This is a genomic window from Corynebacterium sp. A21 (assembly GCF_052266655.1).
In the GTDB taxonomy this organism is placed as follows: domain Bacteria; phylum Actinomycetota; class Actinomycetes; order Mycobacteriales; family Mycobacteriaceae; genus Corynebacterium.
The window spans coordinates 113,811-170,137 of the sequence record NZ_JBQPQY010000003.1 but is presented as its reverse complement, the minus strand read 5'-3'; the positions used below and the strand labels follow the sequence as shown (position 1 = coordinate 170,137).

The window sequence follows — 56,327 nt, the reverse complement described above, 5'->3', positions numbered from 1 at the left end:
CCAGGCGAGTACCGCGGTGCAGACCAGAACGGCCACCCCGCTGAGCACCGCGGTGGGCAGCAGTTCGCGCAGTGGGGAGCCCACCAGAACCAGGGTGAGGGCGAGCGCCCCGGCCAGTGAGGCGAGCGTCGATAAGCCTGGGGTGGGGTGGGCGGAGGTCCCTTCCACGAGGGCCTCCGCGGCGTCGCGGATCAGGGGTGGATCGGATTCTGCGGCGGGGCGCAGCACCAGCACTGAGCCCTGTTGCAGACCGGATTCCCCCACCGGGACAGTCTGATCGAGTGGTTGTCCGGCGGCGGTGTGGGCTTCCCATGGCAGCGAGATCCGCGGTGCGCCGCACAGTGCCAGAATCTCCTCGAGTATCTCTGCCAGCGCGGAACTTCCCGGCACCGCCAGGTCCACCTCCCGGTGAAAAGTCCCGACATGTATGCGCACGCATAGGCGTAGCGCGTGGTCAATGGCCACGGTTGGTCCCCCGATATGGTCTCGCTAGATCGTTGCCGGACAGCCCCCGCTGTCCGATGTCCACATCATGGCTTATGCTCGGCGCTGTGTCCACAGTTGCGGGGCGCGAGGGCGAGTGGGATCAGGTCGGGGGACCTGGTTCCAGTCGTTAGCGCGGTACCGAGGGGAATGGCTGTGGCGATCGGGGAAATCTACAGGGGGAAATCCACGTGTTTGTCGTGGCAGAAAATCATGTCGTTGTACCTTTGACCACCGCGGAAAGAGAACCGGTGCCACCGTTGCCCACCGGGCAGCTTAATGCTGAGCAGGTGCCGCCGGCTGCGAGACCTGGGCCGATGCCCTTGCTGCGGGTGCTGATGCCGGTGGTGATGATCGCGGCCATGTTGGCGATGGTCGCGATGATGTTCCTGGGTGGTGGCCAACCAGGTGGGCAGTTCAGTCCGATGATGTTGATCTTCCCGTTGATGATGGCGATGGGCTTTCTCATGATGTTTGCGCCACCACAGGGGGAGGATACGGATGAAACCCGGCGGGCCTTTCTCCGTCATCTGGCGCTGTTGCGGGAGCAGGCCCTGGGTAATGCGGCGGCGCAGCGGGCCCATGAATTTCACCATCACCCGGATCCGGGGAGTCTGCTCCAGCTGTGTGGGAGCCGGCGGATGTGGGAGCGGGGCACGGGGGACCCGGATGTCCTGGAGGTCCGCATCGGTACCGGTGTCACCGCCCTGCACACGCCGGTGGTGGTGCCGGACTCCGGGGCGACCGAGGATCTGGATCCGGTGTGTGCGGTCTCCCTGCGTCGCACGGTCGCCGCGGTGGGAACGGTGCCGGGAATGCCGGTGGTGGTGGCATTGCGGGCCTTCCGTTTCCTGGGGATCACCGGGGTGGGGGGTACCGAGCTGGCGCGGGCGATCATTACCCAGCTGGTCTTCCACCACGGTCCGGAGACGTTGGGGATTGCGGTGCTGGGGGAGGGCTGGGAATGGCTGAAGTGGCTGCCGCACACCCGTGACAGTGATGTCGCCGCGCACCGGGTGCTGATCGTCGACGGGGTGACCACCACCGGTACCGAGGAGTTCATCGATGATCCGCACTGGGATGTGATCATCGAGGTGGGCTCGCACTCAGGTACCGCCCTGGGGGAGCGTGCTGAGCAGGAGGGGTTGGCGCTGAGCGCTGCCACCGAGCTCATGGTCCACACCTCCGGTGGCCCGGAGAGCCTGGGCCACCCGGAGGGGCTCGACACCGCTGCGGCGGTGCTGTTGGCCCGGGCCCTGAGCGCTTATCGACGTCCCGCCGGGACCCAGGGCACCACCAGCGGGGATCTGCTCAGTCTGCTGGGGGTCCGTGACATCGCGGAGCTGACACCCGAGACCATGTGGGCCCCGCGCGGTGCCCGGCGGCTGGCGGTACCGGTGGGACTCAGCGAATCCGGCACCCCGCTGCTGCTCGACCTCAAGGAATCCGCCTATGGCGGCATGGGGCCGCATGGGCTGTGTATTGGCGCCACGGGTAGTGGAAAATCTGAATTACTTCGCACACTTGTGCTCTCTCTGATCGCCACGCACAGCCCGGAGGATCTCAACCTGGTGCTGGTGGACTTCAAGGGCGGAGCGACCTTCCTGGGACTGGAGACCCTGCCACATACCTCGGCGGTGATCACCAACCTCGCCGAAGAGGCCGTCCTGGTTGAACGCATGCAGCAGGCCATCAGCGGCGAGCTCAACCGCCGCCAGGAACAGCTGCGCCGGGCCGGAAACTTCGCCAATGTCACCGACTACACCGCGGCCCGGGCGGAGCGCCCCGAACTCCCACCGATCCCGGCGTTGTTCATCGTCGTCGACGAGTTTTCTGAGCTGCTGGGGCAACACCCGGACTTCGCCGAACTCTTTGCCGCGGTGGGAAGACTCGGTCGCTCGCTGCAGGTCCATCTGCTGCTGGCCAGTCAGCGGTTGGAGGAGGGCCGACTGCGGGGGCTGGATTCGCACCTGTCCTACCGCATCGGGTTGAAGACCTTCTCAGCGGCGGAATCCCGCCAGGTACTCGGGGTGGTTGACGCCCACCACCTGCCCGCCAGCCCGGGGGCCGGATTCCTCAAATCCGACTCCGAGACGATCACCCGCTTCCAGGCGTCCTATGTCTCCGGCCCCTTGCCCCGCCGGATCACGGAACCCCGCCCGGGGAGCGGCCGGGTGCTCAGCTTCGGGAGCTGGGAGGACATTGACACTCCGACATCGGAGGTCGCCACGGTGCTCGATGAATCACTGACCCTCCTGGACGCGGTTGTCGCAGTGGCTGTCGAGGCCGGTCAACGTGGGGGCGGGCAAGCCCACCAGATCTGGCTACCGCCCCTGCCCCCGGTGATCGAATTGGCCGGGGTCGCCGAGAAAATGGGGGAGCTGGCGGTGTCCATCGGCATCATCGACCGCCCCTACCTGCAACGTCAGGACCCCTTCCTGCTCGACCTGGCCGGCGGTGGCGGACACGCCGCGATCTGTGGTGGACCCCAGACCGGCAAATCCACCGCCCTGCGCACCATCGTCGCCGCCCTGGCCGCCACCCACACCACCGGAGAGGTCCGCTTCTACCTTCTGGACCTGGGCGGTCAAGCACTAGCGACCCTCGGCCGCCTGCCCCATACAGCCGGGATAGCCGGCCGGGGCGAAACCGAAAAAGTGCGCCGCATCATCGACGAGGTCACCGGACTGATCGAGGAACCGGAACCGCGTCACACCTTCCTCGTCATTGACGGCTGGCACAGCATCGCCGCGGACTTCGAGGACCTCGTCGACCGAATCGGCACCATCGCCGCCGACGGACTGTCCGCCCGGGTCCACCTGCTCATCAGCGCACCCCGCTGGACCGTGCTACGACCCGCCATCCGCGACCTGATCCACCATCGCATTGAACTCCGACTAGGAGAAGCCATGGACTCACTGATCGACCGCAAGGCACAACAGAAACTACCCACCACACCAGGCCGCGGATTGACCCTGGACGCCGAACACATGCTGTTGGCGCAGACCTCCAACCAGGACATCGCCCACATCACCACCAGTGCCCTGCGCGCCGGGCAGGAACCGGTCCCGCCGCTGAAGCTGCTGCCCGCGGAGATCGCGGTCCCGGCACTATCCCTCAACGACGACCCTGGCATCCCCTTCGCTGTCGGTGGGCCCAGGTTGGCGACCCTGAACTGGGATCCCCGGCAACATCCGCACCTGCTCTGTCTGGGAAGCCAGGGCTCCGGAAAATCAACCCTGCTGCGCACCTTGGGCCAGGGCATCGCACGACTAGGCCGAGATAAGGCCCGAATGGTGATCCTCGATCATCGACGTACCCACCTCGGGGCTTTTCCCGAGGATCTGGTGGCCGCCTATTCTGCGGCTGCCGCGAGCACTACCCCCGTGCTGGCAGATCTGGTGGCGACCCTGAACGCCCGGCTGCCGGGGCCGGAAGTCACCCCGGCGGAACTGGGCAGTCGATCCTGGTGGTCCGGCCCGGAGCTCTACCTGCTCATCGATGATCTGGATCTGATCGCCGAAGGTGTGCTCCATGAGCTGGTGGACCTGTTACCGCATGCCCGAGATATCGGGCTGCACATCCTGGTTACCCGCAAGTCCGGCGGGATGGGACGCGCGCTGTTCGCCCCCTTCCTCGGGGCGCTCAAGGATCAGCAGCCGGCAGTGTTGTTACTCGACGCTGACCGCGACGAAGGAGTGATCCTCGGGGTGAAGCCCTCCCAGCAGCCACCGGGTCGGGGAACCTGGCAGCTCCGGGGATCGGTGGTGGGCACCTGCCAGGTCGCCCGGGATCTCACCGACGCGGAAGGTGAGCAGCGATGAGCGCGAAAGAAGACGTCAAAGCGGTGCTCGAGGCCACCGTCGTCACGGTCAGAGTGGGAGAAAACGCCACAATTTTCGAGGGTCCGGACACGATCTACCGTTATGATCTGCCAGGCTCCGGGGTAGTGGAGGGCTGGGCGCTGGCGGCGGTGGTGGATCAGATCAAACAGCTGACCTCCCTCTACTGGCCGGAGATTGAGGTGGTGGTGGACGCCGATGAGAACGCCACCGAGATCCTGGCACGCACCCTGCTGAACAAAGGCGTGGCCGCCTATCCTCTCGCGGTACTCCGGGAGCGGCCGCTACCGGAGGCCGGGGAGGACCTGGAGATCGAAAGACCCACTTCCGGTTCCACCCATCGCAGCTTGGGACTGCACCCACTTCATCTGGCCATCGCCCTGGTGATCGTGGTGGTGGCAGGTATCTCCTGGTGGGTGATCGACACCACCACCGCTAACCCGGAATCAGCCTCAACGGAACCCACCCTGGTGGACATGGTGGCCGGGGAGACCCCGACCAGCTTATCGACGACGAGCAGTGCCCCGCCGCCGAGCACCAGGGCCAAGGAACCCGAGGTGATTCTGGAGCATGACGGCCTGCGGGTCTCGGTGCCGCCGGGATTCCATCCCGAAGCGCAGGAGGACCTGCTCATGGTGGTCGGCGAGGACCCTGACCTACGGATCCATCTCGCAGCGGATCCGGTCCACTCGGTACCGGAGGATGCGGTCAACCGTGAGGTTGAGCGGATGATCGCCGATGATCCGTTCCTGACCTTGAACGGTGGCGACGGCCAGGGACGACTGTTCTACCGGGAGGAACCCGGTGATGGCTCCGAGGTCAACTGGACCACCTGGGTGGCTACCGAGCACCAGTTCAGCGTCGGTTGTCACACCCGGCAGGAGCCGACCCTGCCGCAGCAGGCCGCCTGCCGGATGGCCGCGGAATCTCTGGCACTGGCCCACTGATACTGCTGTCGCCGGGAACCTTTCGGTGAGGAGCGAAGTCATAGCTAAGTGAGAAGACCGGGCTACGGTCATCTCTTCACCACAACGTCACAATCGGGGAGGGGCGAGTTAGATGTCCAACATGTTTAGGACAGAAGCCGACGTCATGGTTGCTACGGCAGGCCGCGTCGATGACACCAACAACCAGGTTCAGGGGGAACTGGGACGTCTGCGTGGCACCGTGGACGGGGTCCGCGGCAGCTGGGTCGGATCCGCGCAGACCAGCTTTGATGGCCTGATGCAGCGCTGGGACAGCTCGGCGCGGGAGCTACAGGAGGCGCTGAGCAGCATCTCCGGAAATATCCGCTCGAATGCCAAGAACTTCGACTCCATGGAGGCCCAGAACGCACAGGCTTTCACCGCAGTCGGCGGCCAGGGCCTGAACCTCTAAGCGCAACACTCAAGAAAGGGAATTTAAGACCGTGAGCCAGATCAAATATCAATTCGGCGCCATCGAGACCGCCGCCGCCGATATCAATTCCACCGCCGGCCGCATCAACCAGCTGCTGGCCGACCTCAAGTCCCAGATTCAGCCGATGACCAGCACCTGGGAGGGCGAATCCGCAGCGGCTTATGCTGCCGCTCAGGCCAAGTGGGACAATGCCTCCGCAGAGCTGAACATCATCCTGGAGACCATCTCCCGGACCGTTGCCCAAGGCAATGAGCGGATGAGCGACGTCAACAGAATGGCCGCGGCCAGCTGGGGATAAACCGGTTGTCGGGAAACTGGGCGCCGGTTCAGCTGTCGGCGGTGGGGGAAACTTGGCAGAGCACCCACCGTTGACCGTGGCACCGGGCTAGCCACATCTGGCGCCCACCTTATATATAGAGCCTCCGTGTCTGAAGGGGATCCAGGATCCCCGGGGCACGGAGGCTTTTTGGATTCTCGGGCCGCGTACCCTACCATTGAGTGGTCTTGTGTGAAGTTCGGGTTAATTTCCGGACAGCAGTTCTTTTCGGGTCTCCACCGGCCGCCGGAAGGAAACTTTCACCTTCATATCTTTTTGGCCGGCAGTCCTGGACAGACTTTTAAGGAGTCATTTTGTCTACTTTCCACCCGAAGAGCGGTGACCTTACCCGTAAGTGGTACGTCATCGACGCCTCTGACGTGGTCCTGGGTCGCTTGGCCACCCACGCAGCCGATCTGCTGCGCGGCAAGGGCAAGCCGATCTACGCACCCAACGTTGACTGTGGTGACCACGTTGTGATCATCAACGCCGACAAGGTTCACGTCTCCTCCAACAAGCGCGATCGCGAAATGCGTTACCGCCACTCCGGTTACCCGGGTGGTCTGAAGAGCATGACCCTTGGTCGCTCGCTGGAGATCCACCCGGCCCGCGTCATCGAAGAGTCTGTTGTCGGTATGATGCCGCACAACAAGCTCTCCGCTGCCTCTGCCAAGAAGCTTCACGTCTTCGCTGGCGCTGAGCACCCTTACGCTGGCCAGAAGCCCGAGACCTACGAGATCAAGCAGGTGTCCCAGTGACCGAGAACAACATCGACAACAACGCAGAGTTCGAGGCTGCTGATGCAGCCGACATCGCTGCCGCTGCTGCTGCCACCGAGGAGTTCACCAACACCATTGGTGACGCCATCGCTGTGGAGTCCGCTGAAGATGAGGACGTTGCTGCCCCCATCCATCACGAGGGCCCGATCCAGACTGTCGGCCGTCGTAAGCGCGCCATCGTCCGCATTCGCCTGAACCCCGGTACCGGCGAGTTCAAGTGCAACGGCCGCTCCCTCGAGGATTACTTCCCGAACAAGCTGCACCAGCAGATGATTCAGGAGCCGCTGGCGCTGCTCGAGCGCAAGGGCCAGTTCGACATTCAGGCTAACCTCTCCGGTGGTGGCCCGACCGGTCAGGCCGGTGCATTCCGCTTGGCTATCGCCCGTGCACTGAACGTGTACAACCCGACGGATCGTGCCGCCCTGAAGAAGGCCGGCTACCTGACCCGTGACGCTCGTGCCGTCGAGCGCAAGAAGGCTGGTCTGCACAAGGCACGTCGTGCCCCGCAGTACTCCAAGCGCTGATTTATCTCCGCTTGCCGCATATGCCGTCTCACCCGCTGGGTGGGGCGGCATTCGCCATTCCTGGGCTTTTTAGGGAACAGATCAATCCCCGGGCATCGGTGGGCGCGCCCGGGGATTGACCTCTGGGTTGCTTAGCCTGAGGGAGATGTCCTCAGGCTTTGTGCTTCTGCCGGGGAACCAGCAGCACTGCGATGATGCCGATGGCGGCGGCGATCGCCCAGACGGAGAAGTTGATGAAGGTGCTGAGCTCAGCGGCGATGAGTAGTCCGCCACCGGAGATCGCGAGCACCGCACCGATGCGGCCGATCCCCAGGGTCAGTCCCAACGCGGAGGCGCGGGTTTCATTGTCGTAGTAGGTGGCCACGAAACCATTGAGCAGGATCTGGGCGCCGATGGAACCGAAACCGACGATGGCCACCATCAGGTACATGCCCGGCAGGGGCAGGATACCGGTTCCCATGATCACCAGCGCCAGCCCGGATGAGACAAAGGAGGAGAAGATGATGATCCGGGGGCCGAAGCGGTCCGCCAGATAGGAGGTGATCACCACGCCGATCACCGCTCGGATATTGACGGTGAGCAGGAAGCTCAGTGAAGATGCCAGGGAGTAGTTCGCCTGGATCATCAGCTGTGGCATCCAGGTGTTCAGGCCGTAGACCAGGGTCTGGCCGGCGATACCGGCGAGGCAGAAGAGAATGGTGGCGGTGGCGGTGACACCGGTGAACATGGTGGCCAGACGTCCCTTCTTGGGTTCAGGTACCTCATTCCCGGTTGCGGGTGCCCGGCGCGGGCGCAGGAGACCGTAGTCTTCCTCGATGCGCTCTGCTTCGGCGAAGCGGGCATGTGCCCGGAGAAAGGCCGGGGACTCCGGCATCAGGAAGAAGATCGCGGGGACGATGAGGACGATCGGCAGAGCTCCGATGGCGAGCATGCCGCGGAAACCGAGGTGCTCGAGCAGCGCCATGGCCAGCAGGGACGCCAGGATTCCGCCGAAGGCGTAGCCGGAGAACATCAGGGCGTTGTTGAAGTTGCGGCGGTGTGGCTGGGAGAACTCCACGGTCACTGCGATGGCGGTGGGGATCACGCCACCCAACCCGAGGCCCGCCAGGAAGCGGGTCAGACCGAAGATCGCCGGGGAGGGGGCCAGCGCGGAGGCCAGCATGAGCAGCGAGAAGGCGGTGATGCAGATCAGCAGCACCCGGCGACGGCCGATGATGTCGGTGAGGTATCCGACAATGATGGCACCGAAGAACATGCCGGCCAGGGCGTAGCTGCCATAGGCGCCGGTTTCCACTGGGCTCAGTCCCCAGGCTTCGTAGGCCAGGAGATCGGGGACGATGGCACCGTAGACCACCAGGTCATAACCATCGAAGATGATGGCGAAGAAGCAGAGGAGAATTACCCAGGCCGCAGATTTCCGGGGCGTGGAGTGCTTTCGGTTTTCCGGGGGCTGGGAGATATTCGGTGAAAGGCCGGGGGCGGCTGCCGCCGGGGAAGGGGTGGCGCTCATGTTCACTCCTGGATCGTGGCCGGTGATATAACACTCAATTGGCATTCAGTATGATGCATGTAACTTGTAACAGTTGAGATGAAAACATGGATCATAAAGTTTTTCAAGACCCTGATTAGGATTGTCTTCAAGGAAGGGAGTGGAACGTGATCGCGAAACCCAAGGAATTGGTCATGGACCTGTTCGGTGATTATGTGCGCTACATGGGGGGAAGTATCCGGCTGGGGCAGCTCACGCAGCTGCTTGAGATCTTCGGCGTGGAGCCGGCGACGGCCAGGGTCACGCTTTCCCGGATGAAGAAGGAGGGCTGGTTTCTCACGGAGCGGCATGGTCGGGAGATCGAGTACTGTGCCACCGAAAAGTTCATGTCCGTGCTCGATGAGGGGCGGGAACGGATCTTCGCCCGCTCTCAGCCGGTGTGGATCGGCCGGTGGACGCTGGTGATCTTTGGCGCAGGTGGAGTGAGTCGAAGTGAGGTCAGAAAAATTACCACTCGACTGGAGTGGCAAGGATTTTCCCAGCTCAATAGCTCTAGTTGGATCTGTCCCCGGGATCTCAGGGAGTCGATCCGGGGCAAGTACGGCACTGATGATGGTGCTGTGATGGTGTCGAATATGTGGACCGGTTCCTTGGGGGAGGACCGGCGCCTGGCCGGCGAGTGCTGGGATCTGGCGGGGATAGCCGTGGAGTATCGGGAGTTCATGCGGCGCTGGCGGGAGGAGCTCGGGAAGGGGGTGGCTGAACTGACGCCCCGGGAGGCGCTCATCGCCCGGGTGCAGATGGTCAATGAGTATCGGAACTTCATCTACCGGGACCCCTTGATGCCTCGGGCGCTGCTTCCGGCGGGGTGGCCGGGGGAGGAGGTGTTTTCCTTCCTGACGGACATGCACCGTGATTTGGGGCCGCAGGCCATGGAGCAGGTGGCGGAGGTGATGTTCGATGAGGGTAGCGATCATGGAATGGAAAACAAGATCTAGATTAAATGGCAACTCAGTGTTACATTATTTCCCATGAGGCGCGTCACCATCCTTCAGTGATGGTGACCTGATGAGAAGAGAAAGTGGGAGAGATGAGCATGAGAGTTGCTGTTATCGGCGGAGGCCCCGGCGGCCTCTTCGCCGCCACCCTGATCAAACGCCAGCTGCCGGCGGCCGAGGTGGTACTCCATGACCGCAACCGGGCCACGGATGTCTTCGGCTTTGGGGTGGTCTTCAGCGATGCCACCCTGCGCAGGATCACCGCAGCTGATCCGGTGCTGGATAATACACTGCGCGATTATGGCCGCCGCTGGGATGCCATTGAGGTCTGGGCCAAGGAGGAGAAGCACTCCTTCGCGGGCAATGGCATGTCCGCCATCCATCGCGCGGATCTGCTGCGCGAGCTCCAGCAGAACGCCCGTGACGCTGGTGTCGAGCTGAACTTCCAGTCCCAGATCAACTCCCCTGCGGAACTCCCGGGCTTTGATCTGATCGTCGCCGCCGACGGCGCCAACTCTGCCACCCGCCGCAGCCTCGGTGAGGACGTGCTCGAGCACCGGGCCGTCGAGGCCTCGGCGAAGTTCATCTGGTTCGCCACCACCCGCATCTTTGATGGCCTGACCTTCCTGCACCGTCGCAATGAGCACGGTAACTTCGCCGCCCACGCGTACCCGATCAGTGGTGAGCTCTCCACCTTCATCGTCGAGGCCGATGAGCAGACCTGGCGCAATGCCGGTCTCGATGAATTCGATGTCACCCAGGCACCGGGTCCCTCGGATCTGAAGTCCAAGGCCTATATTGAGGCCCTCTTCGCGGCGGAGCTCGAGGGCAACGAAGTCGTGGTCAATAATTCCCGCTGGGGAAACTTCCGCACCCGCAGCACCGGGAACTGGTACCACGGCAATGTCGCCCTGCTCGGTGACGCCATCCACACCGCCCACTTCTCCGTCGGGTCGGGAACCAAGATGGCGATGGAGGACGCGATCGTCCTCGCCGAGCAGGTCGCCGCGAACCCGGAGGACATCCCTGCCGCACTGCAGGCCTACCAGGAGCTGCGTAAGCCCTCGGTAGCCAAAGTCCAGAATGCGGCGCGCCCTTCCTTGAGCTGGTGGGAACACTTCGGTACCTACTACCAGAACCTGGATCCACTGCAGTTCACCTTCCATTTCTTCTCCCGGTCCATCAACCGGGCGAAGATCCGCCAGCGTGACCCGCAGCTTGTCGACGCCGTCGAAGCCGCCTGGCAGGACCGTCACGGCGCTGAGGTCCTCAGCACCCCGGTAGAGGTGGCGGGCGTGGAATTCCCGACCCGGTTCCTATCTCTGGAGAACGGTGTTCTCAAGGGGGCGGGCGCCGAGTTGGCGCTCGGCGCAGCGGGCCTCACCTCCCTGAGCGCCCCGGAGTCCGAGGAGCAGCTTTCCGCGGCCGTCGCAAAGCTGCCTTCCCAGGGGGCCGTGGCCATCCACGGGGGCACTGAACTGACCCGCCGCCTGCTGGCTGAGCATGCCCGATTCATCAGGAACCTGACCCTTATCCTCGTTGAGGACGCAGACGAGGACGACGCCGCCACCGCGGTGTTGTCCGGCCGCGCCGACGCTATCGCAACCGGAGAGATCTGATCATGAGCAACCCCACCGAAAACCTGCAGCCACTGTTCGCCCCCCGCGGCATCGCCGTGATCGGCGCCTCGAAGTCCCCGGGCAAGCTGGGTGCGGTGATGGCTGAGGCCATCGCCGGTTATGACGCCCCGGTCTTCCTGATCAATCCCCGCGGCGGCGAAGGCATGCATGTGAGTGTCGAAGCCGCCGCCCGGGACAGCGGCCAGCCGATCGATCTGGCGATCCTCTGCGTACCGGCGAAGTTCACCGCTGATTCCCTGCGTGATGCCGCCAAGGGCGGGGCCAAGGCCGCACTGCTCTGTGCCGGTGGTTTCGCCGAGGCGCAGGGCGAGGGGTATCAGTTCGACGCGGAGATGCGCCAGGCCGCGGAAGAAACCGGCATCCGTATCCTCGGCCCGAACACCTCGGGATTCTTCCTACCGCCCACCGGTCTGCATGCCAGCTTCGTGCCCGGGGTCGCCGAGATCCCCGCCGGCGGCATCGGTGTCGTCTCCGCCTCCGGTGGCATCAACCATTCGCTGGCCTTCCGGCTGCAGCGTGTCGGCGCAGGTGTGAGCCTGGGTGTCGGCATCGGCGGTGGTGTTGGTGTCACGGGGGCAGATGTTGTCGATTACCTCGCGGAAGACGAGAACACCTCGGTCATCCTCCTCCACATTGAGACCATCCCCGATGGCGACCACCTGCTCGAAGCCGTGCGTCGGGCCTCGCGGAAGAAGCCGGTGGTGTCCCTGGTCATCGGCCGCCATGACATCAAGGAGTTCGCGGAGCGTCACACCGGTTCGCTGGCCACGTCCTGGCACCTCATCCGTTCCCTGCTGGAGCAGGCCGGAGCTGTGGTCACCGAGGATGAACAGGAGCTGGTGGAGATCGCCATGGCGTTTGAACACCAGCGACTGGCCGCCGAGGAGAACCCCGGCGTCGCACTGCTCACCGGCCAGGCGGGCACCGGCCTGGTGATGCACGATCATCTCCTCGAAGCGGAGGTTCGGCTGGCAGATCTCCACGGGGAGACCATCACCACCATCGAAGCGCTCCTGCCGCCGTTGACCTTCCAACACAACCCGGTGGATACCGGTCGCCCCGCGATCAATTTCTGGGAGGTCATGAAGGCGGTGGCCGAAGACAGCCGGGTCAAGGCAATCGGCGTCTACAGCATCATCGAATCCCTGGTGCACCTGCCAACCGCAGTTGAGCAGGCCGGTGCCGCCGGAAGGCTGCCGGTGGTGATAGGCACGGACAGCATCACCTCCGCCACCACCAAGCTCATCGCCGAAGGTCGGGAAAAGAAGCTGCCGGTGGTGCTCGGCCCCACCGCGGTCGCCCGTGGGGTGAAGGCACTGGCCCGGGATGCGCATGCCCAGTGGTCGCTGGCACAGCCGCACCTTCAGGCTGAAGTGCTGGATGTGAGTTCCGGGGATGTCCTTGACGCCCTGGCGAGCGTCGGAATCACCTCGGCCCCGGCCCCGGCGAAGGGAGTGGAGATGGTCCTCGGTGCCCACCGTGATCCGGTGTTCGGCCCGGTGGTCACCCTGGGGCTGGGCGGTGTGGCCGCAGCGATCGCTGAGCCCTCGGTCAAGGGGGCGCAAATCTCCCAGGCAGATGTCGAGATGATGGTGAAGCAGCTGCCGGGCCGAGCCGTCCTGGCCGGGTGGCATGGGGCAGATCCGGTGGACACCGCGGCATTGGCCCACCTGCTGGCCACCTTGGGGGCAACTTTGGTGGACAATAAAGACATTGAGTCCATCACTCTCAACCCGGTGGTTCCGGTAGGCGATGGATTCCACCTCGGAGCTGCGGAGATTCTCCGCACCACAGAGGATTCCTTGCTCGGAGCACGCTAGCGCATTAAGGGGAACATCGACCTATGGATGAGGAGCTGAGTCGCGGTATCGTCCGCTGGCCGGAGGAATACCGGCGTCGTTATCGGGCGGCCGGGTACTGGGAGGACCGCAGCATCGGTGATCAGGTATTCGCCGTCGCGGACCGGGTCCCTGATAAGACCGCACTGGTCGATGCCACCACCGGAGAGCGTTTCAGCTACCGCGACCTGGCTGGGCGGGCGGATGCCGCCGCAGCCCGGCTCCTGGGTCTCGGCCTGGTGGCCGGGGACCGGGTGATCCTGGCACTGCCCAACGGCGCTGATTTCCTCCTCACCCTCCTGGCCTGTCTGCGGGCCGGGATCATTCCTGTCCTGGCGCTGTCGAGCCACCGCAAGTACGAGCTCAAGGTACTCGGTGGAGTCGCCCGGGCCCGCGCCTATATCGCAGGTGATGTGGTCCGCGACTTTGATCACCGCGAACTCGGGGAAGAGCTTCGCGCCGAGATCGACTCCTTGGAGCTGGTGATCATCGCCGGGGAACCCGGCCCCGGCCAGACAGCGCTCGGGCCCTTGCTGGAACCCGCCGATGATCCGGTGGCCCTGCGTGCGCGTTTCGACGCCGCTGATCCCGCCGCCGATGACCCAGCGGTGTTCCTGCTCTCAGGTGGCACCACCGGGGTTCCCAAACTCATCGTGCGCACCCATAATGACTACGTCTACAACGCCCGGGTGTGCCTGGCGGTCAATGATTTCAGGGCGGCGGACGTCTGCTTGGTGACGATGCCGATCGGCCACAACTTTCCGCTGGCCTGCCCCGGAATTCTCGGCGCACTGCTGGTTGGGGCTGCGTCGGTCATCATCGCCAGCCCCAATCCCCGTAAGGTGTTCCCGGTGATCGCGGCGGAGGGGGTTACCCACACCGCCCTGGTGCCAGCGGTGGCCCAGTCCTGGATTGACTACCAGCAGGAGCAACACACCAACGATCTGGGCAGTTTGCGGGTGGTCCAGGTAGGCGGCTCCCGGATGCCGGACTCCCTGGCGGTCCATGTCGAGCCGGTGCTGGGGGCGCGACTCCAACAGGTCTTCGGCATGGCTGAGGGACTGATCAACATGACCCGGCTGGATGACCCGGAGGCGGTGATCAACACCACCCAGGGGCGGCCGGTCTCCCCGGGCGATGAGATCCGTATTGTCGACGAGAACTTTCAGGATGTCCCGGCAGGGGAGCGCGGTGAAATTCTCACCCGCGGCCCTTATACTCCCCGCGGATACTATGCGAACCCGGAAGCCAACGATTCCTCCTTCCACGAGGGTTGGTACGGCTCCGGCGATGTGATCCACCGCCGCAGTGACGGAAACCTGGTGGTGCACGGCCGGAACAAGGACATCATCAACCGGGGTGGGGAGAAGGTGTCCGCCGAAGAGCTGGAGTCCTTCATCTATTACCTCCCCGGGGTCCACCAGGTGGCCGCGGTCGCGATGCCGCACCCGGCGCTCGGCGAGGAGATTTGTCTGGTTGTGGAACTGGAGGGGCGAGCTGAGCTCACCGTCACCGAGGTCACCGATCATCTCGATGCCTTCGGGGTGGCGCGTTATAAGCACCCCGCCCGGATATTTACCATCGATGAGATTCCGATGACCAGAATCGGCAAGATGGACAAGAAGGTGTTGCGCGAGTTCGTTCGGGGGCAACTGGGAAAGTGACGGGTAACTCCCCGGGTTCAACCGGTTCAACCGCGTTGTGCCATGCATAATAGGAGAATGACTCGACTTTTTGGCACTGATGGTGTTCGCGGACTGGCGAATAAGAATCTGACCGCTTCGCTGGCGTTGCGCCTGGGAGCCGCAGCAGCGCAGGTGCTGACCGCCGACATCCGCAGCGACAGCCGCCGACCCACCGCAATCATCGGCCGTGATCCCCGTGTCTCCGGGGAGATGCTGGCCGCCGCGCTGGCCGCCGGCCTGGCAAGCCGTGGTGTCGATGTGCTCCGCGTCGGCGTGATCCCGACCCCGGGTGTGGCCTTCCTCACTGATGACTACGGCGCCGATATCGGCGTGATGATCTCCGCCAGCCACAACCCGATGCCCGATAACGGCATCAAGTTCTTCTCCGCCGGTGGCCGTAAGCTCCCCGATCATATCGAGGACCAGATCGAGGCCGCGATGGAGAATCTCCCGGAGACCGGCCCCACCGGCCACGGTATCGGCCGCGTCATCGAGGAAGCCCCGGACGCGCAGGACCGCTACCTGGCACACCTGCGGGAATCTGTCCCCGCGCCGCTCAAGGGCATCAAGGTTGTGGTGGACGCCGCCAACGGTGCCGCCTCCGAGGTAGCCCCGCTGGCTTATGCCGCCGCTGGTGCCGAGGTCATCGCGATCCACAATAAGCCGAACTCTTACAACATCAACGACAACTGCGGTTCCACCCACATCGAACAGGTGCAGGCAGCGGTGATTGAGCACGGCGCGGACCTCGGTCTGGCTCACGATGGCGACGCCGACCGTTGCCTCGCCGTGGACTCCGCCGGAAATACCGTCGATGGTGACCAGATCATGGCCATCCTGGCGGTAGCCAAGAAGGCCAACAACACGCTGCGCAACAACACCCTGGTGGCCACCGTGATGAGCAACCTGGGTCTGAAGCTGGCCATGAAGCGTGAGGGGATCGAGCTCAAGGCCACCAAGGTCGGTGACCGCTACGTGCTTGAGGAGCTCAACGCCGGTGGCTACTCCCTCGGTGGTGAGCAGTCCGGCCACATCGTGCTCCCGGGTCAGGGCACCACCGGCGACGGCACCCTGACCGGGCTGACCCTGATGGCGCGCATGGCGGAGACCGGTAGCTCCCTGGCTGAGCTGGCCGCCGTCATGGAGGTCCTGCCGCAGGTGCTGATCAACGTGCCGGTCTCGGACAAGTCCGCCATCATGGGTTCCGAGAGTGTCCAGCAGGCCATCGCCGAGGCGGAGGCTGAGCTGGGTGACACCGGACGCGTGCTGCTGCGGGCTTCCGGCACTGAGGAGCTCTTCCGCGTCATGGTGGAGGCCGCCGATGGCGAGGGCGCCCGCCGTATCGCCGGCAAGCTTTCCGCAGTCGTCGCTGCGGTCTAGTTCCCCCGCCGGGAACCATTCGCCCCGAAGTTCAGTCAGAGCAGTTGAATGCCGAGACTGAAATTTACAGGGGGAAAAATGTCCGAGCTGATATTGGACATCACTGCGGCGCGGGGTGCGCTGCAGGCGATGTCTGAGGAAACTGACACTCAGCGTCATCGTCATGCTGCCGGATCACCGGATTTTCCGGTGTCCGCTGCAGGTGCCGGCTTCGAGGCTCAAGGGGCCATGCTCCGGGACCTGCTCAGCAGGGTCCACCGCGTGGGCACCCAGCGACTTGAGGCAGTGGCCGCGACAGCTGTCGCGGCCACGCAACAGGTCGAGGTCTACCGCGCCGCGGATGAGGACTTCGCCGGTGGATTGGGGTCCCGCGCATGAGCTCCTCGCGTATCGACGTCGCGCCTTACGGTGCCGCCGCCAGCGCCCTCACGGCTGCCTCCCGCGGCGCATATACCGGACCGGCCATCCCCGAAGGGGCGCTGCGGGAAGCCCTGGGAAGCATCACTGGTCTAGATACCGCCGCATTGACCAGTGGGTTTAGCCAGGCCTCCGGTGATAGTCGACCCGGACAGTTGAATGACCGTGTGGCGCCGTTAGTGATCAAGATCCTCGGGGATATCGCGCTCGGTCTGGTCGGCGGTCTGGTCGGAGATGCTGTCGGTGACTGGGTGAATCGCCGCAAGGAAACCAAGAACCTGGAGGACCAGGCCAAGGATGCCGCCGATGCGGTGGACACCGTGGTGGAGGACGCTGACCATGCCATGAATGAAGTCCTCAGCCGGGCGGTACAGCTGCTGGATCTGCTCCTGAAGTACCTCTCGGGAATAGATCCCACGAAGTTCCCGAATGAGTTCCTCGCTGCGGTTCGCTGTGCCGCCGAGGTCATTGATAATGCCGCTGGCATGATCATCGGTACCTGTGAACAACGCGATGACATCATTGAAGGATGCTACGAGCAGCTGATCTCTGAGGCCGAGAAGATCTGTGGGGCACCTGCCGCCGAGTTGCCACCAGAAGTGCAGGAATGCACCAAGGAGATAGCACCTGTCGAGGGCCCCTCAAGCGGTGCCAGCAGCACCACTCCGACAGGACCGGCGGCGAAAGCCGAGGATTGCCCGCCGGAACCTGCTCCGGATCCGGTGAAACAACCTGAGGCTCATCCCGTCCCGAAACCAGTGCCGCTTCCGGAGCCTGTGGAAGAGGATTGCCCGCCGGAACCCGAACCCGAACCTGCCCCGGTTCCGGATCCGGTGACTACACCGAGCGGACTGACCCCGGAAGTGAAACCGGATCCCCTCCCAGAACCTGAACTTACGGAGGAACCTGAACTTCCCGCAGCCCCGATCGAGGAAGAACCCATCGAGCCTGTCGATACTGAGGGCGAACCTGAGGACGAACCCGAACAATCGGCGGGTTGCGGTGATAGTTGCAGCGGTATTCTCGGACTGTTGGGGGTGGGGGTGGCACTCCTGGCGCTCGGCGCCCTGGTGGAATGTCTCTCCGAGATGGAGGTCCCAGCAGTGGACCCCACCCCAGAACCGGTACCTGAGCCGGCACCGGCACCGGCACCGGCAGTAGCAGAAGCACCGTCACCCACCCCGGCGGAACTGGCGGAGGTCCCGGAGCCCACCCCACCGCCGAAGAAGATCGCTTTCACCGAAGCCCAACAGATGGCCGCATCGCCACCACCAGCCCCGGAGCCCACCCCACCGCCACCACCAGCCCCGACCCCCGCACCAATGGGCACGGCACGTAAAGCAGGTGTCTGGTGACGATGGAATTCGATGAGTTTGTGCGCCAGTTCCGGGAACGTACCGCGCAGCGGATGGTGGATTTTGAGGCTGCACTGGCCAAAGCAGAGGCGGAGATGGTGAAGAAGACCGGGAAATCAGCCGGGGTGAGCCGTGGGCAACAGTTGCGGGGCACGACCCCGCCGGTACTGCCGGCACGAAAAACCCCTGGCGGTCACCGAAGAAACTCCGGCCCGGTTCAGGGGGTGCTGAAGAAGTCCTAACGGCTCATCGGCGTCATATCGGCCCGCACCTTGAGCTCATCACCGGTATAAGAAGTGACATTCTTCGCGGTGGCCTCGGCCGCGGAGAACGCGGCGTACTTGTGTTCATTATCCAGGCGGTGGAGCAGGAATCCGGTGAGTAGGCCACGGGCGAGCTCCTGGCCGGCGAACTGGGGGCGCCCGATGCCCAGGGTCAGCTTGAAGAGGGTGTCTTCGGTGAAGCCCATCTGGTTGCCGTTACTCAGCTCGCGATAGGCCATCGGGCCAGCCCAGTTCGCGGCGATGCGGGCGGGGTTCCCGGCGTCGACAAGCCCGCTCTGCCCGGAACCGATGATCAGCCCGGGGTGGGTGATGTGCTGGGCGGCGGCTTCAGCGGAAGGGGTGGTGACTGCGGGGTAGAGCGCGGCGACGGCCTTGACCTTGGGACTGTCGGTGGCTGCCAGGATAGCGGCACCGCCACCCATGCCGTGACCGACAATGCCCAGCTTGCCGGGGGAAACGGTGACGTGGCCCTGGCCGAGTTTCACACCGGCAAGGATCTGGAGGCAGGACTCAAGGTCACTGGCGAAGCCCCGGTGATCCGGGAGGAAACTCTTTTCGGTGTTCGGGGCGGCGACGACGATTCCCCAGCTGGCGAGATGGCGCAGCGTGACGTGGTACTTGTCGATGCCCTTCATCCAGTCATGTCCAAAGGCAATGGCCGGAACACCGTTTCCCTTAGCGGGGGTGTACACCTTGCCCTCGATCCCGGCGTAGTCGAGGGAACCGACGAGGACCCGGTGGGGACCGCGTTTGGACAGTTTGGCCAGATGCTTCTTCAGATTCTCAGACACATCTTCAAGGATAATCGAAGCGACGCCGGGGTGGTCGAAGAACTGCGGGAGACACCGCTCAAGTGTCAATAGTGCATGAAACGCCCTTGGCGTTTATTCTCTTTCCCATGTGTGGAATCGTTGGATATGTCGGAAACCGACAGGGCCTGGAGGTCTCGCTTGAGGCACTCCGCAGAATGGAATACCGGGGATATGACTCCTCGGGAATCGCAGTGGTGGCTCCCGATGATCCCGCGGAGACCGGAATCAAGCTGGTCAAGCGTGCCGGCAAGCTGAAGAACCTGGAGGACCGGATCACCGAGATCGGCGCGGAGAAGCTGGCCGGTGGTACCGCCATCGGGCACACCCGCTGGGCGACCCATGGCCGCCCGACCGATGAAAACGCCCACCCGCACCGCTCCTTCGACAACAAGGTGGCCATCGTCCACAACGGCATCATCGAGAACTTCGCGGTGCTGCGTCAGGAACTTGAGGGAAACAACATCGAACTCGCCTCGGAGACCGACTCCGAGGTTGCCGCCCACCTGCTGGCCCTGGCCTACAACGACGGAGACACCGCCGGGGACTTCCGGGCCAGCGCACTGAAGGTGCTGGGCCGCCTCGAAGGCGCCTTCACCCTGCTGTTCATGCACGCCGACCACCCTGGCCAGATCATCGCCGCCCGCCGTTCCACCCCGCTGATCATCGGTGTCGGTGAGGGCGAGATGTTCCTGGGATCCGATGTCGCGGCCTTCATCGAGCACACCAAGAATGCGGTGGAACTCGGCCAGGACAATGTCGTGGTCATCACCAAGGACAGCTATGAGGTTCTGAACTTCGACGGCTCACTCTCCGAGGGTAAGCCCTTCACCATCGACTGGGATCTCGCCGCCGCGGAGAAGGGCGGCTTCGACTCCTTCATGATGAAAGAGATCCACGAGCAGCCCGCCGCGGTGCGTGACACCCTGGCCGGTCACTTCCAGGACGGAAAAATCCTTCTGGATGAGCAGAACCTCACCCAGGAGGACCTGAAGTACGTCAACCAGGTCTTCGTCGTCGCCTGTGGTTCGGCCTACCACTCGGGCCTGCTGGCCAAGTACGCCATCGAGCACTGGGTCCGCATCCCGGTGCAGATCGAAGTGGCCTCGGAGTTCCGTTACCGTGATCCGGTGTTGGACGAGCGCACTCTGGTGCTGGCGATCTCGCAGTCCGGCGAGACCGCTGACACCCTGGAAGCGGTGCGTCACGCAAAGTCCCAGGGCGCGAAGGTCCTGGCGGTGTGCAACACCAACGGCTCCCAGATTCCGCGTGAATCGGATGCGGTGCTCTACACCCATGCCGGCCCAGAGATCGGGGTGGCCTCCACCAAGGCCTTCCTCGCACAGGTCGCCGCGAACTACATCGTCGGCCTGGCACTGGCGCAGGCTCATGGCACCAAGTATCCCGATGAGATCACCGAGATCTACCGCAGCCTCGAGGAGATTCCCGCCAAGATCGAGCAGCTCCTCAGCGTCAAGGACCAGATCAAGGAGATCGCCGATTATCTCGGGGCGGTCAAAACCATGCTCTTCCTCGGCCGTGGCGTCGGCTTCCCGGTGGCCTTGGAGGGGGCCCTGAAGCTCAAGGAGCTGGCCTACATCCACGCGGAGGGCTTCGCCGCCGGTGAGCTCAAGCATGGCCCGATCGCCCTGATCGAGGATGATCTTCCGGTGGTCATCGTGGTGCCTTCCCCACACGGCGTTAAGCAGCTGCACTCGAAGATCGTGTCCAATATCCAGGAGATCCGGGCCCGCGGTGCGAAGACCATCGTCATCGCGGAGGAGGGTGACACCGCGGTGGAGCCCTACGCCAACTGGCTGATCCGCATCCCGGCATCCGCCTCCATCCTGCAACCGCTACTGGCCACCGTGCCGCTGCAGTTCCTCTCCGTCGCGATCGCCCGCAACTGCGGTAACGATGACATCGACAAGCCCCGTAACCTGGCCAAGTCCGTCACCGTGGAGTAATCTTCCGCCGGATCCGGTGTGGGTGGCAGAATATCTGTCATGGACCTGCTGAGAACCCGCATTGATCTGGATGCCATCGCGCACAACACCCGCCGGCTCAAGGAGTTGGCGGGTTCCGCACGTCTGATGGCGGTGGTCAAAGCCAATGGCTATAACCACAGCGCCCCGGACGTCGCCGCGGTGATGCTCGCCAACGGTGCCGATGCCCTGGGTGTGGCCACGCTCGCCGAGGCCCACCAGCTGCGCGTGGCCGGCATCACCGCCCCGCTGCTGGCCTGGATCTGGTCCCCGGAACAGGACTTCCGCGCTGCCATCGCGGCCGACATTGAACTCAGCGTCCCCACCACGGCCCACGCCAGAGCGCTTATCAGCGCCGCCGTCCCCGCCCGCATCGCCGTCAAGATCGACACCGGCATGCACCGCGCCGGGCTGGCGGAAGCGGAGTGGAAACCGGTCTTCGCAGCCCTGCGGGATGCTGAGCACCTCACCATCAGTGGCCTGTTCTCCCACCTGGCCTGTGCCGATGAACCCGCGAACCCGATGACCAATCAGCAGGGGGAGCTCTTCCGCCGTGCCATCGCCGTGGCCCGGTCGGTCGGCCTGGCCGTCCCTGTCAACCACCTCTGCAATTCCCCGGGGACACTCACCCGTCCCGACCTGCACTTCCAGCAGGTTCGGGTGGGGCTGGCTCTCTATGGTCTGGAACCGATCCCAGGTTTGGACCATGGCCTGAGGCCGGCGATGAGCTGGGAGGCCACGATCACCGCCGTCAAGCCCATCGGAGCAGGGGAGGGGGTGAGCTACGGTTTGACCTGGCAGGCGCCGCGGCCAGGGCAGCTGGCCCTGGTACCTTGCGGCTACGCCGACGGTCTACCGCGTTCAGTGCAAGGCCACCTCGAGGTGGGTATCAACGGCCACCGCTATCCGCAGGTGGGTCGGGTCTGCATGGATCAGTTCCTGGTTGACCTGGGCGAAAACCCGGAAGGTGTCGCCCCGGGGGACCCCCTCACGATCTTCGGCCCGGGCGGGATGTCCGCCACCGAGCTTGCCGAGGCTGCCGGAACCATCAACTATGAGGTGATCTGCCGGCCCACCGGCCGTACTGTCCGCACCATTGAGAAAGGCACCCAGCGATGAAATCCACCTTCCCGGAAACCGGTACCCGAAGACTCGAAGATGCCGAGGAAACCCGCGCCTTCGGCGCCGAACTCGGGGCCGCCCTCGAAGCCGGTGACCTCGTGATTCTCGACGGCCCGCTGGGGGCCGGAAAGACCACCTTCACGCAGGGCATCGCCGCTGGCCTGGGGGTACGCGGCCGGGTGACCTCACCGACCTTCGTCATCGCCCGGGAACACCGCCCTCTCGGCGCAGGCCCCGGCCTGGTGCATGTTGACGCTTACCGGCTGCTGGGGGAGGGCAGCTCCGGTGATCCGGTCGGTGAACTCGACGCCCTGGACCTGGACACCGACCTGACGGCGGCGGTGGTCATCGCCGAGTGGGGTGGGGACCTGGTGGAGCAGATCGCCGAGCGCTACCTGCTCATCCACCTCGACCGCGAGACCGCGGTCGCCGAGGACCCGGAGTCCGAGGCACGCATCTTCACCTGGGAGATCAGCGGGAACTGAAGCCCGGGAAGCAGCGGGCTTGCCGGAACCTGGACATGCGGTGACTATGAGAGCAGCCATTGACCTGACCAGGAGGGCCCGCCGTGCTCGATTTTCTCGCCGCCAACTCACTGATCTCCCTGATGGTGATCCTCGCGCTGGGACTGGCGCTGGGAAAGATCCGGCTCCTCGGGATCTCCCTCGGCGCCGCCGCAGTGCTCTTCGTGGCCCTGGGACTGGCTACTGCCAACCCCGACATCCAGATCCCACCGCTGGTTTATCAGCTGGGCTTGGCGATGTTCGTCTACGTCATCGGGCTGTCCGCCGGGCCACTGTTCTTCCGGGACTTCGCCACCCGAGGCTGGAAGCTGACACTCTTCCTGCTGGCGGTGCTGTTGGGGCTGAGCGTCCTGGCCGGGATCCTGATCAAGGGGCTCGGACTGTCGACGACCATCGGCGTCGGCATGTTCACCGGTGCCCTGACCTCCACCCCGGGCATGGCCGCCATCGTCGAGATGCTCGCGGCGACAGACCCAGCGGCCGCCAGTCAACCAGTGGTCGGCTACTCCCTGGCCTACCCCGGTGCAGTGCTCGGCTCCATCTTGGTCGCCGCCCTCGGAGCAAAGCTGTTGAAGGTCAACCACCAAGCCGATGCCGAGGCTGAGGGCATGATCACCGCACCACTGGTGTGGAAGGGGGTGAAGCTGCGCACCGGCCTCCAGGGCACGGTGGCGGACCTGCCGCGGCTGTCCGGGCAGCAGATCATCGCCACCCGCATCGTGCTTGATCCACATGCCCACCAGCTGGCGGATCCGGTGCTGCCGATCCACGCTGGCATGGAGCTGGTGATTAACGGCACCGAGGAAGCCGTCGACGCCGCCATCGCCGAGCTGGGGGAGGAAAGAACCATCGGACTCGATGACACCGATCTGGTGTACTCCCGTTTCACCGTCTCTAACCCGGAGATCGCCGGACGCAAGATCGGGGAACTGGACACCGTCGGTCATGGTTTCATGATCGCCCGGATCCGGCAGGGCGACTCTGAGCTGGTGCCGCGCCGGGAGACGGTGCTCAACTATTCCGACCGGATCCGGGTGGTGGCGGCACCGGGCCGGATGGCCGAGGTGCGTCGTTTCCTGGGGGACTCGGAGAAGCGACTGGGGGAGGTGGACCTGTTCTCCTTCGCGTTGGGTCTGTCCCTGGGGCTGCTGCTGGGGGCGATCCCGATTCCGCTGCCGGGCGGGGCTTCCCTCTCCCTGGGTTTCGGTGGTGGTCCGATCGTGGCTGGGTTGATCCTGGGGGCACTCAAACGCACCGGACCGGTGACCTGGCAACTGCCCTTCCACGCCAACCGGACCATCTCCACCCTGGGTCTGGCACTCTTCCTCGCCGGGGTGGGGACCTCCGCAGGAGCCGGTTTCCGTTCGGCGCTGACCGACCCGGCTTCGCTGGTGTACCTGCTTGGCGGCCTGGTGATCACCCTGATGTCGGCGGTGGTCTGCGGGGTGCTGGGCATGTGGGTGCTCAAACTGCGGTGGGATGAGGCGATGGGGGTGGCGGCCGGCATGCTGACCAACCCTGCGGTGATCACCTACCTCAACGGCCAGACCGGCACGGAGCTATCGAATCGGGGCTATGCCACGGTCTATCCCACGGCGATGATCGGCAAAATCCTCGCCGCCCAGGTGCTCTTCCTCATCCTGATCTAGATTCCGGTTTCCGGGGAAGGGACAGGAAACCAACAGGGACCGCCGAGGCGGGAGACAGACTCAGCGGTTACTGTGGTGAGGTCAATAAACGTCAGTGGGAAGGTAGGGACACTCAGGTGCGTCTCTCGAAGATCAGTCAGGGCATCATCGCCGGAGTCGTCGTCATCTGGGTCGCGGTCGTTGCGGTGATGGTCGCCGGTGCCGCGGGGAGCACCGACTCTTCCTTCCCCGGCAAGGGCGCACTGGAGCGTAATGTCGCGGCCCTGGAGACCCAGGGGCTGAGCGTCTCGGCGATTTCGATGGCTGATATCTACGGCGAGGAGTACATCGCCGGCGCCATCATTTGCGCGGGGGAGACCCCCGAGACCATCGCCGCGAACTATGACGTCGATGTCGCTGGGCTGGAGTTGGGTGCGGAGGGCGTCCCGGCCGGTAGCAGCTATCTCCTGCTGCGCACCATGGACGGCACCCCGGTCTTCGATGAGATCGACAGCAGCAAGGTGGATCTCTGCTCGCAGCCGCTGGCCGGCTACTTCGACACCCAGGCCTTGATGCCGCTGGGGCAGATTGAATCAGGCTCCTGGGGCCTGTTGGTTTAGGTAGCAGGCCTGGCCCTGCTAGGTCTCGCTCCGGCCCAGCGACTAGCCTGGGGGATGTGCTTGTACTAGCTATCGACACCTCAACCCCGGACCTCGTCATCGGCGTGGTCGACCCGGCCACCGGGACCCTCGCCGAGAGGATCATCCCGGACACCCGTCACCACAATGAGTTGCTCACCCCCACGGTGCAGGAAGTTCTGGCGACCGCGGGGAAGACCTTCGCTGAGCTGACCGCGGTGGTCGTCGGCTGTGGACCCGGCCCCTTCACCGGACTCCGGGTCGGCATGGCCTCGGCGGCCGCCTTCGGTGATGCCCTCGGCATCCCGGTGCACGGGGTCTGCTCCCTGGATGCCATTGCGCAGCGCATCCCGGCGGACACGGTGCTGGTGGCCACGGACGCCCGCCGCCGCGAGGTCTACTGGGCGACCTATCACAATCTCACGCGTACCGACGGCCCGAATGTCCAGGCCCCGGCGATGGTCACCCCGACCCATCCGGTCGCGGTGGTCGTGGTGCCGAAGCACCTGGCGGGGCAGCTGAGCGGGCTCGCGGACGTCGAGAAGCGCCACCTGGGTCCGGATGCGGCTTCGCTGGTCAAGGTCGCCGACCTGGGTGCCACTCCGGCTCCGCTGGAGCCGCTCTATCTGCGCCGTCCCGATGCCAAGGTCCCGGCAGCTAAACCGAAGTCCCCGGCGATCCCGGATGTGGAACTCTGATGGAACTGCGGGAATTGCTGCCCTCGGATGCCCGGCGCTGCGCAGAGCTGGAGGACCTTCTCTTCCATGAGGACAATCCCTGGTCGGAGAATGTCTTTTTGGTGGAGTTCGCCCACCCACATACCTTCTACCTCGGGGTATTCGAGGGCGAGGAGGAATCACCGCAGCTGCTCGGTTATGCCGGGATGGCGATGCTCGGCCCCCGGGCTGACCCGGAGTTCGAGATCCACACCGTCGGCGTGGACCCCGGGTACCAGCGGCGCGGCATCGGCCGTCTGCTGATGGATAACCTGATGGCGGTCGTTGATAAATTCGACTCGCAGGTTTTCCTGGAGGTACGCACGGACAATGTTCCGGCGATCACCATGTACGAACGATACGGCTTCGTCAACCAGGGCATTCGTCGTAATTACTACCAGCCGTCCGGAGCGGACGCCTTCACCATGAGCCGAGCCAGTAGGAGCGAAAGATGAGCCAGGAACGGGACCTTATTGTGCTGGGGATTGAGACCTCCTGCGATGAAACCGGCGTCGGCATCGTTCGGCTGCGCACCGGGGAACATGGTGCTGAGCTGGATATTCTGGCGGATTCCCTGGCATCCTCGATGACCCAGCACGCCCGCTTCGGCGGGGTGGTGCCGGAGATCGCCAGCCGTGCCCACCTGGAGTCCATGGGCCCGGTGATGCGGGCGGCGCTGGCTGAGGCGGGCGTCGAGAAGCCTGATGTGGTGGCTGCGACCATCGGCCCGGGTCTGGCGGGTGCGCTGCTGGTCGGCGCTTCCGCGGCCAAGGCCTATGCCGCCGCCTGGGGAGTGCCTTTCTACGCCGTGAACCACCTCGGTGGGCATGTGGCGGTGGCCAATCTCGAGGGTGAGGAACTGCCGCATTCGATCGCTTTGCTGGTCTCCGGCGGGCACACCCAGCTGCTCGAGGTCGATGCCGTGGGAAAGCCGATGCGGGAGCTCGGTGCCACGCTTGACGACGCCGCGGGGGAGGCCTACGACAAGGTCTCCCGCCTGCTCGGTCTGGGCTACCCCGGCGGCCCGGTCATCGACCGGCTCGCCGCCCGGGGTGATGCCGCCGCGATCGCCTTCCCCCGGGGCCTGATGAAACGGGTCGATGAGGAACGCGGCCACCGCCACAACTTCTCCTTCTCCGGACTCAAGACCGCCGTGGCCCGATACGTCGAGGCCGCCGAGCGTAACGGCGAGGTCATCTCCGTCGAGGATGTCTGCGCCAGCTTCCAGGAGGCGGTTTGCGATGTGCTGACCTTCAAGGCCGTGCGCGCCTGCCAGGACACCGGCGCCACGGTGCTGCTGCTGGGCGGCGGCGTGGCCGCGAACTCCCGGCTGCGTGCCCTCGCCGAAGAGCGTTGCCGGGCTGCCGGGATTGAACTGCGCGTCCCGCGGTTGGGGCTGTGCACCGACAACGGTGTGATGGTTGCGGCACTTGCCGCCCAACGTATCGCCGAGGGGGCCGGGGCCTCCGCCTTCGGAGTTGCCACCGACCCTTCGCTGCCGGCTGAGGTGCCGCAGGTCTTCTAATCGGTGCGGGGGCTAGGCAAAGACCACGATCGGCTTGATGACCTCGCCGCTGGCTGAATCCGCGAAGGCATCATTGATGTTTTCGATGGGGTAGTTGCGCACGAGCTTCTCGATGGGGAATTTTCCTTGGCGCCACAGGTGGACGATGCGGGGGATGAAATCCTGCGGGACAGCATCGCCCTCGATGATGGTGCGGAACTTCCAGCCGCGGACCAGGGAGGCCCCCACCTCGAAGGAGACCTCCTGGCCTGGGGCGGGCGCTCCGACCAGGCCGACCGTTCCATTGATGGCCAAGGAATCCGCTGCCTGTCGGGTCACCGCGGTAACCCCGGTGGTGTCCAGGGCGTACTCGACACCATCTCCGCTGATGTCCCTGATCCGGGCCACGGGATCCTCCGTGCCGGAGTTGATGGTGTGGGTGGCGCCCAATTCAAGGGCATTCGACAGCCGGGAATCGTGGAGATCCACCGCGATGATGGTGGTGGCTCCCACCGCAGCCGCCGCCATGATCGCCGCCGAACCCACCGCGCCGGTGCCGAAGACGGCGACGGTGTCACCGGCGGTCACCCCGAGGGAGTTCAGGATGGCGCCGGCACCGGTGGACAGGCCACAACCCAACGGGCCGAGCAATTCCAGCGGTACATCATCATCCACCTTGACCACGCTGCGGGCGGAGGCATTGACGTGATGGGCGAAGGTCGACTGCCCGAAGAAGTGGGAACCGACCTGCTCGCCGTTCTCACTGAAGGCGGTCGAACCATCAGTTCGGGTGCAGCCAAAGTTCAGCGGGTAGAAATTCGCGCAATATGCCGGGGCGCCCGCCATGCACTGCTTGCATTGGCCGCAGGAATTGAAACCGAGGACAACCTTGTCGCCGGGCTTGACCGAGGTGACATTCGGGCCGATGGCGGTGACCACGCCGGCGCCCTCATGGCCGAAGACCGCCGGGAGGAAGGTTTCGTAGATCTGGTCCCGGGCGATGGCATCGGTGTGGCAGACCCCGGCGGCGGTGATTTTGACCTGCACCTCGTTGATGGCGGGCTCGTCGAGCTGGAGGGTGGTTATTTCGAGCGGCTGGCCGGCGGTGCGGACAATGGCGGCGATGGTGTCCATGAATTCTCCTGGATCAGGTCGGGAGTACGTGGGGCGCCCAGCGGAAAATTACCGACCGGGTGCCGCCGATTGTAGCCGCCATCACATAGTGGCGCGTGGTGTGTGACAGGTCTCGAAGGGGGTTGTGGGGTGATTCTAGCCCGATTGGGTCCACCTGGATGAACCTGGAGTGGCTCCAAAAATAAATTATGGGGAACCTTTGGCTCTCTAGCTGAGGGGAGGTGGGTTTCTCAGGTAACTCTGGGGTTGACCTGCATTAAACCTGCCTCCGCCGAGTATGGCGGTGGCCTTCTTGTTGCCCCTAGGGAGAATTGCATGACCACCGGTTTCCTTGTCAGCCCTGATCTGTCCCACCGCATCATCGAGTTTGAGCTTGAGCATGCCGCCCAGTTTCTCGGCGGAGTTGTCGATGACCGTGTCTCGGTGGCCTTCTCTGAGGAGTCCACAACCTATGTCGCACTATTCAATGCAGAGGCCAAGGCCATGGCGGCTGAGCCGAACCCGGTAGCTTCCCTTGGCCGTAATGAAGCCGACACCGGGAACTCCGCTTTCATCTCCGACCCGACCCGCGCGATTTCCGGGCCGGTCATTTTTGTCGGCGCTGAGGGGCAGGACATCAGTATCGATGAGATCAATGCCGTCAAGGATGGCATCCGGGCGACCCGGAACTACATCAAGGACTATGAGGAGGATTATCGCTACTGGCGTGCGGCGGTTCTCAACATGGGTACCCGCGACCTCTGATTTTCGGGCCGGGTGGGGTCCGGTCGATGCACTCTGAGGTGCTCAATGTGGGGTGACCCATCTGGATCTCGGCGAGAATTTAACGGCCGCCAGGGATATGGTTGTTGTGTCATAGCTCACGTTTCTAGTCTCTGAAGTAATTCTTGAGAGGAATCTGCACATGCACACTCCATCCCTGGCTTCCCGGCTCAGCGCTGAAGCCTTAGGTACTTTTTGGCTCGTTCTCGGCGGCTGTGGTTCGGCGGTATTTGCCGCGCTCTTCCTCAATGACGGTGGCATTCAGATGGGCATCGGTTTCCTCGGGGTGGCCCTCGCTTTCGGTCTGACCGTGCTGACCGGAATCTATGCCTTCGGTCATGTCTCCGGTGGGCATTTCAACCCTGCTGTGACCATCGGTCTCGTCGTTGGTCGGAGGTTCGCCTGGAAGGATGCCCTCCCCTATATCATCGCCCAGGTCATCGGCGGTCTCATCGCCGGTGCCATCATCTACCTCGTGGCCAGTGGGAAGCCGGGATTTGAGGCGGCCGGAAATATGGCGGCCAATGGTTTCGGTGATAATTCACCTGGTGGCTACAGCCTGATGGCTGCCGCTCTGATCGAGGTTATCCTCACGGCGATCTTCCTCTACGTCATCCTCGGTGCCACCGATGGCCGCGCGCCGAAGGGATTCGCAGGTATCTCGATTGGACTCACGCTCACGCTGATTCACCTGATTTCCATCCCGGTGACCAATACCTCCGTGAACCCGGCACGTTCCACAGCGGTGGCTTTCTTCAACGGCAACGGTGCCCCGGAACAGTTATGGCTGTTCTGGCTGGCACCCATCGTCGGTGCGGTCATCGCCGGTGCCACCTATCGCTTCATCGCGGCCGAGACCATCGCGGTTGTCGAGGCTAAGCCGGAAGTCTCCGGTGAGGTTCCGGGATAAGGGGTGCTATCAGTGGGACTAGGTGGTGCTCCAATCCTGTACCACCGCGTTCAAGGCTGCGGGGTCGGAGGCAATGAAGCGGGCCACGGCGTGCTCCTCCGGGGTGCCGTAGCCCCAGGTGACCGCCGCCGTATCAATGCCGAAGGTGGCGGCCCCCTCAATGTCGTGGCTGCGGTCGCCGATCATCAGGATCTCAGATTCCTGATTATGGAGGCCCACCGAATCCAGCACGTGGGAAATGACTGCAGCCTTGGTGCGGCGGGGACCGTCTTCTTGGGCGGCACCAATGAAATCAAAGTATCCGATCATGCCGAACTCGCTCAGCGATTGTCGGGCGAAGCCTTCGCCCTTGCTGGTGGCGGTGCAGAGCCGGAAGCCCTGCTGCTTCCAGTGGGCCAGTAGTTCCCGCATCCCGGAGAAGGGCTGGGAGTTGCTCCAGCCCCTGGCTGCGTGGTGCTCGAGATAAGCGGCGAGGGCCCGGGTGACCGTCTCCGGCGGCATTCCGAGGGTGCGGAAGGTCTCCTCCATTGGTGGTCCCGGAATCAGGGAGATCCGGGCTTCGCTGGGGATCGGCCAGCCGACGGTGGCCAGTCCATGGAGGAAGGATTCGCGGATTCCGGGGAAGGAGTCGATCAGGGTTCCGTCGACGTCCAAAAATAGGGTCTTCATGGCTTCCAGTGTGGCAGCGATCAGCGAACTTGGCACCTGTTGAGGTTGAGTGCTGGCACTCTCGAGGGTAGAGTGCCAATAGGTTGTCTGACACACAGTTGTTCACCCGCGACGACGACTGTGCCCTACATCGCAACCGGCACATTCAACATTCTTTTCACTGATACACGGAGGAATATCGTGGCGAACGTCAACATCAAGCCGCTCGAGGATCGCGTTCTGGTCCAGATCAACGAGGCAGAAACCACCACCGCTTCTGGTCTGGTCATCCCGGACTCTGCCAAGGAAAAGCCCCAGGAGGGCACCGTCGTCGCAGCTGGCCCGGGCCGCTTCGGCGATGACAATGAGCGTGTCCCGATGGACATCAAGGAGGGGGACACCGTGGTGTTCTCCAAGTACGGCGGCACCGAGCTGAAGTACGACGGTGTCGAGTACCTGCTGCTCAACTCCCGTGACATTCTCGCAATCGTCGAGAAGTAGGCGAAACCTCCATGGCAAAGCTCATTGCATTTGACCAGGAGGCGCGCGAAGGCATCCTTCGCGGCGTCGACACGCTTTCGCAGGCGGTGAAGGTAACTCTCGGCCCGCGTGGCCGCAATGTCGTCCTGGATAAGGCCTTTGGCGGCCCCACCGTCACCAATGACGGTGTCACCATCGCCCGCGACATCGACCTCGAAGATCCCTTCGAGAACCTCGGTGCGCAGCTGGTGAAGTCCGTGGCTGTCAAGACCAACGACATCGCCGGCGACGGCACCACCACCGCGACCCTGCTCGCTCAGGCCCTCATCTTCGAGGGACTGCGCAACGTGGCTGCCGGTGCCAACCCGATCGAACTCAACCGTGGCATTGCCCTCGGTACCGAGAAGGTCATCGCCGAGCTCAAGGCACGCGCCACCCCGGTGTCTTCCGCAACGGAGATCGCCAACGTGGCCACCGTCTCATCCCGCGACTCTGTCGTTGGTGAGATGGTTTCTGGTGCCATGGACAAGGTGGGCAAGGACGGTGTTCTCACCGTCGAGGAGTCCCAGTCCATCGAGTCCTCCCTGGAGATCACCGAGGGTGTGTCTTTCGACAAGGGCTTCCTCTCGCCGTACTTCATCACCGACACCGACTCTCAGCAGGCCATTCTGGAGAACCCGCAGGTTCTCCTGGTCCGCAACAAGATCTCCTCCCTGCCGGATTTCCTGCCGGTGCTGGAGAAGGTCGTGGAGTCCGGTCGTCCGGTGCTGATCATTGCCGAGGACGTCGAGGGCGAGCCGCTGCAGACCCTTGTGGTCAACTCCATCCGCAAGACCCTCAAGGCTGTCGCTGTGAAGGCCCCGTACTTCGGTGACCGTCGCAAGGCCTTCATGGATGATCTGGCAGTGGTCACCGGTGCCACCGTGATCGACCCGGAGGTTGGGGTCATCCTCACCGAGGCTGACGCCGAGCACTTCGGTACCGCCCGTCGCATCACCGTGACCAAGGACGACACCGTCATCGTCGACGGTGCCGGCAGCGCAGCGGACGTCGAGGCCCGCCGCGAGCAGATCCGTCGCGAGATCGCCAACACCGACTCCACCTGGGACAAGGAGAAGGCCGAGGAACGTCTGGCCAAGCTCTCCGGTGGCGTCGCTGTGATCAAGGTCGGTGCCCCGACCGAGACTGAGGTCGGTGAGCGCAAGCTGCGCGTCGAGGATGCCATCAACGCTGCCCGTGCGGCAGCTCAGGAAGGCATCATCGCCGGTGGCGGTTCCGCACTGGTCCAGATCGCCGAAGAGCTCAAGGCTTATGCCGAAGAATTCGAGGGCGAGCTTCGCACCGGTGTGCTGGCGCTGTCCCGCGCACTGGTGAAGCCGGCCTACTGGATCGCCGACAACGCCGGTGTGGACGGTGCTGTCGTGGTCTCCAAGATCGCCGAGCGCTCGAACGGTGAGGGCTTCAACGCCGCCACCCTCGAGTACGGCAACCTCTTGGAGCAGGGCATCATCGATCCGGTGAAAGTTACCCTCTCTGCGGTAACCAATGCTTCCTCCGTGGCACGGATGGTCCTGACCACCGAGGCCGCTATCGTCGAGAAGCCCCTTGCAGCGGAAGCTTCCGCGCAGGGTGTGCACGGACATCATCACCACTAGTTCCACCTGAATACCCGCACTAAATCGGTGGCCCCGGGAACCAAAATTGGTTCCCGGGGCCACCGACTTTTTGGGCTTTTCAGGCCGCGCACTGCCGTTGCCAGCAGGTATGCAGCGGTCTGAGATTTCACTTCTTATCTCGTGGAAATAGCTATAGAATGGATCAAAACAGCTCGTCCCATATACCAGTGGGCCGAGCTTCAGCAGTTTTTGCGATCAGCCTGAAAGGTATGAGCATTGCATTTAACCCCGCGTGAGCAGGAAAAACTGATGATTGTGGTCGCCGCAGATGTTGCCCGGCGAAGAAGGGAACGCGGCCTGCTTCTGAACCACCCGGAGTCGGTGGCGCTGATCACCTATGAGCTCATTGAGGGGGCGCGCGACGGGAGAACTGTCGCCGACCTCATGGGCTGGGGAAGCACCATCCTGACCCGGGAAGAGGTGATGGTGGGCGTGCCGGAGATGATTTCCGACATCCAGGTCGAGGCGACCTTCGATGACGGCACCAAGCTCGTCACCGTGCACAACCCGATCCGATGAACACCACAGGTCGCATCATCACAGGTCAGAAGGGGAAGCAATGATTCCAGGAGAATACATTCTCGCCAGCGGTGATCTCACCGGCAATGTGGGCCGGGAGACGAAGCAGCTCGAGATTATCAACACCGGTGACCGGCCGGTCCAGATCGGTTCGCACTTCCACTTCGCGGAGGTCAACCCGAGCATCAGTTTCGAGCGACTGGAGGCCTATGGCTTCCGTCTCGATATCCCGGCCGGTACCGCAGTTCGATTGGAACCGGGAGATATCCGGACCGTCAACCTGGTCGCCATCGGCGGTGACCGCGTGGTCGCGGGCTTCCGTGACCTGGTCGATGGACCGTTGGAGAACCGCAAGAAGGACGTCTGGGGTGGCCGTGAGGACGACTGGCGCCGCTCGTCGGCAGCCGGCGATGCCCCGCAGGAGCTGCCGCAGCACGGAGCCGCCAAGCGCGGCCGGGAACTTGATGAATCCGCCACCGAGGAAGGGGAGAAATAGATGAGTTTCACCGTATCCAGGAAGCAGTACACCGATCTCTACGGCCCGACCACCGGGGATGCCATCCGACTGGCCGACACTGACCTCTTCCTCCATGTGGACAGTGACAGCTCCGCGGTCGGTGACGAGGTCACCTTCGGCGGCGGCAAGGTCATCCGCGACGGCATGGGGCAGAACGGCACCCTGGTCCGCGACGTCGACATCCCGGACACCGTGATCACCAACGTGATCGTGCTCGACTACACCGGTGTCTACAAGGCCGACGTCGCGCTGCGGGACGGCAAGATCTTCCGTATCGGTAAGGCCGGTAACCCCAACATCATGGAAAACGTGGACATCGTCATCGGCGTGGCCACCGACATCATCGCCGGCGAGGGAAAGATCCTGACCGCCGGGGCAATCGATACCCATGTCCACTTCCTCGGCACGGATCAGGTCAACACCGCGTTGGCTGCGGGGACCACGACGATGATTGGTGGTGGCACCGGGCCCAGCCAGGCCTCGATGGCGACCACTGTGACCCCCGGCAAGTGGCACACCTACAACATGCTCAGCGCTTTCGAGGGAATGCCGATGAACTTCGGCATCCTGGGCAAGGGCCACGGTTCCTCGAAGTCTCCGCTCAGTGAGCAGATCCGGGCCGGCGCCATCGGCCTGAAGATCCACGAGGACTGGGGCGCCACCCCCTCCTCGATCAACACCGCGCTCGAGGTCGCCGACCAGCATGATGTGCAGGTCGCCCTCCACGCGGACACCCTCAACGAGGCTGGCTTCGTTGAGGACACCATTGAAGCCATCGCGGGCAGGGTGATTCACACCTTCCACACCGAGGGGGCCGGCGGTGGACACGCCCCGGATCTGATCCGGGTTGCCGGTATGGCGAATGTCCTTCCGGCCTCGACCAACCCGACATTGCCCTACACCCGCAACACCGTCGATGAACACCTGGACATGGTCATGGTCGCCCATCACCTGAATCCGGACAGCCCGGAGGATGTGGCCTTCGCCGATTCCCGCATCCGCGCGGAGACCATCGCCGCGGAGGATGTCCTGCACGATATGGGCGTCTTCTCGATCACCTCCTCCGACTCCCAGGCAATGGGCCGGGTGGGCGAGGTTGTTATCCGGACCTGGCAGGTGGCCGACCACATGAAGCGCACCCGGGGCGCCATGACTGGCGACTCGCTGCACAACGACAACAACCGACTGCGCCGCTACATCGCCAAATACACCATCAATCCGGCGATCGCGCAGGGTATCGACTATGTCGTCGGCTCCGTCGAAGAGGGCAAATTCGCCGATCTGGTGCTGTGGGACCCGAAGTTCTTCGGAGTGAAGCCGGACCTGGTAATCAAGGGCGGACTGATGGTGAACTCTCTCATGGGCGACTCCAACGGATCAATTCCCACCCCGCAGCCGCGCACCCTCCGCAACACCTGGGGTGCCATGGGACAGGCGGTGGACCACAGCTCGATCACCTTCCTCTCCCAGGACGCCATCGACGCGAATGTCCCGGACCAGCTCAACCTGCGGAAGGTGATCCGGGGAGTCCGCGGCATCCGCAACCTGAGCAAGAAGGACATGAAGCTCAATTCCGCACTGCCCGATATCCGCGTTGACCCGGAGACCTATCAGGTCTTTGTCGACGGGCAGCTGATCGAGAGCCAGATGGCCGAGACCGTGCCCATGGCGCGGCGCTATTTCCTGTTCTGACACCCACGTTCACCGACCCTTCAGGAGAATCATGATCATCACCTCCATCACCGACAACATCACCGACGATCCCTCGCTCACCGCGGGACGGGAGGTGATCGGGGTGACTTTCGTGGACCTGGATCTGGATAAGCGGATCCAACGGGTCCAGGTTCCCGGGGGCGGGGAACTGGGTCTTCGGCTGGTGCCGGGCCATGCGATTCTCCGTGAGGGCGATGTTCTCCACCGCGATGACACCAGCGTCCACGTTGTGCGGATCGCGCCCACCGACGTCCTGGTGATCATGCCGGTGGATGCTCATCAGATGGGTTTTGTGGCCCATTCCCTCGGGAACCGCCACCTGCCAGCCCAGTTCGCCGCCCCTGGAGAGTTGGCGGAACCGGCCACGATGATCGTGCAGTACGACCACACCGTGTCAGCGTTCCTGGAAGATCACGAGGTCTCCCATGAGCGCCGGGAGCTGGTTCCGCCGATGCCGTTCCGACACAGTGGGCACTCCCATTGAGGCGCTTGGATCCGGATTTTCTGCTGCTTCATCTGGCTGATTCCGCCTTGCCCACCGGCTCCTTCGCCCACTCATTCGGGTTCGAGAGCTACCTGTCTGAGGAAAGGATCACCGGTCCCGAGGACTTCTACAATTGGTTGCGGGTAATTCTCCGGGTGCAGCTGACCACCGCTGATGCCCTGGCCATCCGGATACACCACCGTGACCCCACCGCCGAGACGGTGCAGCGCCTGGATGGACTGCTCCACGCTGGCACTCCAGCCCGTGAGGTGCGGGAGGGAAATGCCCGGATGGGAACCCGATTGGCGGAGATCGTCTCCGATACCTATGGCTTCGCGGAAGTCACCGGGTATCTGGGGGAGATCCGCGGCAACCGGTTGGCCGGGCATCCTGCGCTGGTGATGGCCATGGCGGCGCAGGCCGCGGGCATCTCTGTCGAGCGTGCCATCATGGCGCACCTGACCTCGACAGTCAGCTCCCTGGTTCAGAATGCGGTCCGGGGCATCCCGCTCGGTCAGATGGCCGGTCAGCGGTTGCTCTTCCGGATCCGAGAGGAGATCATGGCCGCCACCGAACGCAGCGCGGACCTGGGGGAGATCGACCTGTGCTCCGGAGACCCGGGGCTAGACATCTCCCAGATGATCCACGAGACCCAACGGGCACGCATGTTCATGAGCTGAAGCTCAGCGGACACGCCCACATAAATTTAATTGCATAGCAGGAGGAAAAATGACTGATTTCAAGGATGCTGGCTCATCTACCGCACCCGTCCGGATCGGTGTGGGAGGACCGGTCGGTGCCGGCAAGACCCAGCTGGTGGAGCGCATCACCCGGGCCCTGATCGACGAGTTGAGCATGGCCGCGATCACCAACGACATCTACACCATTGAGGATGCGAAGATCCTCGCCCGAAACGGGGTGCTGCCCGAGGAGAGAATCGTGGGCATCGAGACCGGGGGCTGCCCGCACACCGCCATCCGCGAGGACACCTCCATGAATGACGCCGCGATCCGCGAGCTGCAGGTGCGTTTCCCCGATCTCGACCTGATCTTCGTGGAATCCGGCGGGGACAACCTCTCCGCGACCTTCTCCCCGGAACTGGTGGACTTTTCGATCTACATCATCGATGTCGCCCAGGGGGAGAAGATCCCGCGCAAGGCGGGGCAGGGAATGATCAAGGCTGATCTGTTCATCATCAACAAAACCGACCTGGCCCCACATGTGGGCGCTGATCTCGATGTCATGGTGGCGGACACGAAGATCTTCCGTAAGGACAAGCCCTTCTGCCTGACGAATCTGCGGACCGATGAAGGTCTCGATCAGGTACTGAAGTGGATCCGTCATGATGTGCTGATGCTGGATCTGCAGGAATCTCTTTAATGGAAAAGATTCCGACTCTCGCGGATTCCGCGCGTCCCGTCGGAACCCTCTGGCTGACCATCGACGATGGCGGTCCCGCCGGTCGCAGTCGCGCCACTGAGCAGTACCACCAGGGGGCACTGCGGATCATCCGGCCGCACTATCTTGATGACTCCGGACAGGTCACTTATACGATCGTGTCCGTCGGCGGCGGGTACCTCGGTGGTGATGTCTACGATCAGCGCTTTCGCGTGCTCGACAATGCCAGCGCCCTGCTGACCACCCAGTCGGCGACGAAGATCTACCGCACCCCGCAGGGCCCGGTACGGCAGTTCACCGAGCTGGAAATCGGGGAACATGCGGTGTTGGAGTATCTGGCGGATCAGACGATCGCCTACCGCGAGGCAACCTACCACCAATTCACCCACGTCCGGCTCCATCCCAGTTCCACCTTCGTGTTCAGCGAGGAGATCACCCCGGGGTGGCACCCGGAGGGCAAGCACTTCGCCTATGCGGAAATGCGCCTGCACACCCGGATCGAGGACGCGGCCACCGGTCGGCTCTTCCTGCTGGATAATCTGCTGCTCCGGCCGAGCGTGCGGCTCGGTCACTTCGGATGGACCGAGGAGTACACCCACTCGGGACAGTTCATCGTCGTAGCACCCCGGGTCGACCAGGAACTGGTCCGCGAGTTGAGTGCAATCGTTGCGGCGAACCCCCGGATCAGGGGGGCTGCCAGCCTGCTCGGAACCCCCGGTACTGAGCTGCGTGGGCTCCTGCTGCGCACCCTGGGCAACCGGACCGAGGATCTGACTGAACTCCATGAACACATCACTTCGCTTCTCCGGGAGCGCTGGCGGGGGCAGTCACCGGTGAACCTACGCAAGTACTAGAAGGAGGATCTTTGAAGCACGGCACAATCCAAGCCACGGTGGTGGCGGTGACAGCGATGCTGCTCAGCGCCTGCGGAACAACTACACCGGTGGCGGCGACCGGGGAGCAGATAGACAACTGCGGTGTGCCGCTGGACATCTCGCAGCAGGTGCAGCGGGCAGTGACCACCGAACAGGGGGCGACTGACACCCTGCTGGCTCTCGGACAGTCGGCGAACATGGCAGGTACCTCCCATCTGAAGGATGCGGTCCTGCCCGCGCATCAGCGTGAGTTCGAATCCATCCCGGTGCTCTCTGATTCGATCGCCACGGCTGAGCAGATCCGTAATGCCGATGCTGATTTCATCTATGCCCCCTTCGCCTCGGTGTTCACCGCAGATCAGTCCGGAACCCGCCAGGAATGGGCGGATCTGGGGGTGCGCACCTTTCTGACGAACACCCAGTGCCCGGATCATGCGGACAACGCCGGGAAGTCCTACTTCGAGCTGCTGGAAAAGGATTTCCAGCAACTCGGAGTGCTTTTCGACGCCGAGGACAACGCGGCAGAGCTGATCGACCATCAGCGCCAGACGGTCGCGGCCGCCGGAGAGATTGAGGCTGGGAAGACCGTGGCCTTCCTCTATTCAGTGTATGAGGGAGCTCCTTATATCGCGGGAGGTTCCGGTATCGCCCAGGAGATGTCCGAGCTGCTCGGACTGGAGAATGTCTTCGCGGATGTCCCGGAGGAGTGGCCGGAGATCTCCTGGGAGGCCATCGCTGAGGCCGATCCGGATTATCTCGTCCTGGCGGATCTACCAGGTCGGGGAGCGCCGGGTGATCCTTATCAAGACAAGATCGAGATGATGCGGGAGCATCCGGCCATGTCCCATACCCGGGCGGTGATGGCTGAGAACTACCTCGTTGTGCCCGGGGTGGGGCTGGCTCCCAGTGCTCGTTCGAGTGAACCTCTGGAGATCCTCACCGAGGCGCTCCAGTGACACGGAAGTTCAGCCTCGGGGTGCTGCTGCTGATCCTCGTCAGTGTGGCGAGTCTTTTTCTCGGCAGTGCTTCCCTGGCACCGGCGGAGGCCTGGGCGATCCTGGGTAACCGGCTCGGCATCAGCGATGGGCCGGTGCCTTCCCTGCTGCGGCAATCCATCCTCCTGGATCTCCGGCTGCCCCGGGTGCTCATGGCCGTCGTCGTCGGTGCGGCGCTGGCGATCGCGGGCGTCGTCATGCAGGCGGTTACCCGTAATGATCTCGCTGAGCCCTATCTGCTCGGGGTCAGTTCCGGCGCATCTGCGGGTGCGGTATTCGTGCTCACCCTGCTGGGGAGCGTGCTGCCGGTGGGTTTGACGATGGGCGCAGCGGTTGGCTCGTTGCTCTCCTTCGGTGTGTTGATGATGCTGCTGATCGGTTCAACTCTGACGTCAACCCGGCTGGTGCTGACGGGAGTGCTGGTGGGACAGCTCTTTTCGGCGATCACCTCATTGTTGTTGCTGTCCAAGGGCGATGCGGATGCTGTCCGAGGGGTGCTTTTCTGGCTTCTCGGTGCACTGGGTGCCGCACGTTGGGAGACCCTCGGGATCGTTTTTGCGGTGGCGTTGCCGGCCTTTTTCGCGCTGTGGAGTCTGTCCCGTCACCTGGACACGATGTCTTTCGGTGATGCCACTGCAAGCACCATGGGGGTCCCGGTCACCTGGGTGCGGGTGGCCGCCCTGGTGGTCGTTGCGCTGTTAACTGCGGCCACCGTCTCGGTGGTCGGTGCCATCGGTTTTGTCGGGCTCATCATTCCGCACGCGGCGCGGATGATTGTCGGTCCGGGGCATGCCCGCCTGATCCCGGCGAGTGCCCTGGCCGGAGCAATTCTGCTCGTTATCGCAGATGCGTTGTCCCGGACCCTGTTCGCCCCACAGGAAGTGCCGGTGGGAGTGATCACGGCCCTGATCGGGGTGCCGGTATTCTTCTATATTCTCCGCTGGAGGCGGCTATGAACGAGACAGCCGGACTTCAGCTACGGGATGTCGGCGTCAGCCAGGGGAAGCATCCGGTGTTGAGCGGGGTAAATGCGGGTGTGCCGCCGGGGAGCCTCACCGCAGTGGTCGGGCCAAACGGCTGTGGCAAATCCACCTTGCTGCAGGCAGTGGCGGGCCTTCACCCTCACACCGGGACCATCGATGTCGGCGGTCAGCCGCTCTTGTGGTACCCCCGCCGGGAACGGGTCCACCAGCTGGCTTATGTTGAACAGGCGGGCCTCGCCGAGACTTCGATCGAGGTCCGGGGGATTGTTGAACTTGGCAGGTTGGCGGGGCAGGGATTGTTCGTCCAACCTGATCGGGAGGATCGTCGGTTGGTTGATCGTGCGATGGCTGATGCGGATGTCGCGGGTATCTCGGATCGTCGTTATCCCACGCTCTCTGGGGGAGAGCGGCAACGCACCCATGTGGCGCGGGCATTGGCACAGGATGCAGCGGTCCTCGTCCTTGATGAACCGACGAACCATCTGGATCTGAATCATCAACACCAGTTGATGCAGCTGTTGGGGCATCTGGCACATGAGGGCCACCATGGTGGCAGTGTGCTGCTGGCTTTACATGATCTTGGGTTGGCGGCACGTTATTGCGATGAGATTATTGTGCTGCACCGAGGTGGGATAGCGGCGGCTGGGCCGCCGGCAGAGGTACTCAGCAGCGAATTGCTGGCTGAGGTGTTCGGAATCAGGGGGCAGCTTCATACTTCCCCGCAGGGGACCCTGATGCTCGAATGCATCGGGCCGGTGTGAGGATGTTTAGGCGTTGACCTTTTGGGCGACCTTCTGGACGCGCTGACGCTTACTGTTGCGCAGCACCAACTGGCGCTCGGACTCGCTCAGCCCGCCCCAGATGCCATAGGGTTCAGCGACTTTCAGCGCGTGGTCACGGCAGGCGGCGAGTACGGGGCAGGCGCCGCAGATGGCCTTGGCCCGGTTTTCCCGCTGGGTACGAGCACGACCGCGCTCACCGTCCGGGTGGTAGAACACATCAGATTCTTCTCCGCGGCAGGAGCCATGGAGCTGCCAATCCCAGAAATCTGCATTCGGTCCAGGAAGCAGGTGGGGCTGTGACATATGAAGCATCTCCTTAAGGCAAGACCAAACAGATCGCACCATTGATTCGGTGCACTTCGCAGTGTTATCTGCGGTAGTGAACAATTGGTTGCCAATTAGTGGCATGAAGGTGGAAATCTCAGTTCCCATTCAGATTTAGTGCCCTCTACCTGCGGAAATTCCGAAGGTTAAAGCTGAATGAACTTTCATGACGTGGAGAAACCGGGGCCAACGGGTAGGGTAATACTCCGACTTTGTTACATACTCTTTAAACAGGATGCCCCTAACATGGGGTGACCTGAGTGTGTTCCTGTTTCAGTTGCTGAGTGGAGGCTTGCGGTCGTGACCGATTCCGAGAGTGAATTGGCCGAATTAGTGCCTTCGGCCGTCCGCGGTGATCGCCGGGCGCTACAGCGGATTATTGAGATCGTGCATCCACAGGTGCTGCGCTATGCGCGTGCGCGTATCAGCGGTGGCCGTACCCCGACTCCGGAGGACACCGCCCAAGAGATTTGCCTGGCGGTGGCGACCTCTATCGGCCGGTACAAGGATCAGGGTCGCCCCTTCATGGCCTTCGTCTACGGGATCGCCTTCAACAAGGTTGCTGATGCTCATCGCAGTATGGCGCGGGATAAAACCAATCCCACCGATGAGGTCCCGGAATTGATCAATGATGTCGATACCCCCGAGGCATATGCACTTGTTTCCGATGGAAGTAACAGAGTGCGCGAGCTGCTCGATTCATTAAGTGACAAGGCCCGCGACATCGTGATCCTGCGAGTGTTCGTTGGTCTCTCGGCTGATGAGACAGCCGCTGTCGTGGGGAGTACCCCGGGTGCAGTGCGAGTGGCACAGCATCGTGCATTGGCGAGCCTGCGCAAGGCTTTGGAGAAAGAGGACACACTGTGACGAAGCGTCGCGACGATGAAGCCGATAACGGCTACTTCACCACCCAGTTTCCTGCGGTGGTGGCTGACGACGCCTTTCTCACCGACATCTCGCGAGGGGTGAAAACGGAGGAGGGCGAGGATGACCTGGCAGATCTGCTCCTGGGACTCCGGGAGGAGATCGAGGCCCCCATGCCGGCTCCGCCGACTCTGGCAGATCTCGGCCTCAGTGCGGTTGATGAGGAAGACAATGGTGGGGCCACGGTGATCCCGATGCGACCTCGCGGCGGTTTCCGCCGTGGCCTGGTCAGCGGTCTGATCGGGGCCGCCGCCGCCACCCTGGTTGTTGCCGGTGGTGGCGCGGCCGTCTACAACGCGCAACCCGGTTCGCCGCTGTGGGGCGTGTCGAAGTCGATGTTCGGGGATCGCGCAGCCGTCGTAGAGCTGGCCGGCACCCTGGAAGAGCTGGATGGCTTCGCCGAGACCGGGGACGTGGAGGGCCTGCGGGCACTGCTTTCCGACGCCCGCGCCCAGCTCTCTGATGATCGCGGCGGGGAGGTTCTGAACCCGAACCCGAATCCGGTTCCGGTGACCACCACCACCGCGACCGTCGAGATTGAGCCGCGTTCCTCTGCTCCGGCGGCTCCGGCGGCTCCGGCTGCCCCGGAGCCCCAGGAACCCACCACGGTTACCGCGCGGGAGACCATCGTGGAGCGGGAGACCTTGACCGAGACTGCGGTCCAGACCGTCACCTCCATCGTGACCGTCTTCCCCCAGGTGCCGGTCAACCCGGTCCCGCTGCCGACTCCCGTCATTCCGACAGCACCGAGTGACCTGCTCCCCGGTGATGAGGCAGGCGTGTTACCGGAGGGAAACTAGCCCTCAGGTAACTGATGAAAAGGGTGTCCGGCTCGGCGTTATCGCCGAGCCGGACACCCTTTTCATCAGTCGCTCTCTTAGCGCTGCTCCATGCCGTCGAGGTAGCCGAGGCAGTAGTCCCAGGGGACATAAGCACTGATTTCGGGTTCGGCACCGGGCTCATGCACCGGGCTGAGTTCATTCGCGAGGGTGGCGCGCATATTCGTCGCCAAGATCTCCCAGTCGTAGTAGTGGTTGATTTCGCAGTCCTCGCAGAGGAAGAAGATGCCGCGGATACCGCGGGGAGTCAGGATCTCCCGGAAACGGGTGACCAGGTGCAGATCCTGAATAATTCCTTCGCGCTCTTCCTCCGTCAGCGGCGTCATCGGTTCTTCGGCGTCCAGGAATGATGCTGGATCATTCGGGTCGTCGGCGAAAGGGTCGCGGGGCATTTGAGCATCGAAGTTCACACCGGTAACCATATTGTGCCGCCGCTCAGCCTGGCAACCGCGGCCTGTCTGAGGCTGGATAGGGATTTACGTGGGAACACACTAAAGTGATTGCCACCGCGGAAATGTTCTATGTGTAGGAGGAGTCAGCATGACCGATCAGCGAGTGTCCACCGGTGGCGATGATCCGAATAAGGTGGCCCTCGTTGGCCTGACCTTCGACGATGTTCTGCTGTTGCCCGACGAGTCCAACATCGTCCCCAGTGAGGTGCAGACCGGAACCCGGTTCACCCGGAACATCTCTCTGGGTATTCCCGTTGCTTCGGCTGCCATGGATACCGTCACCGAGGCCCGGATGGCCATCGGTATGGCGCGTCAGGGTGGCATCGGTGTGCTGCACCGTAACCTCTCCAGCCAGGAGCAGGCCGAGCAGGTGGAGATCGTCAAGCGTTCCGAGTCCGGTATGGTCACCAACCCGGTGACCTGTAGCCCGGATATGAGCATCGGTGAGGTTGACGCGCTGTGCGCCCGGTTCCGTATCTCCGGTCTTCCGGTGGTCGATGCCGATGGCAAGCTGCTGGGTATCTGCACCAACCGTGACATGCGCTTCGAGCGCGATATGAACCGTCGGGTCACTGAGGTCATGACCCCGATGCCGCTGGTTATCGCTGAAGAGGGTGTGTCCAAGGAGCAGGCGCTGGAGCTGTTGTCCACCAATAAGGTGGAGAAGCTGCCGATCGTGTCCAAGACGGGCAAGCTTGTTGGCCTGATCACTGTCAAGGACTTCGTCAAAACCGAACAGCACCCGAACTCCTCGAAGGATGCCACCGGGCGTCTGCTGGTGGCCGCCGGTATCGGTACCGGTCAGGATTCCTGGGAGCGGGCGGGTCTGCTCGTCGAGGCTGGCGTTGACGTGCTTGTCGTCGACTCCGCTCACGCCCATAACAACCGGGTGCTTGAGATGGTCGCCCAGGTGAAGCGGGAGTTCGCCGGTGTCGAGATCATCGGTGGCAACCTGGCCACCCGTGGGGCCGCCCAGGCCATGATCGACGCTGGCGCCGATGCCATCAAGGTCGGTATCGGCCCGGGCTCGATCTGCACCACCCGCGTGGTTGCCGGTGTCGGTGCCCCGCAGATCACCGCCATCATGGAGGCCGCAGTACCGGCACGCAAAGCCGGCATCCCGATCATCGCCGATGGTGGCATGCAGTTCTCCGGTGACATCGCCAAGGCGCTGGCTGCCGGTGCCTCCTCCGTGATGCTCGGTTCCATGCTGGCTGGCACCACCGAGTCCCCGGGCGATATCGTCGTGGAGAACGGCCAGCAGTTCAAGCGTTACCGCGGCATGGGATCCATGGGCGCGATGCAAGGCCGTGGTCTTTCCGGGGAGAAGCGTTCCTACTCCAAGGACCGCTACTTCCAGGCTGATGTCCGCAGCGAGGACAAGTTGGTGCCCGAGGGCATCGAGGGTCGCGTGCCTTTCCGTGGCAGCATCGAGGCGATCACCCACCAGCTGGTCGGTGGCCTGCGTGCCGCCATGGGCTACACCGGTTCCGCCACCATCGCGGAACTGCAGAACGCGCGTTTCGTGCAGATCACCAGTGCGGGTCTGAAGGAATCTCACCCGCACCACATCCAGCAGACCGTCGAGGCGCCGAACTACCACTAGTCCGGCACTGACACGAGGCTGAGAACCGCCCTCGGAATGCGCCCTGCATTGGCGCTTTCCGAGGGCGGTTCCGCTGTCCGGGGGGTGTACTCGGGTAAGGTTCAGGTTCTGAGAACCGGAACTCTTTGAAGGAGCCTGTCGCACATGCGTGACTATGTTGAGATCGGTATCGGCCGGGAAGCCCGTCGAACCTACAGCCTGGAGGACATCTCCATCGTCCCTTCCCGGCGGACGCGTTCCTCCTCGGACGTTGATACCACCTGGAATATCGATGCCTATTCCTTTGATATCCCGGTGATGTCGCATCCCACTGATGCGTTGGCTTCCCCGGAGTTCGTCATTGAGATGGGCCGGCAGGGTGGCCTCGCGGTGATTAACGCTGAGGGACTCTGGGGGCGCCATGAGGATCTCGACGCCGCGATCTCACGTGTTACCGAGGCCGCCCAGAACGCCAACCCGCTGGAGCTGATCAGCACCGCCGCCACCGCGGTGCTCCAGGAACTCCACGCCGCCCCGGTCAATGATGAGCTGCTCGCCCGTCGGATTACCGAGGTCCGGGAGTCCGGTGCCACCGTCGCAGTGCGGGTGTCCCCGCAGCGTGCCCGCGAGTTTGCTCCGAAGGTCATCAAGGCCGGCGCCGAGCTGCTGATCATCCAGGGCACCATGATCTCTGCGGAGCATGTGGCCTCCGGTGGGGAACCGCTGAACCTCAAGGAGTTTATCGGTTCCCTGGATGTGCCGGTGATTGCCGGCGGTGTGGCTGACTACACTACGGCGCTGCATCTGATGCGCACCGGCGCAGCCGGTGTGATCGTCGGTGGCGGTACCAACACCAACGCCTTCGCTTTGGGCATCGAGACCCACATGGCCACCGCTATCGCTGATGTCGCTGCCGCCCGCCGCGATTACCTGGATGAGACCGGTGGCCGTTATGTGCACATCATCGCCGACGGCGAGATCGAAACCTCCGGCGACGTCGCCAAGGCAGTTGCCTGCGGTGCCGACGCCGTGGTGCTCGGCGAGGTGCTCGCCCCGGCCACCGAAGCTGCGGGGCAGGGCTTCTATTGGCCGTCGGTGGCTGCCCACCCCCGCTTCCCGCGTGGCTTCGTCACCGAGGCTCCGACGGTGCTGCTGGACAATGAGCAGCGTCCGACCCTGGCGACGATCCTGAACGGTCCCTCCACGGAGCCCTATGGCTACCAGAACATCGTCGGTGGTCTGCGCCGGGCGATGGCCAAGTGCGGTTATACCGACCTGAAGAGCTTCCAGAAGGTCGGCCTGTCGGTTCGCTGAGTGATCTGACATACCAGATTCTCGGTGAACGGGGGAGCGTCTAGTAGACTTCTGGCTGTGACCCAGCAGAATCAATCTCCCGTCCTCGTCGTCGACTTCGGCGCCCAGTACGCCCAGCTCATTGCCCGTCGCGTGCGCGAGGCCAACCTCTACTCTGAGGTTGTCCCGCACACCACCACCGCCGCAGAGATCAAGGCCAAGAACCCGGCCGCGTTGATTCTCTCGGGTGGTCCCTCCTCGGTGTATGCGGATAACGCCCCCAAGCTGGATCCGGAGATCTTGGAGCTGGGGCTGCCGGTTTTCGGCATCTGCTACGGCTTCCAGGCCATGACCCACGCCTTGGGCGGCACCGTCGCCAACACCGGTGTCCGTGAGTACGGCCGCACCGAGCTCAATGTTTCCGGCGGTGTGCTGCACAGCGGTCTGGCCGGGACCCACCAGGTGTGGATGAGCCACGGTGATTCCGTCTCGCAGGCCCCCGAGGGCTTCGCGGTGACGGCCTCCTCCGAGGGTGCGCCGGTCGCGGCCTTCGAGTGCGTCGAAAAGCGCATGGCCGGGGTGCAGTACCACCCTGAGGTGATGCACTCCCCGCATGGCCAGGAGGTGCTGACCCGTTTCCTCACCCAGATCGCCGGCCTGAAGCCGACCTGGACCGCCGCCAACATCGCCGAGCAGCTCATTGCGCAGGTTCGCGAGCAGGTCGGCGAGAACGGCCGTGCGATCTGTGGCCTGTCCGGTGGCGTTGACTCTGCCGTGGCCGCCGCTCTGGTGCAGCGTGCCATCGGTGATCGCCTCACCTGTGTCTTCGTTGACCATGGTCTGCTGCGTGCCGGCGAGCGTGAGCAGGTGGAGACCGACTTTGTCGCCGCCACCGGCGCGAAGCTGATCACCGTCGATGAGCGGGCGGCTTTCCTGGAGAAGCTGGCTGGTGTGAGTGAGCCGGAGGCCAAGCGTAAGGCCATCGGCGCGGAGTTCATCCGTTCCTTCGAGCGTGCCGTCGCAGAGGCGATGGCGGGCCAGCAGGTTGATTTCCTGGTGCAGGGCACCCTGTACCCGGATGTGGTCGAGTCCGGCGGCGGTACCGGCACCGCGAACATCAAGAGCCACCACAACGTCGGCGGTCTGCCTGATGATGTGGAGTTCAAGCTCGTCGAGCCGCTGCGTCTGCTCTTCAAGGATGAGGTTCGTGCGGTGGGGCGTGAGCTCGGTCTGCCCGAGGTCATCGTGGGCCGTCAGCCCTTCCCGGGCCCGGGCCTGGGTATCCGCATCATCGGTGAGGTCACCGAGGAGCGCCTGGAGATTCTGCGGGCTGCTGATCAGATCGCCCGTGAGGAGCTGACCGCCGCTGGTCTGGACAACCAGATCTGGCAGTGCCCGGTCGTGCTGCTCGCTGATGTCCGCTCCGTGGGCGTGCAGGGTGATGGCCGTACCTATGGCCACCCGATCGTGCTGCGTCCGGTTCACTCCGAGGATGCGATGACCGCTGACTGGGTGCGCATTCCCTATGACACCCTGGCGCAGATCTCCACCCGCATCACCAATGAGGTGCCGGAGGTCAACCGCGTGGTGCTGGACATCACCTCCAAGCCGCCGGCCACCATCGAGTGGGAGTAATCCCGCGAAGTTTTGGCTGACCTGAGTTTTAGGTAACCTGAGCGCCCGGCACCATGAATCACTCATGGTGTCGGGCGCTTGGCGTTATCCCCAGTTGAGGGTGGTCTCACCGATACCGGACTCGATGTGGATGTTGAGGATCTCCCCCTCCGCATCTTCGTTGTAGCTGCCGGCCACGCAGCCGGAATCTCCGAGGCCTTCGGCGCAGGTCAGCTCGATCGGGATGTCATCGGGGAGGAAGACATCGAGCTGGCCGATGCCGCCTTCGATGTTGATCTGCTGGCCTTCGGGGAGTTCGCCGAGGTTGCGTAGGTCCACGGTGGATTCCCCGACGCCGCCACGGTAGGTGTGGAGCAGCTCCCCGACGCTGCTGGGGGCATGGTGGGTATCGCCGATCTCGCCGCCGTTATAGCCGTCGGTGTGGGTGAGCCCGAAGATCAGTCCGCCGCCCAGCAGGGTGAGCGCGGAGAGGGAACCGATCCCGAGCACCACCCAGGGCCAGACACGGCCCTGTCGTTTGGCGGGGGCGGGGGCGGTGGGGTCCGGCAGGTCCCAGGCGAAGGGGGCGGTGCCCAGTGGGTCCCAGGCCGGGGGAGTGGTACGGCCCGGTGGGTAGGGGTAACCCTCAGCCGGGGTGATGCCGGAGAGATCGGGTTGAGGCTGCTGGGTCATGCTCGGCTCCTGTGGGATGTCAGTGGTGAGTAGTCCGGCGGGGGGATGGGGTTCCTTCTTGTGCAGCGCCCACCAAGCCAGCGCGGCGGCACCGAGTGCGATCAGGGTGGTGGAGCCGAAGAATTCGCTGACCCCGGCGCCGAGGACCCCGGAGAAGATGATGAAGAAGAAGAGCAGCCACCAGCCCTGGGTCCGCTCCCGCGGGTATTCCGGTTTGAACAGCGCCTGGATGGGGGCGACCGGCACGGAGTAGCGGGGCATGATCAGCCAGGCAGCCAGGTAGGCGGCGATGCCCCCGCCGGAGAGTGCGAGGACCACGAAGCCGATCCGGAGGATCAGCGGGTCGATCTGGTAGCGCACGGCGATGCCCTCACAGACTCCGGCGACATGCCCGTGCCCGCCCTGTTCCCCGGGGATACGGGGCGGGCGGGTCTCCCACATTTGCGTCAGGGTACTCATGGCTTCAATTCTGGTGTGTTCCGTAGGCCAAGGCCATCGGGGGCCACCCTGATCTTTGGGTGTCGGGGTTTCCCCCGATGTGCCCGGTTGTCGGGCCATGGGAGAATCAGGCCATGAGTTCTCCCCAGACACCGGTACCCTATGGCCAGCTGCGGCCGGGCTACTATCCGCGTTTCACCCGGCCCTCCCAGGGCCGGGTCGTCGGTGGGGTCGCGGTGGGGTTGGCGCAGCATCTGCGTCTCGAGGTCACGCTGGTCCGGGTGGCACTGATCATCTCGGCACTGCTCTCGGGCGTGGGGTTGATGTTCTATGCGCTGCTGTGGATTGCCTCGAAGCCGGGGCAACCGCAGGTTCCGCTGACGGGGAAATCGGAGATCTCCAAACCGGTGCTGTTGCTGCTGGTGGTGCTGACCCTGATCGGCGGTGGCCTCTCGATCTCCTTCGTCACCGGCGCCAATGGCAGCACCCTGATCCCCTTGGGTATTGCTGCGGCGGGTGCGCTGGTGGCCTGGCAGGCCTATGACCGCGGTTTCGGCTCCGGGCGTAGTCTGCTGGCCATCGGTTTCGGTTCGGTGCTGGTGCTCGCGGGCATCGTGGTGGTGGTCTTCAATTGGGAGGGCTCCAATAGCTTTGCCACCGCGCTGCTGGCGGTGCTGTTGACCCTGGCCGGGGTGGCGGCGCTGGCGGTGCCGCTGGGGCTGCGGCTCTGGGATTCCCTGGTGCTCGAACGGGCGGCGAAGGCCGCGGCGGATGAGCGCGCCGAGATCGCCTCCCACCTGCATGATTCGGTGCTGCAGACTCTCGCGCTGATCCAGAAGCGCGCGAATGATCCCGCCGAGGTGGCCCGCCTGGCCCGCGGCCAGGAACGCGAGCTGCGGCAGTGGCTGTTCGACGCCCCGGAGAAACTGAGCTCCACGGTCTTCGCCGCGGTGGAACTGGCCGCCGGTGAGGTGGAGGATCTCTTCGGTATCCGCATCGCCCCGGTGACCGTGGGCACCGACCGCCCGCTCGATGATGACACCCAGGCTGCGGTGCTCGCTGCCCGGGAGGCGATGGTCAATGTGGCCAAGCATGCCGGTGTTGATTCGGCGGATGTCTACGCGGAGATTCTTGGTGGGGAACTGGGGATCTATGTCCGGGACCGCGGGAGCGGTTTTGCTCCGGATTCCGTCCCACCGGACCGCCACGGGATCCGGGATTCGATCCGGGAGCGGGTGGGAAAGATCGGTGGTTCGGTGAAGATCCGTTCCGCGCCGGGCGAGGGCACCGAGGTGGCCATCACCATGCAGCTATCCTGAGGGCATGGTGAAGGTATTTCTCGTTGATGACCATTCCGTGTTCCGCTCCGGGGTCCGTGCTGAACTGGCGGATGCCGTCGAGATCATCGGTGACGCCGGGAATGTCGCCGACGCGATCGCCGGAATCAACGCCACCAACCCAGATGTTGTCCTGCTGGACGTGCACATGCCCGACGGCGGTGGGGTGGCGGTGCTCAACGGGGTCACCGTGGACACCACCTTTTTGGCACTGAGTGTCTCTGATGCCGCGGAGGATGTGATCTCGGTGATCCGGGCAGGCGCCCGTGGCTATGTCACCAAGACCATTTCAGGCCAGGAGCTGGCCCGGGCCATTGCCCAGGTCAATGGCGGGGATGCCTATTTCTCCCCGCGACTGGCTGGCTTTGTCCTGGATGCTTTCGCCGGTGGCGAGGTTGCGGAGGAGCCGGTCGGTGAGCCGGAGCGGGTGGATGATCCAGTGGTCGATGCGCTGACCCGCCGGGAGTTGGAGGTGCTGCGTCTGTTGGCGCGTGGCTACACCTACCGCGAGATCGGCAAGGAGCTGTTCATCTCGATCAAGACGGTGGAGACGCATGCCTCGAATATCCTGCGCAAGACCCAGCAGTCCAACCGGCATGCCCTGACCCGCTGGGCGCACTCCCGCGATCTGGACTAGCGCCGGAACCCGGCTGCCGGGTGGGTCTCGGGCAGTAGGTCCGCACCGTTGAGCTTTCCCCGGAGGGTCCTCCCGGGTCGCTCGGGGAGCAGCCCCCGGGAACGCAGCACCGGGCTCACGTTCTCGGCGAAGGCCTGCGTATCCGGCCCGCGTAGCGCGTAGTCGACATTGAAACCGTCGACCCCGGACTCCCGCATCCAGCGCTGCAGCTCATCGACGATGGTCTCCCCCGAGCCGACCAGGACCGGGCCGCGTCCGCCGATGGTCATGTGGGAGGCGAGGTCTCCGATGGTCCAGCGTCGCCCGGGGTCCAGGGCGGTGAAGGACTGCAGTGCGGAACGGTTGCCCTCGATGTGGACCTCGGTCAGCACGTCATCGGGGCCATAGGTGGACAAGTCCAGTCCGGTCCAGCCGGCGAAGAGCGCCAGCGCTGCCTCGCGGTCCACATAGCGCAGGTAGGAGTCATAGCGTTGCCGGGCGGCGGCATCGCTCTCGGCGGCGATGACGGTGACCGAGGTGATGGTCTGTAGTTCCGTGGCGGCGCGACCGGTGGCGGCGAGCTTGGCTTTCGCGGCGTCGACAAGCTGTCGAACGTTGTCCGGGGTGGTCCCGGCGAAGAAGAGCGCCTCGGCGTGGCGGGCGGCGAAATCCAGCCCACGTGGGGAGGAACCGGCCTGGAAGAGGAAGGGCACGCGCTGCGGTCCGGGCAGGGTGACTGCGGTGCCGGGGACCGTGAAGTACCGGCCGGCGTGGTTGATGGGGTGCACCCGGTCAGGATCGAGGTAGGTGTTGGTGGCGGCATCGATACGCAGGGCTTCGGGCTCGATGGAGCCCTCCCAGAGGGCATAGACCACGTCCAGGTATTCCTCGGCGCGATCGTAGCGCTCATCGTGGGGGAGATTTTCGGCGCCGATATTGGCCAGGGCGGAGGGCTGGTAGCCGGTGACGATATTCCAGGCGATGCGGCCACCGGTGAGATGGTCCAGGGTGGCGAATTTCCGGGCCAGCAGGAAGGGCGACTCATAGGAGACATTCGCGGTGACTCCGAAACCGATACGTTCGGTGGCTGCGGCCAGGGCGCTGATCAGCAGCAGCGGATCCAGTAGCGGGTACTGCATGCCGGCGCGGATGGCGGTGCGCCCGGAACCCTCGTAGACGTCATAGACCCCGGCGACATCGGCGAAGAAGACGGTGTCAAAGCCCGCCTGTTCCAGAAGTTTCACGTGGGAGACCCAGAAATTCAGGTCGCGGTACTGCTCCGGGTGAGCATCCGGGTGGCGCCACAGCCCGGAGGTCTGGTGGGAGGGGGTGAGCATATCGAGGGCGGAGAGAATCATGCTGTTACTTTCCCACAGCAACATTTAGACGAAAGCGAGTGCCCGGCTGCCGTCGACATGAGGGAAGACCCAGAGCATCCAGGCGAAGATGCCCAGCCCGACCAGGAGGGTGCCCCAGATCGGTAGCGGGGCAACGGCCGGGACCAGCATCAGGGCCAGCCACACCAGGAAGAGCGGAATGACCTGCCCGAACTTCGGCCGGTAGGTGACGTTGCGCTTTTCGAGGTATGCGCGCAGCTCCCGGCGGTAGGGGTGGCTGAAGGTCAACAGGAAGGCGGCACCGATGGCGATGACCATGGCTGCGATCTGGCTGCCGCGGCTCAGGTCGGTGGACAACATGGCGACACCGATGCCGATCAGTGCGGAAGCGCCGAAGCGGACTGCCGGCGGGGTGGGGATCGGGGTGACGTGAGATCGCATGTTGCTGTAGGCATCCATGCAGGCCACGGTACCAGTTGACGGATTCAAGGTAGGTAGGAGATACTGGAAAACATGAGTAGAACAGGTGTTCGAAAAGTGCGGGCGGATGCGGTGCCTGCGGCGGAGCTCTCCGGGCTGAGCCAAGCCGAGCGGATCTCGGTGCTGCGCTCCCGGATGGGCACTCTTGAGCGCCCTGAGGTCCTGGGGGTGGGCCCGGAACTGGCGAAGGTCCTTCCCGGTGGGGGACTGGCGCGCCGGGCGGTCACCCACCTGTCAGACTGCCCGGCCCTGGTCATCGAGCTCATTGCGCACTGTACCGCCGCCGGTGGACACGTCGGGGTGGTCGGCTGGTCCGAGCTCTCCTACGCCGGGGTTCCGGACTCCGGGGGAGAACTGGACCGGATCATCACCGTCCCGGAACCCGGTCCGGAGGCCCTGAGCATCAGCGCGGTCCTGGTGGAGGGGCTGGACCTGGTGGTGCACCATTTCCCGGTCCCGGTGGAGCTCAGCCCGACCAGGGCCCGACCGTTGCTGGCCAAACTACGCGGCGGTACCGCAGCATTGGTGCTGGTGGGGGCCCAGGTTCCCGCCCCGGCGGCGGTGATCGATGCGAAGGTCAGCACCTACCGCGGGGTGGGCACCGGCTACGGCCGGATCAACGGTCTCGATATCCGGCTCCGTGTCCGGGCCCGGGGGCGCCCGCCGCAGCAGCTGATCCTGACCCTGGGAAACCGGCCCCGACTGCGGGCGGTCTGAGATGCGCGTGCTGGCCCTGTGGTTCCCGGACTGGCCGATTCAGGCCGCCCGGCTGGCGGGGATCGCCCACTCACCGATGGCGATCGTCGGCGACCACCGGATCCGGGTATGTGATGGCCGGGCACGCCGCGCCGGGATCAAACGTGGCATGCGGGTGCGCCAGGCCCGCGCACTCTGTCCGGAACTGCAGATATCGGCGGGATCCCCGGAGCGCGAGGGGCGGTTATTTGAGCCGATTGCCGCGGGACTGGATGAGGTGGCTTCCTCGGTGGAGGTGCTGCGTCCCGGGCTGGTGCTCATTGACGCTCGGGCGGCCGGCCGCTATCACGGTGGGGAGGACCGCGCCGCCGAGCTGCTTATCGACGCCGCGACTCGCCGCGGGGTGGATGCCTTGGCAGGCATCGCCGATGAGATCGCCACCGCGGTGCTGGCTGCCCGGGTCGGCGCGGTGGTGTCGGTCGGCGGTTCCGCTGACTGGCTGGCGGGTCAGCCGCTGGCGCTGCTCACCGCCGAGAGTTCCCTGGACTGTGAGCCCGGGGTGGTGGCGGCGTTGCATCAGCTCGGGCTGCGTACCCTAGGGGAGTTTGCAGCGCTGCCACTGAGCGCGGTGGGTACCCGTTTCGGCCGGGCCGGACAACACTGTCACCGGATCGCCACCGGCGCCCCGGACCGGCGGCTGGCACCGGAGCTGCCTACCGTGGAGCTGTCGGTGTCCCTGACCCCGGCGGAACCGGTGGAGCGGGTGGATACCGCCACCTTCCTGGCCCGTACCCTGGCGGCGCGGTTGCACCAGCGGCTCCGGGCAGCTGGCCTGGTGTGCCTGCGGTTGCAGGTCATCGCAGAGCTGGCGGATGGGCGGCGGCTGGAGCGGATCTGGCGTACCCGGGAGGCGTTGAGCGAGCAGGCCACGGCGGATCGGGTGCGCTGGCAGTTGGACGGCTGGCTGACTGCCGGTGGTTCCGGTGGCATCATCACGTTGACCCTGGATCCGGTGGAGGTGGCCGCCCCCGGTAATTACGCTGAGCTCTGGCGCTCGGGCAGCGAGCGGGAGGACGCGCAGCGGGTGGTCAACCGGGTGCAGTCCACCCTCGGTAGTGATGCGGTACTCAAACCCCGCTCCGCTGGGGGACACGGGGTGGCTGAACGCATCAACTTCATCCCCTACGGCGAGGACGTCGGGGAGCCTGAAAAGGGCAGTTGGCCGGGTCGGATCCCGGGGCCGCTGCCGGCGCGCCTGCCTGCCGGTGCGGGGGTATCACTGGTGGATCGGGCAGGTCGGCCCGTGATCGTCACCGCGGAGGCGCTGCTGAGCGGCACACCTGCGGTCCTGGACTGTGGTCGCGGAACCTTTGAGATCCAGGGCTGGGCAGGTCCCTGGCCGGTGGACACCCACCGCCGACGTTGTGCCCGCCTGCAGGTGATCGGGCAGGCGGTGGGGGAGGGGGAGCCGCGGGCCTGGCTGCTGATCTGGGAACGCGGCTGGCAGGTGGAGGCGGAATATTGAGCTTAACGCTGGACGATATCTACGACCACGCGCGGCGGGTCATCGAGCACCTGCACGGAATAGGGCAGCTGTTGGTTCATCCCGATGATGAACTGGGAGCGCCCCTCAAAGGTGCCGATGCTCTGCACCTCCGTGATATTGCCGACGCCCTCGACGGTACCGATCTGCGGATCATCGATCCCCAGGTCAAAGGGGTAGGCCATGCCGTCCAGGTTCACGTTCAGGGCGGTGGCCCCCCGGAAGTCGACGGGGCGCCCCGAGCCCTGCTGTGAGGGGCGGTCGGTGTAGTCGATGAACCAGCCGGGGGTGCCTTCGCCGGTCAGATCAAAGACGACCCGGTCGAAGCCCTCATGGCTGCCCACCCGGACATCAGTGACGACCAAGGTGGCGGGAGCCTCGGGGCGCAGGGTCTTCATGGCGGTGTCGGAATCGCCCAAGGGGGTGATGCCTGCGTTGGTGGAGGTGCTGTCATCGCCGGAGATCGAGGCGGAGAGCGTTTCCAGGGCGGTGGTGGAATCCTGACCGGAGTTGCCTGCACCAGTACAGGCGCCGAGACCGAGGGCGGTGACGATCACACACCCCACGGCGATACGGCGAATCGGAATACCAGTCAGCACAGTCATGGAAAACACCGTAGCGCGAGATGAGCGAGCGGGAGAAACCAAAAGGGGCTTTAGAATTGATTGTGAACGAATCGTTGCAAACCGGCTTCTCGGATAGCGGATATCCTAGGAAGATGTCTGCTGCGCTTCGTTGTTCTGATGTTCAGGTTGAACCCCTTCCCGGTACCGCTAAACAGGAACGGGTACATGTGCTCCTCGAGCACCCGACCGGTTGGAGCCGGGATGTGCTCGACGGTGGGACCTTCGGCCCGGAACTCAGTGCGGAACTCAAGGCCCACCTCAACGCTAAAGCCGGGTTGCAGCTGATCCGTCGCCCCGGCC

58 protein-coding genes (2 of these 58 cut by a window edge) are annotated in these 56,327 nt (G+C 64.1%); 46 read left to right on the top strand and 12 right to left on the bottom strand.

The genetic code is table 11. The features are described 5' to 3' along the window. A protein-coding gene (gene eccD, locus ACTU46_RS07185; protein ID WP_443380566.1) for a type VII secretion integral membrane protein EccD crosses the window boundary here: on the bottom strand, nt 1-465 show its 5' portion. It extends 858 nt beyond the left edge of the window; the window shows 465 of its 1,323 coding nt (coding positions 1-465); it begins with the start codon at nt 463-465; its stop codon lies beyond the left edge, outside the window. 229 nt (nt 466-694) lie between these two features. Next, nucleotides 695-952, bottom strand: a complete 258-nt coding sequence (locus ACTU46_RS07180; protein ID WP_443380565.1) for a hypothetical protein — start codon at nt 950-952, stop codon at nt 695-697. On the opposite strand from ACTU46_RS07180, the gene eccCa reads away from it, so the two are divergent. The 6 genes from eccCa (at nt 951) to rpsI (ending at nt 7,342) form a co-directional block, all read left to right on the top strand. Further along, a complete protein-coding gene (gene eccCa, locus ACTU46_RS07175; protein WP_443380564.1) occupies nt 951-4,307 on the top strand; it encodes a type VII secretion protein EccCa in 3,357 nt (1,118 codons plus the stop codon). The two genes, ACTU46_RS07180 and eccCa, sit on opposite strands and share 2 nt — an antisense overlap. Next, a complete protein-coding gene (locus ACTU46_RS07170; protein WP_443380563.1) occupies nt 4,304-5,272 on the top strand; it encodes a type VII secretion-associated protein in 969 nt (322 codons plus the stop codon). The genes eccCa and ACTU46_RS07170 overlap by 4 nt, the downstream gene beginning before the upstream one ends. 112 nt (nt 5,273-5,384) lie before the next feature. Beyond that, nucleotides 5,385-5,702: a WXG100 family type VII secretion target gene (locus ACTU46_RS07165; RefSeq protein WP_443380562.1), complete on the top strand. Its 318-nt coding sequence runs from the start codon at nt 5,385-5,387 to the stop codon at nt 5,700-5,702. Nucleotides 5,703-5,733: 31 nt separating this feature from the next. Continuing rightward, nucleotides 5,734-6,021 (top strand): WXG100 family type VII secretion target, encoded by a 288-nt coding sequence (locus ACTU46_RS07160; RefSeq protein WP_443380561.1) that lies wholly within the window; start codon nt 5,734-5,736, stop codon nt 6,019-6,021. 332 nt (nt 6,022-6,353) lie between these two features. After that, nucleotides 6,354-6,797, top strand: coding sequence for a 50S ribosomal protein L13 (gene rplM / locus ACTU46_RS07155; RefSeq protein ID WP_443380560.1), 444 nt, complete (start codon nt 6,354-6,356; stop codon nt 6,795-6,797). Further along, entirely contained in the window at nt 6,794-7,342 is a 549-nt protein-coding gene (gene rpsI, locus ACTU46_RS07150; RefSeq protein WP_443380559.1) for a 30S ribosomal protein S9, read from the top strand. The genes rplM and rpsI overlap by 4 nt, the downstream gene beginning before the upstream one ends. 151 nt (nt 7,343-7,493) lie before the next feature. Here rpsI and ACTU46_RS07145 read toward each other — a convergent pair whose 3' ends face one another. After that, complete coding sequence (locus tag ACTU46_RS07145; protein WP_443380558.1) at nt 7,494-8,852, bottom strand: MFS transporter; 1,359 nt, start codon at nt 8,850-8,852, stop codon at nt 7,494-7,496. Nucleotides 8,853-8,998: 146 nt separating this feature from the next. Here ACTU46_RS07145 and ACTU46_RS07140 point away from each other — a divergent pair, with 146 nt between their 5' ends. The 8 genes from ACTU46_RS07140 to ACTU46_RS07105 all read left to right on the top strand — a co-directional run bounded on the left by ACTU46_RS07140 (nt 8,999) and on the right by ACTU46_RS07105 (nt 18,386). Next, complete coding sequence (locus tag ACTU46_RS07140; protein WP_443380557.1) at nt 8,999-9,829, top strand: PaaX family transcriptional regulator; 831 nt, start codon at nt 8,999-9,001, stop codon at nt 9,827-9,829. A gap of 98 nt (nt 9,830-9,927) precedes the next feature. After that, nucleotides 9,928-11,448 (top strand): FAD-dependent monooxygenase, encoded by a 1,521-nt coding sequence (locus tag ACTU46_RS07135; protein ID WP_443380556.1) that lies wholly within the window; start codon nt 9,928-9,930, stop codon nt 11,446-11,448. 2 nt (nt 11,449-11,450) lie between these two features. After that, on the top strand, nt 11,451-13,289 hold the full coding sequence (locus ACTU46_RS07130) for an acetate--CoA ligase family protein (protein WP_443380555.1): 1,839 nt from the start codon (nt 11,451-11,453) through the stop codon (nt 13,287-13,289). 23 nt (nt 13,290-13,312) lie between these two features. Then, nucleotides 13,313-14,971 carry a (2,3-dihydroxybenzoyl)adenylate synthase gene (locus ACTU46_RS07125; protein WP_443380554.1) on the top strand — a complete coding sequence of 553 codons (1,659 nt, stop codon included), beginning with the start codon at nt 13,313-13,315 and terminating at the stop codon, nt 14,969-14,971. Between the two features lie 57 nt (nt 14,972-15,028). Continuing rightward, complete coding sequence (glmM, locus tag ACTU46_RS07120) at nt 15,029-16,372, top strand: phosphoglucosamine mutase (protein WP_443380553.1); 1,344 nt, start codon at nt 15,029-15,031, stop codon at nt 16,370-16,372. 78 nt (nt 16,373-16,450) lie between these two features. Then, nucleotides 16,451-16,750, top strand: a complete 300-nt coding sequence (locus tag ACTU46_RS07115) for a hypothetical protein (RefSeq protein WP_443380552.1) — start codon at nt 16,451-16,453, stop codon at nt 16,748-16,750. Then, nucleotides 16,747-18,144 carry a hypothetical protein gene (locus ACTU46_RS07110; RefSeq protein ID WP_443380551.1) on the top strand — a complete coding sequence of 466 codons (1,398 nt, stop codon included), beginning with the start codon at nt 16,747-16,749 and terminating at the stop codon, nt 18,142-18,144. Before ACTU46_RS07115 ends, ACTU46_RS07110 begins: the two co-directional genes overlap by 4 nt. A 2-nt stretch (nt 18,145-18,146) precedes the next feature. Beyond that, on the top strand, nt 18,147-18,386 hold the full coding sequence (locus ACTU46_RS07105) for a hypothetical protein (RefSeq protein WP_443380750.1): 240 nt from the start codon (nt 18,147-18,149) through the stop codon (nt 18,384-18,386). Here the strand turns inward: ACTU46_RS07105 and ACTU46_RS07100 are convergent. Further along, the gene (locus tag ACTU46_RS07100; RefSeq protein WP_443380550.1) at nt 18,383-19,219 is read right to left on the bottom strand and encodes a dienelactone hydrolase family protein; all 837 of its coding nucleotides are present in this window, start codon (nt 19,217-19,219) and stop codon (nt 18,383-18,385) included. The genes ACTU46_RS07105 and ACTU46_RS07100 overlap by 4 nt on opposite strands. A gap of 107 nt (nt 19,220-19,326) precedes the next feature. Between ACTU46_RS07100 and glmS the strand changes: the two genes are divergently transcribed. The 8 genes from glmS to tsaD all read left to right on the top strand — a co-directional run bounded on the left by glmS (nt 19,327) and on the right by tsaD (nt 27,375). Then, on the top strand, nt 19,327-21,204 hold the full coding sequence (glmS, locus tag ACTU46_RS07095; RefSeq protein ID WP_443380549.1) for a glutamine--fructose-6-phosphate transaminase (isomerizing): 1,878 nt from the start codon (nt 19,327-19,329) through the stop codon (nt 21,202-21,204). 39 nt (nt 21,205-21,243) lie between these two features. After that, a complete protein-coding gene (gene alr, locus ACTU46_RS07090) occupies nt 21,244-22,341 on the top strand; it encodes an alanine racemase (RefSeq protein WP_443380548.1) in 1,098 nt (365 codons plus the stop codon). Further along, nucleotides 22,338-22,829 (top strand): tRNA (adenosine(37)-N6)-threonylcarbamoyltransferase complex ATPase subunit type 1 TsaE, encoded by a 492-nt coding sequence (gene tsaE, locus ACTU46_RS07085; protein ID WP_443380547.1) that lies wholly within the window; start codon nt 22,338-22,340, stop codon nt 22,827-22,829. The genes alr and tsaE overlap by 4 nt, the downstream gene beginning before the upstream one ends. 83 nt (nt 22,830-22,912) lie before the next feature. Next, a complete protein-coding gene (locus tag ACTU46_RS07080; RefSeq protein ID WP_443380546.1) occupies nt 22,913-24,517 on the top strand; it encodes an aspartate:alanine exchanger family transporter in 1,605 nt (534 codons plus the stop codon). A 116-nt stretch (nt 24,518-24,633) separates the two neighbouring features. After that, nucleotides 24,634-25,116: a hypothetical protein gene (locus ACTU46_RS07075; RefSeq protein WP_443380545.1), complete on the top strand. Its 483-nt coding sequence runs from the start codon at nt 24,634-24,636 to the stop codon at nt 25,114-25,116. 56 nt (nt 25,117-25,172) lie between these two features. Then, on the top strand, nt 25,173-25,832 hold the full coding sequence (gene tsaB, locus ACTU46_RS07070) for a tRNA (adenosine(37)-N6)-threonylcarbamoyltransferase complex dimerization subunit type 1 TsaB (protein ID WP_443380544.1): 660 nt from the start codon (nt 25,173-25,175) through the stop codon (nt 25,830-25,832). After that, the gene (rimI, locus tag ACTU46_RS07065) at nt 25,832-26,305 is read left to right on the top strand and encodes a ribosomal protein S18-alanine N-acetyltransferase (protein WP_443380543.1); all 474 of its coding nucleotides are present in this window, start codon (nt 25,832-25,834) and stop codon (nt 26,303-26,305) included. Before tsaB ends, rimI begins: the two co-directional genes overlap by 1 nt. Next, entirely contained in the window at nt 26,302-27,375 is a 1,074-nt protein-coding gene (gene tsaD, locus ACTU46_RS07060) for a tRNA (adenosine(37)-N6)-threonylcarbamoyltransferase complex transferase subunit TsaD (RefSeq protein WP_443380542.1), read from the top strand. Before rimI ends, tsaD begins: the two co-directional genes overlap by 4 nt. 12 nt (nt 27,376-27,387) lie before the next feature. On the opposite strand, the gene ACTU46_RS07055 is transcribed toward tsaD, so the two are convergent. Next, a complete protein-coding gene (locus tag ACTU46_RS07055) occupies nt 27,388-28,488 on the bottom strand; it encodes an NAD(P)-dependent alcohol dehydrogenase (protein ID WP_443380541.1) in 1,101 nt (366 codons plus the stop codon). Between the two features lie 315 nt (nt 28,489-28,803). Here ACTU46_RS07055 and ACTU46_RS07050 point away from each other — a divergent pair, with 315 nt between their 5' ends. Both ACTU46_RS07050 and aqpZ read left to right on the top strand, forming a co-directional pair. After that, nucleotides 28,804-29,232 carry a hypothetical protein gene (locus tag ACTU46_RS07050; RefSeq protein WP_443380540.1) on the top strand — a complete coding sequence of 143 codons (429 nt, stop codon included), beginning with the start codon at nt 28,804-28,806 and terminating at the stop codon, nt 29,230-29,232. A 160-nt stretch (nt 29,233-29,392) separates the two neighbouring features. Next, entirely contained in the window at nt 29,393-30,160 is a 768-nt protein-coding gene (gene aqpZ / locus ACTU46_RS07045) for an aquaporin Z (protein ID WP_443380539.1), read from the top strand. Nucleotides 30,161-30,178: 18 nt separating this feature from the next. Here the strand turns inward: aqpZ and ACTU46_RS07040 are convergent, their stop codons facing one another. After that, nucleotides 30,179-30,829, bottom strand: coding sequence for an HAD-IA family hydrolase (locus tag ACTU46_RS07040; RefSeq protein ID WP_443380538.1), 651 nt, complete (start codon nt 30,827-30,829; stop codon nt 30,179-30,181). Between the two features lie 180 nt (nt 30,830-31,009). On the opposite strand from ACTU46_RS07040, the gene groES reads away from it, so the two are divergent. The 12 genes from groES to ACTU46_RS06980 all read left to right on the top strand — a co-directional run bounded on the left by groES (nt 31,010) and on the right by ACTU46_RS06980 (nt 41,209). Further along, complete coding sequence (gene groES, locus ACTU46_RS07035) at nt 31,010-31,309, top strand: co-chaperone GroES (protein WP_443380537.1); 300 nt, start codon at nt 31,010-31,012, stop codon at nt 31,307-31,309. Nucleotides 31,310-31,320: 11 nt separating this feature from the next. After that, nucleotides 31,321-32,943, top strand: coding sequence for a chaperonin GroEL (gene groL / locus ACTU46_RS07030; RefSeq protein WP_443380536.1), 1,623 nt, complete (start codon nt 31,321-31,323; stop codon nt 32,941-32,943). A 237-nt stretch (nt 32,944-33,180) separates the two neighbouring features. Continuing rightward, nucleotides 33,181-33,483: an urease subunit gamma gene (locus ACTU46_RS07025; protein WP_443380535.1), complete on the top strand. Its 303-nt coding sequence runs from the start codon at nt 33,181-33,183 to the stop codon at nt 33,481-33,483. A gap of 40 nt (nt 33,484-33,523) precedes the next feature. Beyond that, nucleotides 33,524-33,979 carry an urease subunit beta gene (locus ACTU46_RS07020; protein WP_443380534.1) on the top strand — a complete coding sequence of 152 codons (456 nt, stop codon included), beginning with the start codon at nt 33,524-33,526 and terminating at the stop codon, nt 33,977-33,979. Further along, entirely contained in the window at nt 33,980-35,692 is a 1,713-nt protein-coding gene (ureC, locus tag ACTU46_RS07015) for an urease subunit alpha (RefSeq protein ID WP_443380533.1), read from the top strand. A gap of 31 nt (nt 35,693-35,723) precedes the next feature. Continuing rightward, nucleotides 35,724-36,197 carry an urease accessory protein UreE gene (gene ureE / locus ACTU46_RS07010; protein ID WP_443380532.1) on the top strand — a complete coding sequence of 158 codons (474 nt, stop codon included), beginning with the start codon at nt 35,724-35,726 and terminating at the stop codon, nt 36,195-36,197. Nucleotides 36,198-36,202: 5 nt separating this feature from the next. Further along, a complete protein-coding gene (locus ACTU46_RS07005; protein ID WP_443380531.1) occupies nt 36,203-36,877 on the top strand; it encodes an urease accessory protein UreF in 675 nt (224 codons plus the stop codon). A gap of 49 nt (nt 36,878-36,926) precedes the next feature. Further along, nucleotides 36,927-37,577 (top strand): urease accessory protein UreG, encoded by a 651-nt coding sequence (gene ureG / locus ACTU46_RS07000; protein ID WP_443380530.1) that lies wholly within the window; start codon nt 36,927-36,929, stop codon nt 37,575-37,577. Next, the gene (locus ACTU46_RS06995; RefSeq protein WP_443380529.1) at nt 37,577-38,449 is read left to right on the top strand and encodes an urease accessory protein UreD; all 873 of its coding nucleotides are present in this window, start codon (nt 37,577-37,579) and stop codon (nt 38,447-38,449) included. The genes ureG and ACTU46_RS06995 overlap by 1 nt, the downstream gene beginning before the upstream one ends. An 11-nt stretch (nt 38,450-38,460) precedes the next feature. Continuing rightward, nucleotides 38,461-39,426 (top strand): ABC transporter substrate-binding protein, encoded by a 966-nt coding sequence (locus tag ACTU46_RS06990; RefSeq protein ID WP_443380528.1) that lies wholly within the window; start codon nt 38,461-38,463, stop codon nt 39,424-39,426. Further along, the gene (locus ACTU46_RS06985) at nt 39,423-40,421 is read left to right on the top strand and encodes a FecCD family ABC transporter permease (RefSeq protein WP_443380527.1); all 999 of its coding nucleotides are present in this window, start codon (nt 39,423-39,425) and stop codon (nt 40,419-40,421) included. The genes ACTU46_RS06990 and ACTU46_RS06985 overlap by 4 nt, the downstream gene beginning before the upstream one ends. Further along, complete coding sequence (locus ACTU46_RS06980) at nt 40,418-41,209, top strand: ABC transporter ATP-binding protein (protein WP_443380526.1); 792 nt, start codon at nt 40,418-40,420, stop codon at nt 41,207-41,209. The genes ACTU46_RS06985 and ACTU46_RS06980 overlap by 4 nt, the downstream gene beginning before the upstream one ends. Nucleotides 41,210-41,215: 6 nt before the next feature. Here ACTU46_RS06980 and ACTU46_RS06975 read toward each other — a convergent pair whose 3' ends face one another. Further along, complete coding sequence (locus ACTU46_RS06975) at nt 41,216-41,533, bottom strand: WhiB family transcriptional regulator (RefSeq protein ID WP_443380525.1); 318 nt, start codon at nt 41,531-41,533, stop codon at nt 41,216-41,218. 321 nt (nt 41,534-41,854) lie between these two features. Here ACTU46_RS06975 and ACTU46_RS06970 point away from each other — a divergent pair, with 321 nt between their 5' ends. Both ACTU46_RS06970 and ACTU46_RS06965 read left to right on the top strand, forming a co-directional pair. Next, complete coding sequence (locus tag ACTU46_RS06970) at nt 41,855-42,421, top strand: sigma-70 family RNA polymerase sigma factor (protein WP_443380524.1); 567 nt, start codon at nt 41,855-41,857, stop codon at nt 42,419-42,421. Further along, entirely contained in the window at nt 42,418-43,278 is an 861-nt protein-coding gene (locus ACTU46_RS06965; RefSeq protein ID WP_443380523.1) for a hypothetical protein, read from the top strand. Before ACTU46_RS06970 ends, ACTU46_RS06965 begins: the two co-directional genes overlap by 4 nt. 77 nt (nt 43,279-43,355) lie before the next feature. Here ACTU46_RS06965 and ACTU46_RS06960 read toward each other — a convergent pair whose 3' ends face one another. Then, entirely contained in the window at nt 43,356-43,727 is a 372-nt protein-coding gene (locus ACTU46_RS06960) for a DUF5319 domain-containing protein (protein ID WP_443380522.1), read from the bottom strand. A 130-nt stretch (nt 43,728-43,857) separates the two neighbouring features. Here ACTU46_RS06960 and guaB point away from each other — a divergent pair, with 130 nt between their 5' ends. From guaB to guaA, 3 genes are all read left to right on the top strand, one after another. Continuing rightward, complete coding sequence (guaB, locus tag ACTU46_RS06955; protein ID WP_443380521.1) at nt 43,858-45,375, top strand: IMP dehydrogenase; 1,518 nt, start codon at nt 43,858-43,860, stop codon at nt 45,373-45,375. A 144-nt stretch (nt 45,376-45,519) separates the two neighbouring features. Next, entirely contained in the window at nt 45,520-46,668 is a 1,149-nt protein-coding gene (locus ACTU46_RS06950) for a GuaB3 family IMP dehydrogenase-related protein (protein ID WP_443380520.1), read from the top strand. A 57-nt stretch (nt 46,669-46,725) separates the two neighbouring features. Then, nucleotides 46,726-48,282, top strand: a complete 1,557-nt coding sequence (gene guaA, locus ACTU46_RS06945; RefSeq protein WP_443380519.1) for a glutamine-hydrolyzing GMP synthase — start codon at nt 46,726-46,728, stop codon at nt 48,280-48,282. Between the two features lie 84 nt (nt 48,283-48,366). Here the strand turns inward: guaA and ACTU46_RS06940 are convergent, their stop codons facing one another. Then, complete coding sequence (locus tag ACTU46_RS06940; RefSeq protein ID WP_443380518.1) at nt 48,367-49,413, bottom strand: PspC domain-containing protein; 1,047 nt, start codon at nt 49,411-49,413, stop codon at nt 48,367-48,369. A 113-nt stretch (nt 49,414-49,526) separates the two neighbouring features. Between ACTU46_RS06940 and ACTU46_RS06935 the strand changes: the two genes are divergently transcribed. Then, on the top strand, nt 49,527-50,711 hold the full coding sequence (locus tag ACTU46_RS06935) for an ATP-binding protein (protein ID WP_443380517.1): 1,185 nt from the start codon (nt 49,527-49,529) through the stop codon (nt 50,709-50,711). Between the two features lie 4 nt (nt 50,712-50,715). Further along, complete coding sequence (locus tag ACTU46_RS06930) at nt 50,716-51,366, top strand: LuxR C-terminal-related transcriptional regulator (protein ID WP_443380516.1); 651 nt, start codon at nt 50,716-50,718, stop codon at nt 51,364-51,366. Here ACTU46_RS06930 and ACTU46_RS06925 read toward each other — a convergent pair. Both ACTU46_RS06925 and ACTU46_RS06920 read right to left on the bottom strand, forming a co-directional pair. After that, entirely contained in the window at nt 51,363-52,703 is a 1,341-nt protein-coding gene (locus ACTU46_RS06925) for an NtaA/DmoA family FMN-dependent monooxygenase (RefSeq protein ID WP_443380515.1), read from the bottom strand. The genes ACTU46_RS06930 and ACTU46_RS06925 overlap by 4 nt on opposite strands. A 24-nt stretch (nt 52,704-52,727) precedes the next feature. Further along, on the bottom strand, nt 52,728-53,141 hold the full coding sequence (locus ACTU46_RS06920) for a hypothetical protein (protein WP_443380749.1): 414 nt from the start codon (nt 53,139-53,141) through the stop codon (nt 52,728-52,730). A 54-nt stretch (nt 53,142-53,195) separates the two neighbouring features. Between ACTU46_RS06920 and ACTU46_RS06915 the strand changes: the two genes are divergently transcribed. Continuing rightward, nucleotides 53,196-53,879 (top strand): hypothetical protein, encoded by a 684-nt coding sequence (locus tag ACTU46_RS06915; protein ID WP_443380514.1) that lies wholly within the window; start codon nt 53,196-53,198, stop codon nt 53,877-53,879. A gap of 1 nt (nt 53,880) precedes the next feature. Continuing rightward, nucleotides 53,881-55,383: a Y-family DNA polymerase gene (locus tag ACTU46_RS06910; protein ID WP_443380513.1), complete on the top strand. Its 1,503-nt coding sequence runs from the start codon at nt 53,881-53,883 to the stop codon at nt 55,381-55,383. Nucleotides 55,384-55,385: 2 nt separating this feature from the next. Here the strand turns inward: ACTU46_RS06910 and ACTU46_RS06905 are convergent, their stop codons facing one another. Then, entirely contained in the window at nt 55,386-56,006 is a 621-nt protein-coding gene (locus ACTU46_RS06905; protein WP_443380512.1) for an AMIN-like domain-containing (lipo)protein, read from the bottom strand. Nucleotides 56,007-56,119: 113 nt separating this feature from the next. On the opposite strand from ACTU46_RS06905, the gene ACTU46_RS06900 reads away from it, so the two are divergent. Next, nucleotides 56,120-56,327 carry the 5' portion of a sucrase ferredoxin gene (locus ACTU46_RS06900; protein WP_443380511.1) on the top strand. Its footprint extends 650 nt past the window's final position, so 208 of the gene's 858 nt are visible here — the first part of the coding sequence; it begins with the start codon at nt 56,120-56,122; its stop codon lies off the right edge, out of view.

Coding starts and splice junctions, on each gene's coding strand:
- eccCa (WP_443380564.1), top strand. CDS start 951: ATGATGTTTGCGCCACCACAGGGGGAGGATACGGATGAAACCCGGCGG.
- ACTU46_RS07180 (WP_443380565.1), bottom strand. CDS start 952: ATGAGAAAGCCCATCGCCATCATCAACGGGAAGATCAACATCATCGGA.
- ACTU46_RS07170 (WP_443380563.1), top strand. CDS start 4,304: ATGAGCGCGAAAGAAGACGTCAAAGCGGTGCTCGAGGCCACCGTCGTC.
- ACTU46_RS07165 (WP_443380562.1), top strand. CDS start 5,385: ATGTCCAACATGTTTAGGACAGAAGCCGACGTCATGGTTGCTACGGCA.
- ACTU46_RS07145 (WP_443380558.1), bottom strand. CDS start 8,852: ATGAGCGCCACCCCTTCCCCGGCGGCAGCCGCCCCCGGCCTTTCACCG.
- ACTU46_RS07135 (WP_443380556.1), top strand. CDS start 9,928: ATGAGAGTTGCTGTTATCGGCGGAGGCCCCGGCGGCCTCTTCGCCGCC.
- ACTU46_RS07130 (WP_443380555.1), top strand. CDS start 11,451: ATGAGCAACCCCACCGAAAACCTGCAGCCACTGTTCGCCCCCCGCGGC.
- ACTU46_RS07125 (WP_443380554.1), top strand. CDS start 13,313: ATGGATGAGGAGCTGAGTCGCGGTATCGTCCGCTGGCCGGAGGAATAC.
- glmM (WP_443380553.1), top strand. CDS start 15,029: ATGACTCGACTTTTTGGCACTGATGGTGTTCGCGGACTGGCGAATAAG.
- ACTU46_RS07115 (WP_443380552.1), top strand. CDS start 16,451: ATGTCCGAGCTGATATTGGACATCACTGCGGCGCGGGGTGCGCTGCAG.
- ACTU46_RS07110 (WP_443380551.1), top strand. CDS start 16,747: ATGAGCTCCTCGCGTATCGACGTCGCGCCTTACGGTGCCGCCGCCAGC.
- ACTU46_RS07105 (WP_443380750.1), top strand. CDS start 18,147: ATGGAATTCGATGAGTTTGTGCGCCAGTTCCGGGAACGTACCGCGCAG.
- glmS (WP_443380549.1), top strand. CDS start 19,327: ATGTGTGGAATCGTTGGATATGTCGGAAACCGACAGGGCCTGGAGGTC.
- alr (WP_443380548.1), top strand. CDS start 21,244: ATGGACCTGCTGAGAACCCGCATTGATCTGGATGCCATCGCGCACAAC.
- tsaE (WP_443380547.1), top strand. CDS start 22,338: ATGAAATCCACCTTCCCGGAAACCGGTACCCGAAGACTCGAAGATGCC.
- rimI (WP_443380543.1), top strand. CDS start 25,832: ATGGAACTGCGGGAATTGCTGCCCTCGGATGCCCGGCGCTGCGCAGAG.
- tsaD (WP_443380542.1), top strand. CDS start 26,302: ATGAGCCAGGAACGGGACCTTATTGTGCTGGGGATTGAGACCTCCTGC.
- ACTU46_RS07055 (WP_443380541.1), bottom strand. CDS start 28,488: ATGGACACCATCGCCGCCATTGTCCGCACCGCCGGCCAGCCGCTCGAA.
- ACTU46_RS07050 (WP_443380540.1), top strand. CDS start 28,804: ATGACCACCGGTTTCCTTGTCAGCCCTGATCTGTCCCACCGCATCATC.
- aqpZ (WP_443380539.1), top strand. CDS start 29,393: ATGCACACTCCATCCCTGGCTTCCCGGCTCAGCGCTGAAGCCTTAGGT.
- ACTU46_RS07040 (WP_443380538.1), bottom strand. CDS start 30,829: ATGAAGACCCTATTTTTGGACGTCGACGGAACCCTGATCGACTCCTTC.
- groL (WP_443380536.1), top strand. CDS start 31,321: ATGGCAAAGCTCATTGCATTTGACCAGGAGGCGCGCGAAGGCATCCTT.
- ACTU46_RS07020 (WP_443380534.1), top strand. CDS start 33,524: ATGATTCCAGGAGAATACATTCTCGCCAGCGGTGATCTCACCGGCAAT.
- ureC (WP_443380533.1), top strand. CDS start 33,980: ATGAGTTTCACCGTATCCAGGAAGCAGTACACCGATCTCTACGGCCCG.
- ureE (WP_443380532.1), top strand. CDS start 35,724: ATGATCATCACCTCCATCACCGACAACATCACCGACGATCCCTCGCTC.
- ureG (WP_443380530.1), top strand. CDS start 36,927: ATGACTGATTTCAAGGATGCTGGCTCATCTACCGCACCCGTCCGGATC.
- ACTU46_RS06995 (WP_443380529.1), top strand. CDS start 37,577: ATGGAAAAGATTCCGACTCTCGCGGATTCCGCGCGTCCCGTCGGAACC.
- ACTU46_RS06980 (WP_443380526.1), top strand. CDS start 40,418: ATGAACGAGACAGCCGGACTTCAGCTACGGGATGTCGGCGTCAGCCAG.
- ACTU46_RS06975 (WP_443380525.1), bottom strand. CDS start 41,533: ATGTCACAGCCCCACCTGCTTCCTGGACCGAATGCAGATTTCTGGGAT.
- guaB (WP_443380521.1), top strand. CDS start 43,858: ATGACCGATCAGCGAGTGTCCACCGGTGGCGATGATCCGAATAAGGTG.
- ACTU46_RS06950 (WP_443380520.1), top strand. CDS start 45,520: ATGCGTGACTATGTTGAGATCGGTATCGGCCGGGAAGCCCGTCGAACC.
- ACTU46_RS06940 (WP_443380518.1), bottom strand. CDS start 49,413: ATGAGTACCCTGACGCAAATGTGGGAGACCCGCCCGCCCCGTATCCCC.
- ACTU46_RS06935 (WP_443380517.1), top strand. CDS start 49,527: ATGAGTTCTCCCCAGACACCGGTACCCTATGGCCAGCTGCGGCCGGGC.
- ACTU46_RS06930 (WP_443380516.1), top strand. CDS start 50,716: ATGGTGAAGGTATTTCTCGTTGATGACCATTCCGTGTTCCGCTCCGGG.
- ACTU46_RS06925 (WP_443380515.1), bottom strand. CDS start 52,703: ATGATTCTCTCCGCCCTCGATATGCTCACCCCCTCCCACCAGACCTCC.
- ACTU46_RS06920 (WP_443380749.1), bottom strand. CDS start 53,141: ATGGATGCCTACAGCAACATGCGATCTCACGTCACCCCGATCCCCACC.
- ACTU46_RS06915 (WP_443380514.1), top strand. CDS start 53,196: ATGAGTAGAACAGGTGTTCGAAAAGTGCGGGCGGATGCGGTGCCTGCG.
- ACTU46_RS06910 (WP_443380513.1), top strand. CDS start 53,881: ATGCGCGTGCTGGCCCTGTGGTTCCCGGACTGGCCGATTCAGGCCGCC.
- ACTU46_RS06905 (WP_443380512.1), bottom strand. CDS start 56,006: ATGACTGTGCTGACTGGTATTCCGATTCGCCGTATCGCCGTGGGGTGT.